The 57,671-nt window shown below is 62.2% G+C and carries 48 protein-coding genes (2 of these 48 only partly in view); 22 read left to right on the top strand and 26 right to left on the bottom strand.

Annotated elements, in window-relative coordinates; genetic code table 11:
- The 7 genes from ACLB0R_RS04805 to ACLB0R_RS04775 all read right to left on the bottom strand — a co-directional run.
- Window positions 1-563, bottom strand: the 5' portion of a protein-coding gene (locus ACLB0R_RS04805; protein ID WP_416642209.1) for an SDR family NAD(P)-dependent oxidoreductase. The gene continues 154 nt to the left of window position 1, outside the view; only the first 563 of its 717 coding nucleotides appear in the window; it begins with the start codon at window positions 561-563; the stop codon falls past the left edge of the window.
- Window positions 560-1,897, bottom strand: a complete 1,338-nt coding sequence (locus tag ACLB0R_RS04800; protein ID WP_416642208.1) for an ABC1 kinase family protein — start codon at window positions 1,895-1,897, stop codon at window positions 560-562. Before ACLB0R_RS04800 ends, ACLB0R_RS04805 begins: the two co-directional genes overlap by 4 nt.
- Before the next feature lie 88 nt (window positions 1,898-1,985).
- Complete coding sequence (locus ACLB0R_RS04795; RefSeq protein WP_416642207.1) at window positions 1,986-2,363, bottom strand: YdbL family protein; 378 nt, start codon at window positions 2,361-2,363, stop codon at window positions 1,986-1,988.
- Between the two features lie 39 nt (window positions 2,364-2,402).
- Complete coding sequence (locus ACLB0R_RS04790; protein WP_416642206.1) at window positions 2,403-2,558, bottom strand: YnbE family lipoprotein; 156 nt, start codon at window positions 2,556-2,558, stop codon at window positions 2,403-2,405.
- 38 nt (window positions 2,559-2,596) lie between these two features.
- Entirely contained in the window at window positions 2,597-5,761 is a 3,165-nt protein-coding gene (locus tag ACLB0R_RS04785) for an intermembrane phospholipid transport protein YdbH family protein (protein ID WP_416642205.1), read from the bottom strand.
- A 156-nt stretch (window positions 5,762-5,917) separates the two neighbouring features.
- Window positions 5,918-7,006: a WD40/YVTN/BNR-like repeat-containing protein gene (locus ACLB0R_RS04780; protein ID WP_416642204.1), complete on the bottom strand. Its 1,089-nt coding sequence runs from the start codon at window positions 7,004-7,006 to the stop codon at window positions 5,918-5,920.
- A 101-nt stretch (window positions 7,007-7,107) separates the two neighbouring features.
- Window positions 7,108-8,712 (bottom strand): DHA2 family efflux MFS transporter permease subunit, encoded by a 1,605-nt coding sequence (locus ACLB0R_RS04775; RefSeq protein WP_416642203.1) that lies wholly within the window; start codon window positions 8,710-8,712, stop codon window positions 7,108-7,110.
- A 56-nt stretch (window positions 8,713-8,768) separates the two neighbouring features.
- Between ACLB0R_RS04775 and ACLB0R_RS04770 the strand changes: the two genes are divergently transcribed.
- The 3 genes from ACLB0R_RS04770 to ACLB0R_RS04760 are packed head-to-tail and all read left to right on the top strand — an operon-like array spanning window position 8,769 to window position 10,893.
- Complete coding sequence (locus ACLB0R_RS04770; protein WP_416642202.1) at window positions 8,769-9,359, top strand: TetR/AcrR family transcriptional regulator; 591 nt, start codon at window positions 8,769-8,771, stop codon at window positions 9,357-9,359.
- Window positions 9,356-9,775 carry a PaaI family thioesterase gene (locus tag ACLB0R_RS04765; protein WP_416642201.1) on the top strand — a complete coding sequence of 140 codons (420 nt, stop codon included), beginning with the start codon at window positions 9,356-9,358 and terminating at the stop codon, window positions 9,773-9,775. The genes ACLB0R_RS04770 and ACLB0R_RS04765 overlap by 4 nt, the downstream gene beginning before the upstream one ends.
- Window positions 9,772-10,893, top strand: coding sequence for an HlyD family secretion protein (locus ACLB0R_RS04760; RefSeq protein ID WP_416642200.1), 1,122 nt, complete (start codon window positions 9,772-9,774; stop codon window positions 10,891-10,893). The genes ACLB0R_RS04765 and ACLB0R_RS04760 overlap by 4 nt, the downstream gene beginning before the upstream one ends.
- A 417-nt stretch (window positions 10,894-11,310) precedes the next feature.
- Here the strand turns inward: ACLB0R_RS04760 and ACLB0R_RS04755 are convergent, their stop codons facing one another.
- From ACLB0R_RS04755 to ACLB0R_RS04745, 3 genes are read right to left on the bottom strand one after another with little or no spacing between them, the layout of a single operon-like run.
- Window positions 11,311-12,621, bottom strand: a complete 1,311-nt coding sequence (locus tag ACLB0R_RS04755; RefSeq protein ID WP_416642199.1) for an ABC transporter ATP-binding protein — start codon at window positions 12,619-12,621, stop codon at window positions 11,311-11,313.
- An 18-nt stretch (window positions 12,622-12,639) separates the two neighbouring features.
- Window positions 12,640-14,337 (bottom strand): ABC transporter permease, encoded by a 1,698-nt coding sequence (locus ACLB0R_RS04750; protein ID WP_416643097.1) that lies wholly within the window; start codon window positions 14,335-14,337, stop codon window positions 12,640-12,642.
- Window positions 14,338-14,396: 59 nt separating this feature from the next.
- On the bottom strand, window positions 14,397-15,749 hold the full coding sequence (locus tag ACLB0R_RS04745) for a carbohydrate porin (protein WP_416642198.1): 1,353 nt from the start codon (window positions 15,747-15,749) through the stop codon (window positions 14,397-14,399).
- 269 nt (window positions 15,750-16,018) lie between these two features.
- On the opposite strand from ACLB0R_RS04745, the gene ACLB0R_RS04740 reads away from it, so the two are divergent.
- Window positions 16,019-16,297: a metal/formaldehyde-sensitive transcriptional repressor gene (locus tag ACLB0R_RS04740; protein WP_416642197.1), complete on the top strand. Its 279-nt coding sequence runs from the start codon at window positions 16,019-16,021 to the stop codon at window positions 16,295-16,297.
- 42 nt (window positions 16,298-16,339) lie between these two features.
- On the opposite strand, the gene ACLB0R_RS04735 is transcribed toward ACLB0R_RS04740, so the two are convergent.
- Entirely contained in the window at window positions 16,340-17,545 is a 1,206-nt protein-coding gene (locus tag ACLB0R_RS04735; protein WP_434953740.1) for a YXWGXW repeat-containing protein, read from the bottom strand.
- A gap of 214 nt (window positions 17,546-17,759) precedes the next feature.
- Between ACLB0R_RS04735 and ACLB0R_RS04730 the strand changes: the two genes are divergently transcribed.
- The 4 genes from ACLB0R_RS04730 to ACLB0R_RS04715 all read left to right on the top strand — a co-directional run bounded on the left by ACLB0R_RS04730 (window position 17,760) and on the right by ACLB0R_RS04715 (window position 22,182).
- The gene (locus ACLB0R_RS04730; protein WP_434953738.1) at window positions 17,760-19,409 is read left to right on the top strand and encodes a SulP family inorganic anion transporter; all 1,650 of its coding nucleotides are present in this window, start codon (window positions 17,760-17,762) and stop codon (window positions 19,407-19,409) included.
- Window positions 19,399-20,016, top strand: a complete 618-nt coding sequence (locus tag ACLB0R_RS04725) for a ParB-like protein (RefSeq protein ID WP_416642194.1) — start codon at window positions 19,399-19,401, stop codon at window positions 20,014-20,016. Before ACLB0R_RS04730 ends, ACLB0R_RS04725 begins: the two co-directional genes overlap by 11 nt.
- A gap of 145 nt (window positions 20,017-20,161) precedes the next feature.
- The gene (locus ACLB0R_RS04720) at window positions 20,162-21,391 is read left to right on the top strand and encodes an acetyl-CoA acetyltransferase (RefSeq protein ID WP_416642193.1); all 1,230 of its coding nucleotides are present in this window, start codon (window positions 20,162-20,164) and stop codon (window positions 21,389-21,391) included.
- The gene (locus ACLB0R_RS04715; RefSeq protein ID WP_416642192.1) at window positions 21,388-22,182 is read left to right on the top strand and encodes a DUF1295 domain-containing protein; all 795 of its coding nucleotides are present in this window, start codon (window positions 21,388-21,390) and stop codon (window positions 22,180-22,182) included. Before ACLB0R_RS04720 ends, ACLB0R_RS04715 begins: the two co-directional genes overlap by 4 nt.
- Here the strand turns inward: ACLB0R_RS04715 and ACLB0R_RS04710 are convergent.
- Window positions 22,179-23,645, bottom strand: coding sequence for a carotenoid oxygenase family protein (locus tag ACLB0R_RS04710; RefSeq protein WP_416642191.1), 1,467 nt, complete (start codon window positions 23,643-23,645; stop codon window positions 22,179-22,181). The genes ACLB0R_RS04715 and ACLB0R_RS04710 overlap by 4 nt on opposite strands.
- 205 nt (window positions 23,646-23,850) lie before the next feature.
- Entirely contained in the window at window positions 23,851-24,885 is a 1,035-nt protein-coding gene (locus ACLB0R_RS04705; RefSeq protein ID WP_416642190.1) for an acetamidase/formamidase family protein, read from the bottom strand.
- Between the two features lie 664 nt (window positions 24,886-25,549).
- Between ACLB0R_RS04705 and ACLB0R_RS04700 the strand changes: the two genes are divergently transcribed.
- Window positions 25,550-25,780, top strand: coding sequence for a hypothetical protein (locus tag ACLB0R_RS04700; protein WP_416642189.1), 231 nt, complete (start codon window positions 25,550-25,552; stop codon window positions 25,778-25,780).
- Window positions 25,781-26,029: 249 nt separating this feature from the next.
- Here the strand turns inward: ACLB0R_RS04700 and ACLB0R_RS04695 are convergent, their stop codons facing one another.
- Window positions 26,030-26,947: a bifunctional helix-turn-helix transcriptional regulator/GNAT family N-acetyltransferase gene (locus ACLB0R_RS04695; RefSeq protein WP_416642188.1), complete on the bottom strand. Its 918-nt coding sequence runs from the start codon at window positions 26,945-26,947 to the stop codon at window positions 26,030-26,032.
- A gap of 571 nt (window positions 26,948-27,518) precedes the next feature.
- Between ACLB0R_RS04695 and ACLB0R_RS04690 the strand changes: the two genes are divergently transcribed.
- Window positions 27,519-29,222: an outer membrane beta-barrel protein gene (locus ACLB0R_RS04690; RefSeq protein ID WP_416642187.1), complete on the top strand. Its 1,704-nt coding sequence runs from the start codon at window positions 27,519-27,521 to the stop codon at window positions 29,220-29,222.
- Window positions 29,223-29,998: 776 nt separating this feature from the next.
- Here ACLB0R_RS04690 and ACLB0R_RS04685 read toward each other — a convergent pair.
- Window positions 29,999-30,637: a response regulator transcription factor gene (locus ACLB0R_RS04685; protein ID WP_416642186.1), complete on the bottom strand. Its 639-nt coding sequence runs from the start codon at window positions 30,635-30,637 to the stop codon at window positions 29,999-30,001.
- Complete coding sequence (locus ACLB0R_RS04680; protein ID WP_416642185.1) at window positions 30,624-31,691, bottom strand: sensor histidine kinase; 1,068 nt, start codon at window positions 31,689-31,691, stop codon at window positions 30,624-30,626. The genes ACLB0R_RS04685 and ACLB0R_RS04680 overlap by 14 nt, the downstream gene beginning before the upstream one ends.
- Window positions 31,692-31,831: 140 nt before the next feature.
- Between ACLB0R_RS04680 and ACLB0R_RS04675 the strand changes: the two genes are divergently transcribed.
- The 3 genes from ACLB0R_RS04675 to ACLB0R_RS04665 are packed head-to-tail and all read left to right on the top strand — an operon-like array spanning window position 31,832 to window position 37,638.
- Window positions 31,832-33,037 carry an efflux RND transporter periplasmic adaptor subunit gene (locus tag ACLB0R_RS04675; protein ID WP_416642184.1) on the top strand — a complete coding sequence of 402 codons (1,206 nt, stop codon included), beginning with the start codon at window positions 31,832-31,834 and terminating at the stop codon, window positions 33,035-33,037.
- Window positions 33,038-33,040: 3 nt separating this feature from the next.
- Window positions 33,041-36,187 (top strand): efflux RND transporter permease subunit, encoded by a 3,147-nt coding sequence (locus ACLB0R_RS04670; RefSeq protein WP_416642183.1) that lies wholly within the window; start codon window positions 33,041-33,043, stop codon window positions 36,185-36,187.
- On the top strand, window positions 36,184-37,638 hold the full coding sequence (locus ACLB0R_RS04665; protein ID WP_416642182.1) for an efflux transporter outer membrane subunit: 1,455 nt from the start codon (window positions 36,184-36,186) through the stop codon (window positions 37,636-37,638). Before ACLB0R_RS04670 ends, ACLB0R_RS04665 begins: the two co-directional genes overlap by 4 nt.
- 88 nt (window positions 37,639-37,726) lie before the next feature.
- Here ACLB0R_RS04665 and ACLB0R_RS04660 read toward each other — a convergent pair whose 3' ends face one another.
- Window positions 37,727-37,978, bottom strand: a complete 252-nt coding sequence (locus ACLB0R_RS04660; RefSeq protein WP_416642181.1) for a hypothetical protein — start codon at window positions 37,976-37,978, stop codon at window positions 37,727-37,729.
- Between the two features lie 524 nt (window positions 37,979-38,502).
- Between ACLB0R_RS04660 and ACLB0R_RS04655 the strand changes: the two genes are divergently transcribed.
- Window positions 38,503-38,670 carry a Flp family type IVb pilin gene (locus ACLB0R_RS04655; RefSeq protein WP_416642180.1) on the top strand — a complete coding sequence of 56 codons (168 nt, stop codon included), beginning with the start codon at window positions 38,503-38,505 and terminating at the stop codon, window positions 38,668-38,670.
- A 67-nt stretch (window positions 38,671-38,737) separates the two neighbouring features.
- On the opposite strand, the gene ACLB0R_RS04650 is transcribed toward ACLB0R_RS04655, so the two are convergent.
- From ACLB0R_RS04650 to ACLB0R_RS04640, 3 genes are all read right to left on the bottom strand, one after another.
- Window positions 38,738-40,585, bottom strand: coding sequence for a potassium transporter Kup (locus ACLB0R_RS04650; protein ID WP_416642179.1), 1,848 nt, complete (start codon window positions 40,583-40,585; stop codon window positions 38,738-38,740).
- A gap of 221 nt (window positions 40,586-40,806) precedes the next feature.
- Window positions 40,807-41,055: a hypothetical protein gene (locus ACLB0R_RS04645; RefSeq protein ID WP_416642178.1), complete on the bottom strand. Its 249-nt coding sequence runs from the start codon at window positions 41,053-41,055 to the stop codon at window positions 40,807-40,809.
- 71 nt (window positions 41,056-41,126) lie between these two features.
- The gene (locus tag ACLB0R_RS04640) at window positions 41,127-41,405 is read right to left on the bottom strand and encodes a metal/formaldehyde-sensitive transcriptional repressor (protein ID WP_416642177.1); all 279 of its coding nucleotides are present in this window, start codon (window positions 41,403-41,405) and stop codon (window positions 41,127-41,129) included.
- Between the two features lie 575 nt (window positions 41,406-41,980).
- On the opposite strand from ACLB0R_RS04640, the gene ACLB0R_RS04635 reads away from it, so the two are divergent.
- Both ACLB0R_RS04635 and ACLB0R_RS04630 read left to right on the top strand, forming a co-directional pair.
- Window positions 41,981-43,627, top strand: coding sequence for an NRAMP family divalent metal transporter (locus tag ACLB0R_RS04635; RefSeq protein ID WP_416642176.1), 1,647 nt, complete (start codon window positions 41,981-41,983; stop codon window positions 43,625-43,627).
- 266 nt (window positions 43,628-43,893) lie between these two features.
- Entirely contained in the window at window positions 43,894-44,592 is a 699-nt protein-coding gene (locus tag ACLB0R_RS04630) for an MgtC/SapB family protein (protein WP_416642175.1), read from the top strand.
- 358 nt (window positions 44,593-44,950) lie between these two features.
- On the opposite strand, the gene ACLB0R_RS04625 is transcribed toward ACLB0R_RS04630, so the two are convergent.
- Window positions 44,951-45,292, bottom strand: a complete 342-nt coding sequence (locus tag ACLB0R_RS04625; RefSeq protein WP_416642174.1) for a hypothetical protein — start codon at window positions 45,290-45,292, stop codon at window positions 44,951-44,953.
- A gap of 29 nt (window positions 45,293-45,321) precedes the next feature.
- Window positions 45,322-45,924 (bottom strand): MAPEG family protein, encoded by a 603-nt coding sequence (locus tag ACLB0R_RS04620; protein WP_416642173.1) that lies wholly within the window; start codon window positions 45,922-45,924, stop codon window positions 45,322-45,324.
- On the opposite strand from ACLB0R_RS04620, the gene ACLB0R_RS04615 reads away from it, so the two are divergent.
- Window positions 45,923-46,495: a TetR/AcrR family transcriptional regulator gene (locus ACLB0R_RS04615; RefSeq protein WP_416642172.1), complete on the top strand. Its 573-nt coding sequence runs from the start codon at window positions 45,923-45,925 to the stop codon at window positions 46,493-46,495. The two genes, ACLB0R_RS04620 and ACLB0R_RS04615, sit on opposite strands and share 2 nt — an antisense overlap.
- A 362-nt stretch (window positions 46,496-46,857) precedes the next feature.
- Here the strand turns inward: ACLB0R_RS04615 and ACLB0R_RS04610 are convergent, their stop codons facing one another.
- The 4 genes from ACLB0R_RS04610 to ACLB0R_RS04595 form a co-directional block, all read right to left on the bottom strand.
- The gene (locus ACLB0R_RS04610) at window positions 46,858-47,670 is read right to left on the bottom strand and encodes a hypothetical protein (protein ID WP_416642171.1); all 813 of its coding nucleotides are present in this window, start codon (window positions 47,668-47,670) and stop codon (window positions 46,858-46,860) included.
- 211 nt (window positions 47,671-47,881) lie between these two features.
- A complete protein-coding gene (locus ACLB0R_RS04605) occupies window positions 47,882-49,300 on the bottom strand; it encodes a DUF1501 domain-containing protein (RefSeq protein ID WP_416642170.1) in 1,419 nt (472 codons plus the stop codon).
- A gap of 12 nt (window positions 49,301-49,312) precedes the next feature.
- The gene (locus tag ACLB0R_RS04600; RefSeq protein ID WP_416642169.1) at window positions 49,313-51,091 is read right to left on the bottom strand and encodes a DUF1800 domain-containing protein; all 1,779 of its coding nucleotides are present in this window, start codon (window positions 51,089-51,091) and stop codon (window positions 49,313-49,315) included.
- A complete protein-coding gene (locus tag ACLB0R_RS04595; protein WP_434953730.1) occupies window positions 51,088-52,356 on the bottom strand; it encodes a hypothetical protein in 1,269 nt (422 codons plus the stop codon). Before ACLB0R_RS04595 ends, ACLB0R_RS04600 begins: the two co-directional genes overlap by 4 nt.
- A 234-nt stretch (window positions 52,357-52,590) precedes the next feature.
- On the opposite strand from ACLB0R_RS04595, the gene ACLB0R_RS04590 reads away from it, so the two are divergent.
- The 5 genes from ACLB0R_RS04590 to ACLB0R_RS04570 form a co-directional block, all read left to right on the top strand.
- Window positions 52,591-53,205: a class I SAM-dependent DNA methyltransferase gene (locus ACLB0R_RS04590; RefSeq protein ID WP_416642167.1), complete on the top strand. Its 615-nt coding sequence runs from the start codon at window positions 52,591-52,593 to the stop codon at window positions 53,203-53,205.
- Window positions 53,206-53,407: 202 nt separating this feature from the next.
- The gene (locus ACLB0R_RS04585) at window positions 53,408-54,433 is read left to right on the top strand and encodes a glycosyltransferase (RefSeq protein ID WP_416642166.1); all 1,026 of its coding nucleotides are present in this window, start codon (window positions 53,408-53,410) and stop codon (window positions 54,431-54,433) included.
- 22 nt (window positions 54,434-54,455) lie between these two features.
- Complete coding sequence (locus ACLB0R_RS04580) at window positions 54,456-55,013, top strand: RNA polymerase sigma factor (RefSeq protein ID WP_416642165.1); 558 nt, start codon at window positions 54,456-54,458, stop codon at window positions 55,011-55,013.
- Window positions 54,967-55,956: a FecR family protein gene (locus ACLB0R_RS04575; RefSeq protein ID WP_416642164.1), complete on the top strand. Its 990-nt coding sequence runs from the start codon at window positions 54,967-54,969 to the stop codon at window positions 55,954-55,956. Before ACLB0R_RS04580 ends, ACLB0R_RS04575 begins: the two co-directional genes overlap by 47 nt.
- 7 nt (window positions 55,957-55,963) lie before the next feature.
- Window positions 55,964-57,671, top strand: partial view of a TonB-dependent receptor gene (locus ACLB0R_RS04570; RefSeq protein ID WP_416642163.1) — the 5' portion only. The gene runs 626 nt beyond the window's last position; 1,708 of the gene's 2,334 nt are visible here — the first part of the coding sequence; it begins with the start codon at window positions 55,964-55,966; its stop codon lies off the right edge, out of view.

Genomic DNA, 57,671 nt, shown 5'->3' with positions numbered 1-57,671 from the left:
GTTGCGACCGTGCCGGGGTGAAGCGCCACGGCAATGGCCTGGGGGCGGGTGCGGCTGAGCTCGATCGCGAGGTTGGCGATCATCATGTTGAGCGCCGCCTTGGATGCTCGATAGCTGTGCCAGCCGCCCAGCCGGTTGTCGCTGATCGAGCCGACCCGGGCCGACAGGGCCGCGAACACCGATCGCCGGTCGCGCGGCAGCGCGGCGATGGCATGTTTCGCGATCAGCGCCGGCCCCACGGTGTTGACCCGGTAGAGCGTCATCATTGCTTCGGCGGTCAACCCGGCAAAATTCTTTTCAGGCATCAAATCGGGCGCGCGATGCAGCACGCCGGTGGCAACGAAGACGAGATCGAGCGTGCCGTCGGCAAAAATGCCGGCCATCGCATTGGCGATCGATGCCTCGTCGAGGAGGTCGAAGGAAAAGGGGCGTATGGCGGCTCCCACAGGCGTGTCGCCCCGGCGCGATCCGGCATAGACCTGCACGTCACCGCGTGCCGCCAGCGCTTGCACGACAGCGCCGCCGATCCCGCCCGACGCCCCGAAAACCGCCGCGCGCCTCATGCGTCGAGCGCCGCTACGACCTTGGCGCGCAAATCGACATGAGCGCCCAGCCGCGCCGCCAGCAACGCCATGCCGCTGATCTTGCGCTGGACGAACAGCGTCTCGACCGGCGGGATGTGCCACGCCGAGCGGTCGGCCGCGATCGTCGCGCCATTCTCGCGCACCGCCGCCAGAAAGTCGCGATTGGCGAAGTCGAACGGGCCGGGCCGGTTCGCCTCGGCAAGAATGATGTCGATCATCTCGTCAATCAGCGCGCGGTGCCGGTCCACCGCGACCTGGTTGATGAACCCGGCATCGACCGCGGCTTGGCGCACCCGATCGCGATCATTGGCGAGGCCGGCGGCGAGCAGCGTGCGATAGGCTGCCGCGGTTTCGGGCGCGACCGGGCGCGCGGCGCCGAAATCGAGCAGCACGACTTGCCCGGTCTCGCGCCGATAACGGTAATTGGCAAAGTTCGGATCAGTCTGCATCAATCCGAAGTGCAACAACTCGGCGATGACGAGATCGAGGATCAGCCCGGTCACACGGTCGCGCTCGGCCTGGGGCGCCTGGTCGAGCTTGTCGATAGCCTGGCCGGGCTCGAAGCTCATTGCGAGCACGCGCCGCGTCGTCAGCGCGCGCTCGATCGTCGGCACGACGAACCGATCATCGCCGGCGAGGTGCGCGCGATAGGCATCCAGCAGATCGGCCTCGCGCAGATAATCCGCTTCTTCCCTGAGCTGCGTCTTGGCAGCGGCGAGCAGCGGGGTGATATCGAGGGCGGGCGGTAGCAGGCGGGTGACGCGCAGCAGCGTCGCGACATTGTCGACATCGGCATCGATGCTCTCGGCGACGCCCGGATATTGCACCTTGATCGCAAGCAGGCGGCCATCGGGCAGGCGGGCGCGATGGACCTGGCCGATCGACGCCGCCGCGATCGGCCGCGCCTCGAACTGAGCGAAGGTGCGGCGCCAATCGCGGCCCCATTCGGCTTTCAGCACCTCGTCGAGCTGACGTGGCGGCATGTGATGTGCATTGTCGCGCAGGCGCGCCAGAATGTCGGCCAGCTCATCGGGCAGAAAATCACCGGCGTCGAGCGAGATCATCTGGCCGAGCTTCATCGCGGCGCCGCGCAGCTTGGAAAGCTGGTCGGTAACGCGCGCGGCATTAGCCGGGGTCAGCAGCAGGTCGCCGAGTTTCGGTCGTTCGCCGGTGAGGATCCGCTGCGCCCCTTCGGCAACCACACCGCCCGCGACCGCGCCGGCGAGACGGCCGAAGGCGCCGAGGCGCGCCAGCCGCGAACGCGGGATCGCCTTGGCATTGGACGGAAAATCATCGGGATCGGAGGGCGGCATCTAAGGCTAATTAGGGACCGCCCCGGTCAGCGACTAGCTGACCAATAGTCGGCACGCCGAAGCCAGCAGTCTTCGCTGTTAAGGCCGATCAGCTGCAGCGCGAATCCCGTTCCGGCGGCTCGGCGGTGCGCGTTTTCCAGACACCGTTCGGCGTCTTGTATTTCTCGCCGGGCTGGGTCTTCAGGATGAGGTTGCAGCCGGCAACGAACGCCAATTGCTCGATCGTCGCCGAGTCAGCGGCAGCCTTGGTGTAGGCAGCCTTGCGCTGGATGTTGATGCTGTTGACCAGCGCCCTAAGCTCGGGCGTGGGCGCGCCGACGATCCCCAGATAGCCATCGGGCTGCTCGCCGATCTGGCCTTTCTCGCGCGCGGCCTGATAGGCTGGGTCGCGCTGCGCCAGCGCGGTGCCGGGCAGGCTGGCCAGCGCCAAAGCCGCGATGGCGATCCGCTTGCGTTGGGTCTTCATACGTCGCTCCTGTCACTCACGGGGCCGGCCTGGGCATCGTCAGAAGATCGTCGGATTGCCCTGGATCACCTGTTTCGCCTGACCGTCCAGCCGTACCACGACTTCCTGGCTGATCTTGATGTTGAGGTCGATGACGATGGGCTTGTCGGGCGCGTTGATGCTGACGCAGCCTGGCAAGACCAGCATTACCGACATCGCAGCCTGCCATGTCCGACGTGTTGTTGCAGCGTGCATCATGGTCCCTTGTGGCTGTCGGCGGGCTGAACGGGCGGTGCAGCCGGCGGCAAGCTTTGCGCGCTGTCGCCAGCCGTCGTCCCCACGTCCCTTATCTGACGGACATAACGGCCGGGATCATAAAAGCCCATCGCCGAATCGAGCAACTGGCGGAACGGCGCGGTCACCCGGACATTGAACTGGAGCGGCAAGTGCGCCAGCCGGCTGACCAGCCAGTTGCGCTTGGCGCCTTTGCCCTGGCTCAGCCCGGAAAAACGGATGTCGGTAATGACCTCGCCATCGAGCGGGCCGTTGAGATCGATCGTCAGGTTGCGATAGTCGAGCGACTTCAATGACTGGAAGGCGAAGTTGCCGTAAAAACCCAGGTCTTTCTGCGACACCTCGCCGACATAGGCAATGTTGCCGCCGCTACTGCGCGCGACCAGCCGGCCATGCTCGACCCGACCGCCGCGCTCGTCAAAGATGATCGGCAATGTGCCGTCGAAAATGCCCGTCGCGTTCAGATTGCTGAAGTCGAACTGGAGCAGGAATTGGGCGGCATCGACCCCGGTCATCCGGAAGGTCAGGTTGCGCTCATGATGCTCGGTGAAATCGAGCAGCGTCGGCTGCAGCCGCAAGTCACCGCCGGCAAAAGGCCATTTTGCCTCGGACACATCGATACGCTCGCCCGGCAATAATCGATAATGGATCACGCCATTCTCGACGATCACGCCGGTGTTGATGCCGACCACGGTCGCGACTTGATCGGGCGCGCTTTCCAGATTGAGCAGATCGGTAAAATGAATCTGGGTGGTCAAGCCCGTCACCGGCCCGAACAGCGCCGCTAGGTCGGCATCGTGGGTGCTGAACACGCCATCGCTCGTCACGGCACCATTGACCCAGGCGATATGGCCCTCGCCGACGATCGTTGCGGCGACATCGGCGATCACGCCGCGCGTCAAGCCGGTTAGATCGTCCGGCTGGAAATTCTTGTCGAACGTAACGCCCGACACGGCGAGCGTTGCCTGTCCCTCTGCGGTGGTCAAATCGTGGGTGATCGTGACCTTGCTCAGCATCGCGGCCGATTTCGGGTGAAAGAGCGTGCCCGAAGTTGTGATGCGGTTGTCAGCCAGCGTCAGCGTCACGCCGTCCGCTGTCACAGGGAAGAAACGGGGCGCGCTGTCGGTATCGGCGACGGTCAGCTTGCCGTGCGCGACAAGCGTGCCGCCGTGCCAGCGCCACGTCCCGGCCGCGTTGGACAAGTCGAGCGGCACGGCGCCGATGCGGCCATGACCGCCAGCAAAGCTGCCCGCCATCGCGCCATTGGCCAAGCGACCATCGAGTGACGTAGCGGCAAGGTGCGTTGCCTCGTCGCCCGCTCCCACGCCCGTGTCGAGGCCGGCAATCTCGAACCGGGGCGCCGCCGCGAGCCCGATTTTGGCCGACCGGAAACGCAGCGCCAGCGGGTTGGTGCCGGCCGAGCCCGTCAGCGATGTCGGGCCGATGGCGATGCCGCCGCCCAATCGGCCACTGGCAAGGGTCGCCATGGCGCCGCCTTGCGGACACAAGGCCAGCGCCGGCTTGACGAAGGAGACCCCGGAAAGCCGCACGCGATCGGCGCTGAGCGGCGCGCAGTGGGCGTTGATCGCAATCCGGCCGCCGCGCTGCTCGATCGACACGGGCAGCCGCACGCCATCGACGCGACCGCCCGGCAGCGGTCCGCTCAAGCGCGCGACCGCCTCGATCCGCGCCGCTCGGTTTGACTGAACCAGCGCATCGATCCGATCGAGGGCGATAGCGGCATTGCCCGCAACATAGGGCATCATCGCTCCCTGTGCGCGCACGCCGCCAGCGCCAGGCGTGATGTCGAGGACAATATTGGGCAAGCCGCCGCCCGCGATGCGCATCGTGCCTTGGCCGGCCCAGCGGCCCGTCGCGGGATCGATGGTCAGTCCCTGTGCGCCACTGAAGCTCGCCGCCGCTCCGGTCGCGCTGCGCGCCGCAAGCGCGTTGATCGTGAGCGCTGGGGCTGACACCTGGCCATCGAGACGCAGCGTCGCCGACAGCGTGGTGTTGGCCATTGCCTGGTCAAGCGCGCTACCGAGCCGCGTGGCCACGGGAGACAGCGGGGTGCCCGCCGCCTCGCCGCCCAGCCGCGCGACGGCGCGTCGCCAGGGGCTGGCGGCCGTCATGGTCGCGGTCCCGGACAGCGCGGCACTGATGCCCTGGCGGCCGACCTGATAAGTGCCGGCGAGCGCCATGTCGCGCGCGACGCCGGCGTTGGGCACTTCAACCGCTGACCCGCGCAATGCAAGGCGCCCGCTCGTCCGCGCGGCCGTCCCGTCATAATCGATCGATCCGCTCATCGCGCCGAAGCGGCTATCCGGGCGGTTGACCGCGCCGACGGCCAGCCGAGCCTTCCCACGCCACTGGCCAAAACTTGCCGCCAGCGTCGTCGATTGATCGATGCGAACGTCGCGCGCCACGGTGCCACCGCAGACCAGCGAGCTTGCGTGCAGGGGCCCCGCCACCTGCGGTCCGGCGCGATCGAGCACGACTGACCCCGCAGCACGAACGTCATCGGCGCGGCAGCCGCCCAGCACGAGGTCAGGCGCCGCAATGCCGAGCGCGCCGCGAAAGCCGCCGTCCAGCCGGCCAGCCCCCGACAGGGTCACGCGCGCGCGGCCCCAGGGCGTCGCCAAGTCGAGCGCGCCATCGGCGAGATCGAGATCGATGGCGGGCATCCGAAACGCCTTGCCGCTGGCAGCGGGCAGCAACCGATCGACGCTGCCTAAGTGCAGCGTGCCGTTGACCAGTTCACCGCGCACACGGACGCGCCCCGCGCGAATGCCGACGATGCGTGCCCCATCAAGCCCGATATGGGTGTCGAGGTCGATCCAGTCCGCCGTCAGATCAGGGTGCGCCGGATCGCCGAGCACGACATCGACCAGCCGTTGCCGCCCCAGGTCGAGCCGGTCGATGCGATAACGGGCGGGGACGCGCCACTCGGCGAGCTTGCGGTCAATAAGCTGCGTCGCGATCGGGCGTCGCTCGGCCCACAGCGTGCCGACCGCCATCGCCGCGGTGGCGCCGAGCCCCAGCCACAAGCGCCGTCGACGATCCAGCCGCTCGCCGGGAACAGGCGGTGCTTCGCCTGCTGAGGTAGGGGAAGGGTGGTCAGTCATGCGTGCGCGCCGCGATTGCCAACGCACCACGCGCTCAAAAATGTCCACCCCGGATTGGCTGGCGAAGCAGGTAATCGGCTTCGCATCGCCGCTGCCATCATCTGCCCGCTGGTCGGCGCGACCCCTGGCCTGAGCTAATCGGCATTGTCACCCTGGTTATCGCGCTGCTGCCGCATCGAGCCGCTGGACCGCTGTGCCGATCGCATAGACGCGAACGCCACCGGCTGCCTGAGGTACGATGCGGAACTTGTTGGCAGCCCGGGCAATCGGCGAGGGCGTGAAGCTCTTGCCGCCGTCATTGGTCTTGAAGCCGCCGATGGTCGTGCCGACCCAGCCGTGCAGCGTATCGACAAAGCCGATGCCGAGCTCAACCGCCTTGCCATTGTCGACCAGCGGCAGTTCCTGCCAGCTCTTGCCGCCATCAACCGTCTTGATGACCATCTTGTGCGGGTTGTTCTCGTCATAGCTCATCACGGTGCCATAGCCGGTGTCGCGGCTGGGCCAGGCCATTTTCCAGATCAGTTCGAGCGGCCGTTTCGACCGATAGACTTCTGACCAGCTCGCGCCGCCGTCCCGCGTCATCAAAATCAGCGCATTGGCGGCCTGAACATCGGTGGAGCTTGCCGCGGCGACGAAGCCGGTGCGCTCGTCGACAAAATGCACGTCGAGGATCATCCCTGCCCATCGGCTCATGTCGATCGATTGCCAGCTTTTGCCGTCGTCGGTCGATCGGATGATCCCGGCAGGGCCGCCAACTCGGCCGGCAGCGGTGATGATCGTGTGTTTGACCAGCGTGCCTTGATAAATGCGCGACGTGCGCAGAATGTCGATGGCGCAGATGCCCGCCACCGCCGGCCCGTTGACGGTGACCGCGCTCCAGCTTTTGCCGCCATCATCGGTGCGATAGAGCGGCACGGTATCGGTGACGCCCGGATAATAGCCGACGCCGACATTGCCGATATAGCCGACCCGATCGTCGATAAAGCCGAGCGCGCGGATGAAGGTGCCCGGCTTGGACGCGCGCTTTTCCCAATGCTCGCCACCATCCTGCGTGGCGTAGAGGTCGCCCTTGCCCGTGCCGTACCAGCCATGCGTTGCATCGGCGAAAACGATATCGTCGCGCTTGCCGGGATAGGCGTCTGTCGGCAGCGTCTGCCACGCATCCATCGGGTCCGGCGCGGGCTGCGCGCTTGCGGGGGCCAGCGCAACCAAGGTGGCAAGCAGGACAAGGGCCAAAGGTTTCATGTGATCTCCCCCAGAGCGCGGCTGAAGCTTATTGGACGATTTCCGGCGGCGTCAACGGAGGTGATCGGGTTGGGACGATGGCAGTCGTCTTCCGGGCCCAATCAATGCGCTTCAGCCGTGGCCGGCGGACCACCGATCGGCGGCGGCTTGCAGAACGGCACCATCACCAGCGCGGCGAGAAAGAGATAAGCCATCAGGCGGAACACATCATCAAAAGCGAGCGTCAGCGCCTCGCGCCCGACGAGTTTTGCTAGGATTGCGTCTGCGGCCAGGGAGGCTCGGTGCGGGTCGCCAACGATCTGCCCGATCCCGTGCGTCAATTTGGCGACCATTTCTTCGGCGCCGCGAGCTGACTGACCGAGCGCTTCCGACAAGCGTAGCGCGTGGAGGCGCGTCGCATCCTGCAGCCACGTATTGACCACCGCAATGCCGATCGCGCCGCCCAGATTGCGCATCAGGTTGAACAGGCCCGAGGCATAGCGCAGTTCGGCGCCTTGAAAATTGCCGAGCGCAAGGCCCACCGACGGCACGATGCACAGCATGATCGCGAAGCTGCGCACGACTTGCGGCCAGAACAGCGCAGCAAAGCCCCAGTCGGGGGTCATCGCGCTGAACAGCCAGAGCCCGGCCGCAAACAGCGACAGGCCAAAGGTGATGATGATCCGCGGATCGACGCGTTGCGACAGCCCGGCGGCGATCGGCACACCGAGCAACTGCGCGATTCCGGCGATGAACACCGTCGTGCCGATCTGCGACGCATTGTAGCCGCGCACCCGCCCAAGGAAGATCGGGACCAGATAGGTGCCCGCATACAGCCCGAACCCGATCACCAGATTGAACAGGCAGGCAAAGGCGAAGGTTGGTTTGCGGAACGGCGTCAGCTTGACGATCGGCCCGTCAGACCGGAATGACCGTTCGAGAAACAGCCCGAACGCAACTAGGGAGAGCCATGCCCCCATCGCGATCGACGGATCGCCGAGCCAATCATTCTTCGGTCCTTCCTCCAGCACATATTCGAGGCCTGCGAGAAACGCCGCCATCGATCCCAGATGCACCCAGTCAATCCGCTTGAGCATGGCCAGGTTCGGCGTGTCGACGCGGACCAGCGTCAGGATCAGCAGCGTCACCGCCGCGCCCGGCGCGACGTTGATGAAGAACACCCAGCGCCAGCCCAGCGCATCGGTGATCCACCCGCCCACCGTCGGCCCCAGCGTCGGCGCCAGCACTGAAACCATGCCGAGGATCGCCGGGATCATCGCGCGCTGCTTGCCCTGGAATAGCACATAGCCGGTCGCGAACACCGTCGGCACCATCGCGCCGCCGACAAAGCCCTGCACCGCGCGGAACAGGATCATCGATTCGATGCTCCACGCAAAACCGCACAGGATGCTCGCCAGCGTGAACAGCCCGGCCGACAGCGCGAACAGCCAGCGCGTCGACAGCGCCTGGGCGAGGAAGGCGGAAAACGGGATCATCACCAGTTCCGCCATCAGATAGGCTGTCTGCACCCAGCTGATCTCGTCCGGCCCGGCGCTGAGCCCCGCTTGCACCTCGTTGAGCGATGCCGCGACGATCTGGATATCGATCAGCGCCATGAACTGGCCGAACGCCATCACAGCAAAAATCAGATATTTCCGGCCGTTGCTCAGCGACTGCGGATCGACCGCCACGCGCGGTGCCGGAGTAGAAAAGGGGATCGACGCCAAGTTGCTTGCCTCCAGCCGCGTTTATATTATATGTATCATATAAATGGAGGCGGCAAGTGCGCTATTCAGGCGATCACAAGGCGAAGACGCGGGAGCGGGTGCTGCGCGTGGCGGCGCGGGAATTGCGCGCGAATGGCCAGGCCAATGTCTCGGTGGCGCGCGTGATGGCGCGTGCCGGGCTGACGCATGGCGGGTTTTACGCGCATTTTGCCTCGAAGGACGATCTGGTCGTGCATGCGATTGGCACCATGTTCGAGGATGCCCGCGCCCGTGTGTCGGCGCTCGCTGAAGACGATCCGCGCCAGGCATTGCGCGCCTATATCGATTTTTATCTGAGCCCGGCGCATCGCGACAATCGCGAACGTGGTTGCCCTTTGCCAACCTTGTCAGGCGATGTGGCGCGGGGCGAGCCCGGTGCGCGTGAGCGGTTCGGCGTCGGCGTTAAGGCGTTGACCGACCGGCTCGCCGATCGGCTAGGCGCGATGGGCAGCGCGGCGCCGGAGAGCGATGCCTCGGCGTTGCTCGCGCAGATGGTGGGCGCCGTGGCACTCGCGCGGGCCGTCGCTGACCCGGCACAGTCGGACGCCATCCTGGCCGACGCTCGCGCCAATCTGATTGCGCGCTTCGGGCTTGAGGACGCGCAATGACCGGGCTTGAACTGGCGCAAGCCATGCTCGCGCAAGGCGGCCAGCCGCCGATCGGCAAGACCCTCGACTTTGCCTGCATCGAAGTGAGCGATGGCCGCGCCGTGTTTGAAGGCGCGCCGGGCCCGGAAACCTATAACCCGATGGGCACCGTCCATGGCGGCTATGCAGCGACATTGCTCGATTCCGCCTGCGGCATCGCCACCGTGACCAAGCTCCGCCAGGGCCAGTCGATGACGACGCTCGAGCTCAAGGTCGCTTATCACCGTGCGATGACGGCCGATACCGGCACGGTTCGCGCCGAGGGTGTCGTCATCGCGATGGGGCGCCGCGTCGCCTTTGTCGAAGCGAAATTGACCGACAGCGCCGGCAAGTTGCTCGCCTCGGCAAGTTCGACCCTGCTGGTGATCACCCCATGAACGCACCCGCCACCTTTGGCGCAGAAGCCGATACCGACGCGGCGCCGCACCGTAAGTTTCCACTGCCGCGCCGGGCGATCAGCGTCGGGGCGATCGCGGTGCTGATCGCGGTGCTCGGCACGCTCTGGCTGCTCGCGCCACGATCGAGCGAGAGCACGGACAACGCCTATCTTCGCGCCGATTCTAGTTCGGTCGCGCCTAAGGTCGGCGGTCTGGTGGCGGCGGTGCTGGTGAAAGACAATCAGCTCGTCCACACCGGCGATCCGCTGATCCGCATCGATGCGCAGGATTACGACGCCAAGGTCGCTGCCGCGCGCGCTTCGGTCGCCGATGCCGAAGCCGGCCTGGCCAGCGCGCAGGCAGCGCTTGCCGCTTTTTCGGCCGACGAACAGCTGGCCTCGGCGCGCGTGCGCGCGGCCGGCACGTCGATCGCGTCCGCCGACGCCGAAGTCGCCCGCGCGCGCGCCGATCGCGCGCGTTATGATGCGCTGGTGGCGAGCGGCTTTGCGACCCGGCGCGATGCCGAGCGCATCAAGGCGACCGACATCGGCGCCGTGTCGGCCGCCGATCGCGCGCGCGCCGACCTGCAAGTGAGCCGCGAGCAGAATCTCGTCACCCGCGCCCGCCGGCCGGTGCTCGAAGCGCAAGTGCAGAGCGCGCGGGCGGGCGTGCTCAAGGCGCGCGCCGCGCTCGATCTTGCCCGCCAGGATCGCGGCCATACCCTGGTCCTCGCCCCGATCGATGGCGTGATCGGCAATCGCCAGGTGCAGGTCGGTGACTATGTGCAGCCCGGTTCGCGGGTGTTTACCCTAGTGCCGACCGACGCGCTCTATGTGGTCGCCAATTTCAAGGAAACCCAGACTCGCGATATGCGCGCGGGCCAACCCGCGCGCGTCTATGTCGACGCGCTGGGCGGGAAGGTGTTGAGCGGCACGGTCGAAAGTTTTGCGCCCGGCTCGGGCAGCGAATTCACGCTGCTACCGTTCGAGCCGGGATCGGGCAATTTCACCAAGATCGTGCAGCGCGTGGGCGTGCGCATCCGCCTCGACCCGGGGCAGCCGGCGCTGGCGCGGCTGCGGCCGGGATTGTCGGTCACCGCCAACGTTCAGCTGCGTTAGTTGGCTGCGCGATGTCCCTCGGTTCTGAACCATGGCCTAGGTGGACAGCTTCTCATCTGCGGCTCGAGCCGGGCGTCCCGAGATGCTGCCTGGGAGAACAAATGACGCGAACAGGAGGATGCCTATCGGGCACCCAGCCTACTGATATAAAATCGAGAACCTCAGTTCTTGCTCGCCAGGAGGCGTGGCGGCGGAACCCGCAGCCGCTGTAACCCCGTTCACCAATGCGGGTGTTAAGTGATCTAGAGCGTCGGGCAGGGACGGCAGGCGATCGCGGTATTGAGCAGCGGCCAGCTCGTCAGCCCGATCATGGCTGCCCCTTTCTATGCCTGGACGACGACCGGCCGAATTTGAGGCCGTAGGTGATCGTCGCGATCACCCAGGCAATGACGGCCAATGTGATCAGCGCGAGCTTGATCATGTCGGATCGTCCAGGCTGAACAGGTCATCATCTTCGTCATAAGTGAAGATCTCGGCATAGCGGCCCCATTGCGTCACGGTGCGCAATGTTTCCTCGGCATAATCGGGCGACATGTGATCCTCGAGCTCGTCGCGGAACCGGCGGGCCGGGGCAGTATGGCTGGCGCGTTCATCGAGGATGCGGCGGATGTGCTGTGCGAGCGGGACATGGGTAAGCAGCGCGCTCGCGACCATCGATTTGCGCTGATCGACCTCAGCCTCGGCATAACGGCGGCCGGTGACGGTCAGGATGATCTCGGCTCCCCGCAGTTCGGCGAAGCGCAGCAGCTGCAGCGTTTCCGCGATCGGGAACAACTCGTCCGCCTCGAGCTGGAGCGAGTCGGCTAAGTCCGCCATGCCCGCCTTGCCCGAAAACGGCGCGGCATCGACTTCCTCGATCAACCCCGCGAGCGCATTGGTCGAAACGCGCGGCAGCACCATCGCAATGCCGGTGCCGGGGAACAGACCGTCGCGTGCCGGCGTCGCGGGCGCACGCGCAGTCATCCGAGCATAAATGTCATCGACCAGCGCGCGGAACGGTGGATCGAGCCGGTCGCGCGGCTGGGGCAGGTTGACCTTGATCTCGGCGACCACGCGGCCCGGGTTGGACGAGAAGACCAGAATGCGGTCGCACATCAGCACCGCTTCCTCGATATTATGCGTCACGATAAGGATCGAACGGATCGGCATCCGGCCTTCGGACCACAGATCGAGCAGGTCGGAGCGCAGCGTTTCGGCAGTCAGCACATCGAGCGCGGAGAAGGGCTCGTCCATCAGCAGCACCGAGGGGTTGACGACTAACGCGCGGGCGAGACCGACGCGCTGGCGCATGCCGCCCGACAGCTCCTTGGGATAAGCGCTTTCGAAACCATCGAGGCCGATCAGGTCGATCGCGGCCAGCGCGCGCGTGCGGCGCTCCTCGGGCGGTACTTTCTGTGCCTCCAGCCCCAGCTCCACATTCTGCAGCACGGTCAGCCACGGGAACAGCGCGAAGGTCTGAAACACCATCGCGACGCTGGGGTTGGGCGCGGCTTCAGACGCGACGAGGCGCACGTTGCCTTCGGTCGGCCGGATCAACCCCGCGATCGACCGCAACAGCGTCGATTTTCCCGATCCCGAACGGCCGAGCAGCCCGACGATCTCGCCATCGACCAGCGTCAGATTGACATCGTCAAGGACGAGATGGCTGGCGTCCGCGCCGCTACCGTAAAAGTGGCGGAGCTTGCTGACCTCGACGAGCGGGCTGGGTGGGGCGACGATGGTGGCCATGGCGGAGGTTCCTTGAGGTCAGGCGAGGCGCAGGCGGCGTTCGGCGTAAGCGTACATCGGTCGCCAGACGAGCCGGTTGAAGCCGAGAACGAAGGCGGACATAACGGCGATGCCGAGCGCGACGCGCGGATAATCGCCGGCAGCGGTCGCGTTGGCGATATAGGTGCCGAGCCCATGCGCCTCGAGATGCGCTTTGCCCCACGACACTGTCTCGGCGACGATGCTGGCGTTCCATGAGCCGCCGCTCGCGGTCAGCGCGCCGGTGACATAATAGGGGAAGATCGCGGGCAGCGCGACTTGCCGCCACCATTGCCGTCCCGTCACCCCGAACATCCCGGCCGCCTCGCGCAAATCGGTCGGGATGGCGCTCGCGCCGGCGATGACGTTGAACAGGATGTACCATTGCGTGCCCAGGATCATCAGTGGCGACAGCCAGATATCGGGGTTGAGCCGCCAGGCGAGGATGATGATGACCGCGAAGGGAAACAACACATTCGCCGGAAAGGCGGCGAGGAATTGCGCGACCGGCTGCACGCGCTCCGCCCAGCGCGGGTTGAGCCCGATCCAGACGCCGAGCGGCACCCAGATCAGACTTGCCAGCGCGATGAGGACGACGACGCGGATCATCGTCAGCAGCGCCAGGACCAAGACCTCGGCGATGTCGCGCCCGCCCAGCGTCGTCAGCACATAGCGCGCGCAAAACCAGATCGCGGCGGCGAATGACAGCCAGACCGCCAGCTGCCAGAGCCGCTCGATCCACGGGTTGAGGCGGCGGGACGGCCCCCGAACGCGAATGCCGCGCGCCGGCTCGAGCATCAGCAGCAGCTTGCCCGTCCAGCCGAGTGGCGCAAACAGCAGCGGCAGCAGGCGGGTGCGGCGCAGCAGGTCATAGGCCCAGGATTGCGGCCGCTCGCCGCTTGCGGTCTGCTCGAAGCGGAAACGGTCGGCCCAGGCGACGACAGGGCGAAACACCAGCTGATCGTAGATCAGGATGACGACCGCCATCATCGCCACCGCCAGACCGACCGCGCGAAAATCCTGTCGCTCGATCGCCAGCGCCAGCCATGCGCCGATGCCGGGCAAAGTCACCGTGGTGTTGCCGACCGTGATCGCTTCCGACGCGACAATGAAGAACCAGCCGCCCGACATCGACATCATCGCGTTCCACACCAGCGCCGGGGTCGCGAAGGGCAAATCGAGCCTGAGAAACCGCCGAATCGGCGACAGGCCGAAGCCCGCGCTCACTTCCTCCAGATCGCTCGGCACCGAGCGCAGCGACTGGTAGAAGCTGAACGCCATGTTCCACGCCTGGCTGGTGAAGATCGCGAACACCGCCGCGCATTCCACGCCCAGCACGCTGCCGGGGAACAGTCCCATGAAGAAGGTAACGGTAAAGGTCAGGAACCCCAGGATCGGCACCGACTGAAGAATGTCGAGCGCCGGCACAATGATCTGCCCCGCCCGGCGACTGCGCGCGGCGAGCGTCGCCACCACCAGGGTAAACACGGTCGAGGCGAACAGCGCCGCGAACATGCGGATGACGGTGCGCAGCGCGTAATAGGGGAGGTAACGCCAGTCAAGCACGACGGGCTCGACGTGCAATCGAGCCAGCGGCTCGACAGCGCCGCGCGTGCCTTGCAGCACCAGCAGCGCGAGTGCGGCCAGTATGACGAAGGCAATCGCGTCGGCGCGGTTGGGCCGCGTCAGCCGCAACATGCGCGAGAAAGCGCGCAGATCGGGCGCGGTGACTGCGCCAAATGTCAGTTCGCGGTCGCTCACAGCACACCATGGAAGCGCAGCGCCAGCACATTGGCGGGGCCACGATCGCGATTATAGCCGGGGTTCACGATCAGCTGATAATCGGCGGTGATTTCAAACCCATTGCGGACCTTGAGCTTGTAATAGGCCTCGCCAATCGCCTCCGCGCCGTAATGCGGCAATTGCCCGTCGCCGACCAGCACGCCAATGCCGCCCGCCGCGAGATAGCGGCGATGCACCGCCGAGATGCCGTTGACGATCGCCGCGAAGCCCACCGTATCGTCCTTGCGACCCCAGCCCTTGCCGTTGATCGACGCGCCCGCCTCGGCCGAGCGGTCGATATCGGTGAAGTCATAGGGCTCGATCGAGCCATCGGCGATGCCCGCGCGCGCAAACACGCCCACGGTATCGCTGACCGCTTGCTCGATATTGACGCTGCCGCCCCAGCGCGTGCGCGGCGCCCGCACCGATGGCAAATCCGGCGCTTGGCCGGGCGCCGCCGCCGCGATCGCATCGGCAAAGCGAGCGAAGCGGCCATGATTGCGGAACACCGTCACCCGTACCGCACCCGCGCGCTCGCCGATCTTGTGGCGATGTTCGATCTCGCCATCGATCTGATACTGCCCAAACCCGGTCTCCAGCGACTCGCCATTGGGCACTTTCGACAAGTTGAACAAGCCGCCGCGAACCGTCCACACCCCCTTATAGGCTTCGACCGCAACGCCGGTGCTGTAACCCCATGCATCCGCCGCATAATCGAAGGTGCCAGCATCGACCCCCGCCCAGTTGAGGAAATCGCCGCGCGGGTCATGCGCATAGGCATTGGTGTCGAACACATCGCCGACGCTGAACTTGCCGATGGTGACGACCAGCCGATCGACCGGGCGGCTGCCGGCGAGCTGGCCAAGCCCATCCGCCACGCCCTCCCGCGCGCTGCCCAGGGCAATCGTCTGGCGGAAATAGAGCCGCTGCAGCCGGAAATAGGGCACCGACTTGCCGACCTTGTACGCCTCTGCACTCGGGAAACCGGCAACGCCCAGCGTGTTCGACAAGCCAAAGCCCTGGTCGATCTCGGGCGTCGTCCACGCCTCCGCGCCTTGCCATAGCCGTACGCCGGCGAAGATGGTCGCGTCAAAGGTCTCGCGCGTCTGGTTGGGCGCCAGGCTGTTATCGCCCGCGTAGGGCGAGCGGAATGCAGGCGTCCCCTGCACCACGAACGTCGCCTGGGCATGGAGCGAGAAGCGCGCTTCAGGCTGTCGCGGCTGTGCCTCAGCCTGGTCAGCTGAAGTCGTCTGCGCATGGGCCCATCCGGCGGGCGCCACCATCATCACCAACAACAGCACCGCCAGGCGGTCGAACTTTGGGGCCATTTCAGACCTCCCTTGGGCAAGCAACCGGCCCGTCGGGAGGTCTCAAGGCCACTCAGCTGGCCGTGATCCTCTTGGTCAGGTCGGTCCGGGAAAGAGCGACAGGGCGCGCTGAACCGCGCCTGTCGCCCTCGATGGACGAGGGCGTGGATTGGCTACTCATTGATGTTCCATACGTCGACACAGACACCGGAGCTCAAGAATCGCTTGGCCCGGCTTGAGCGCGCCTCTATACCCCCCGGGGCTATCGGGCAAGCCCAAAAGGAAGGGCCATGAGTCACGTCAGCCAAGAAAAGAAAAAGCTGTTGAACAGGCTGGCGAGATTGCGCGGCCAGTTGGCGGCGATCGAGCGCGCGGTTGCCGAAGATGCCGAATGCGCGCGCGTTCTGCAGCAGGCAACCGCGTGCCGTGGTGCGCTCGATGGCTTCATCGCCGAAGTCATCGAGGATCATATCCGCGAGCATATGGTCGATCCCGACGCACCCGCCGACAGCCCGCAACGCCAGGCCGCCGACGAGCTTGTCGGGATTGTCCACGCTTATCTGACGTAACGGGCCGTTATCAGACCGGTCGCCGGTTGCTCGATCCGCCGATTACCGAGCGGGATGGTCGTGCTCGCGCGGCTGTGAATGCTCGGCTGGTGGCCGATGCGATTCGACATGCTGCTCCGGCCGGGGTTGCGGGTGAGGCGGCGCTGGCGGCCGTGGCGGGGCCCGATCTGCCGGCAGGTGATGAACGACAGGGGCGGCTGCAACGACGGGCCGTGGCACGCCGCCAACGGCCTCGCCGTGCTGTGGCGGCGTTCGGTCGGCCCGGGCGTTCTGCGGCACGGGCGGACGATAGGAAGGTCTTGGCGACAGCGTAGCGTCGAATGGCTCAGGCCGCCCCTCCTCATGGACATGAACCGACGGTGCCCGGCCCAGCGGTTGATCAGCAAAAGGTCGACGATCGGCAAAGGTCGGTGTTGATCGTCCTCCATACGCGCCGACATAGCCCGGAGCGGCGTTCCCACGCGCTGTCGGTGGACCGCCGACTGGCGGCCTCCCAGCGGGCGACGCCACGGCTGGCCGGGCGCCAAGAGGGCCGCCAGCGGCTCGCGCTCGCACCACGCCGGGGCCATTCAATCGAGCAGGCGCCAAGGTAGCGGCAACCGGCGGCGCGCCATGATTGGCAGCGGCAAAAAGCTGCGGCGCGCCGCGGGCGGTCTCGATATGTCGTTGCTGCTCGGCAGTAGGGGCAAGGTGCGGCTCGCGCGCCGCTGCCAACTGCGTGGCGGTCGGCTGCGCATGGACGCCACCGGGGCCACCGTTGAAGCTGATATTGTTGATCGTGGTCCGGTTCACGATCACGGTCTTGTTATAGACGTTGGTGACGTTGACGTTGGTGATGTTGGTCACCGCGCGGTTGTAAACATAATGCGGCCCGCGCCAGAAACCGCCTTCGTAGCCGAAGCCGGTGTAGCCAAAGCCATAAACGATGCCGCCATACCAGCCGATATGCTGTCCCCAATAGCCCGAATGGAACACGTAAGCGCCGTCGCTCCAGCCCCACCAGGGCGGCGTCCAGACATAGCCCGGTCGTGGGGCGAGCGCCCACGTCCCGGGTACCCAGAAATAATCGTCAGCGAGATCATCCCATGCCCAATAGCCGGGCAACCAGATATAATCGGGACCAGGCAGCGGCGGCTGCTCGTAAACCGGTAGCGGTGGAGGCGAAAACCGGACCGAGACATTGACGAACACCTGCGCCTGAGCGGGGGCCGCCGATAACGGCATCGCCGCCGCCGCGAGCAGAATCATGATACCAAGACGACCGCGAGCCATAGTGCCTCCAATGCATCAATGTGACTGCCAATGAGTCGAGCTAACACCAGCGGCGATGAATGGAGGATGACAGCGCCGTATCGGTGCCGTTCAGCAAACGAAAACGGCCCCGGAGCGAAGTAAATAGCAGGCGATTCAGGCGATTGGCTCGGTTATGGCCTAGGCGATCGTTACGCGGTACGCTGGACGGATGGCCGCAGCGCAAGCATCTCGTTCAAGGCTCATTCTTCTCCCGGCCGATATCGTCGCAGGGCTTTCGGTGGCAGCGCTGATGCTCCCGGAATCGGTCGCCTATGCGGGGATCGCCGGCTTGTCGCCCTCGCGCGCCCTGATCGCGGCGGTTGTCGGCAGTCTGGTCTATGCCTTCATCGGCCGCAGCCGGTTTGCGATCGTCTCACCGACCTCGTCATCGGCCGCCATCCTCGCTGCCGCAATTGCAACCCTGGGCTTGTCCGGGGGCGAGCGGGATGTCGCTGCGACACTCATGGTGGTGATTACGGGCGGGATGTTCCTGGCGGCGGCGCTGCTGCGGCTCGGCGCGCTGGCCTCGTTCGTGTCTCGACCCGTGCTGCGCGGCTTTGCTTTCGGGCTGGCGATCACGATCGTCGTTCGTCAGCTTCCCGCCTTGCTGGGCATCGAGGCGCATGGCGCGACGATCGGCGCGCTGGTCTGGAGCATGCTGCTGGAGATCGGCAGCATCAACGCGGCTGGTGCCACCACCGGCATCGCCGCCCTGGCCAGCCTGCTTCTGGTGCGGCGCTGGCCGCGCGTTCCCGGCGCGCTGATCGTGCTGGTGCTGGGCATTGCCGCGTCGGTCGTGTTCGATTTGCCCCAGCGCGGTGTTTCCGAGGTTGGCCCGATTGCGGTGTCGTTGGCAGTGCCTCAATTTCCGATGCCGGGCGTGAACGAGGCGATGCGCCTGGCGCAATTGGTCGCGCCGCTGACCTTGATCCTGTTTGCCGAAAGCTGGGGCACGATACGAACGCTCGCGATCAGGCATGGCGACAGCGTCGGTGCCGAGCGCGAGCTGGTCAGCCTCGGCATCGCCAATCTGGCGAGCGGGTTGGCGCGCGGCATGCCGGTCGGCGCGGGCTTCTCGGTCGGTTCGGCGAACGATGCGGCGGGGGCCACCAGCCGCTGGTCGGCGGCAATTGCCGCGATCACGCTTGCCGTGCTCGTCGCGACCGCCACGCCGTTGATCGCCCGATTGCCCGAGCCGGTGCTCGCCGCGGTGGTCATCGCCGCGCTGACCCATGCGCTCGACCCGGCGCCCTTGCTGCGGCTGTGGCGCCTGAAGCGCGATGCCATCGTCGCGACGGCGGCGGTTGCCGGGGTCCTGATCCTCGGCGTGGTCAACGGGATGCTGCTGGCGATCCTGTTGTCGGTCGCAGCCTTTATTCGACGGGCATCGTTACCGCATGTCGCTCGCCTCGGCCGTCTTGGCGACAGCCATGATTATGTGTCGCTGGCGCGCCACCCTGAAGCGGTCGCGCCGCCTCTAATGGCGGTCTGGCGACCCGATGAGCCGCTGTTCTTCGCCAATGCCGAGCAGGTGTTCGACGTCATCGCGCGCGGGACCGACGCCAGAGCGCGTGCACTGGTACTCAGCCTCGAACAGAGCTTCGACCTCGACAGCACTGCGCTCGATGCGCTCACCGAGTTCGCGCGCGCCATGGCGGCGCGCCAGACAGAGCTTCGCCTCGCGCGGGTGCGCGATCATGTCCGCGATCTGATCACCGCCAATGGCCAGGCCGAGCTTGCCCAACGATCTTTCTACAGCGTGGCCGATGCCGTTGCCGCGCCCCTTACAAGCAAGGAGATCCCAGCGCATGACGCATGATTATCAGCCCCTCGTCACCCCGACGCCGATCCGCGATCTGCGCCCCACCCAGATGACGGTCGGGATGCACGAGGTCGCTCTCAAGCGCCAAGCCTGGCGCGACAAATGCGAGAAAGAAGGGCCGGAATTTGTCGGTCGCCACATGATCCCGGTCGTCATCGGCCCCAAGCAGCGGCCCTGGCTGGTCGATCACCATCATCTGGCGCTGGCCTTGTCGCTTGAAGGCCAGGAGCATGTCCTCGCTAGCGTCATCGCTGATCTTTCCCATCTTGGCCGCGACGAGTTTTTGACGGTGATGGACAACCGGAGCTGGCTGCATCCGTTCGATGCCCATGGCGTACGCCAGGATTATGACAAGCTGCCCCGCCGGATCGGCAAGCTCACCGATGATCCTTATCGCTCGCTTGCCGGCGCGGTGCTGCGCGAGGGCGGCTATGCCAAAAGTGCGGCGCCCTTCGCGGAATTCCTCTGGGCCGACTTTTTCCGCCGCCGGATCGACGCCAAGCTGGTCGGCAAGCACTTCGATCAGGCGACCGAGCGCGCGCTAACGCTCGCCAAAGACCAGCGGGCCGATCACTTGCCGGGATGGGCTGGGGGCAAGGGATAAGAGGATTGGACTAGCTGGAGGGCGCGCCCAACGCTCGACCTTGGAGTGCATCGCTGACAGCGGCCACAGCATCGTCTCACCGCGCCGGATTTGCCATGCAGCAGGTTGCTTGCAATACAGAGCGCGACGCGGCGGAGCATCGAACATGGTTTTCGTCCTTGGCGGGTGGCAAAGCGATTTCTCCACAGTCTGGAGCCGGCGGGGCATGGATCTGGCGGACGCGTTCACCGAAACCCTTCACCAGGGGCTTGCGGCGGCGTCGCTCGATGCGGCTGATATTCAGACTGGCCATGTCGGCAATTTCACCGCGGAGCTTTTTGCCGGGCAGGGCCTGCTCGGCGGGTTTTTCGCGCTCGCCGATCCGGCCTTTGATGGCTTGCCTACCGCTCGCCACGAGGCCGCCTGCGCATCGGGCAGCGTCGCCGTTCTCGCCGCCACAGCGGAGATCGAAGCGGGACGCTATGATCTGGCCTGCGTCATCGGCATTGAACAGATGCGTAACGTTCCCGGCCAGACTGCCGCAGAATATCTTGGTGCGGCGGCTTGGGCGGGCCATGAATATGGCGATGTCCGCTTTGTCTGGCCGGCGGCCTTTTCCGACCTCGCCGACGAATATGATCGTCGATACGGCCTGAAATATGAGCATCTGATGCGCATTGCCGAGATCAATTTTGGCAATGCCAAGCGCAATCCCAATGCGCAAACGCGGGGGTACAGCTTTGCGCCCGAAAGCTTCACCGCTGATGATGAGGCGAACCCTGTCGTGGAGGGGCGGACGCGCAAGATGGATTGCGGGCAGGTGACCGACGGCAGTGCGATCGTCTTCCTGGCATCGGAACGTTTCGCCGCCGATTACGCGGCGAAGCGCGGCAAGTCGCTCGATACACTGCCACATATCGCAGGTTGGGGCCATCGCTCCGCGCCGATCGGCTATGCGCGGAAAATTGCCGATAGCGCCGACCAAGACTATGTTTTCCCACAGGTCCGGCGCGCGATCGAAGACGCGCGCCGCCGCGCCGGCGTGACTGACATCGCGCAAATCGACGCGGTTGAGACGCATGATTGCTTTACCGCGACCGAATATATGGCGATCGACCATCTCGGCCTGACCGAGCCGGGAGAATCGTGGAAAGCGATCGAGGACGGATCGATCGAACCCGGCGGGTGCTTGCCGATCAATCCGTCGGGCGGCTTGATCGGTTGCGGGCATCCGGTCGGCGCGACCGGCGTGCGGATGCTGCTCGATGCGGCCAAGCAGGTGTCGAACGACGCGGGCGATTATCAGGTCGAAGGCGCGCGCCGCGTCCAGACTCTCAACATCGGCGGATCGACGACGACAACGGTCAGCTTCATTGTCGAAAGTGCCGCGGCGTGACCGTGGTTCAGCTGCTTGCGACCAACGCGGCAGCACTGATTGCCCTGTTCGCGCTATTCTGGCTGGTGACGCTCAAGACGCGCGACGTTACGCCGATCGACAGCGTGTGGGCGCTCGGCATGGTCGCGCTCGGCTGGACGAGTTTCGTGCAAAGCTCGGGCGATCCGACACGCAAGGCATTACTGATGACGATCTGCACGATCTGGGGCGTGCGGCTCGGCGGCTATCTGCTTTGGCGCTGGCGTCGCAATGGACCCGACCGGCGCTATGTGACCATGTTCTCGAAGGCGAAGGATGCAAAAGGCTGGGGCTTCAACCAGGCATCGTTTCGGCTGGTCTACGCAATCCAGGCGCCGCTTTTGTTCATTGTCTGCCTCCCGGTCCAACTCGGCCAAATCAATCCCGCCCCACCGGTCGGTGCGTTGGGCGAGGTCGGCGCTGCCATTGCGGTCGTCGGCATCCTGTTGGAGACGATTGCCGACCTCCAGCTTGCTGCCTTCCGGCGCGACGCGGCGAATGCCGGCAAGGTCCTAAGCAGCGGGCTATGGCGCTACTCGCGCCATCCCAATTATTTCGGCGAGGCGTGCGTGTGGTGGGGCCTGTACCTGATCGCTGCGGAAAGCATGACCGGCCGGTGGGCGCTGTTCGGCCCGGTGCTGCTCACCTATACGCTGCTCAAATGGTCCGGCGTGCCGACGATTGAAGGCCGGATGAAGCGCAAGAAGCCCGATTACGAAGCGTATGTCCGCCGCACCTCGGGCTTTGTGCCGTGGTTCCCCAAGAGCGCTTAGCGGTACCGGCGCAGCACCGTGCGGTTCGCCCAGTGCGAATGGGTGCCGCTCGAAATCTTGTGCGGCAGCGCGACACGACAGACCGGACCGGCCTCGATATCGCGCGCGTCGATCAGGATGCATTCGCTGGTGCCGCGATTCTCGTCGGTGATGAAGCTCACCAGATAGCCGTCATCCTCCGCGGTTGATCCGATGCGCGGCGCAAACGGTGCTTCACTCGCATAGCGCCCGTCTTCCAGCATCAGCGTCCATGACTGCCCCGTCTCGAGGTCGTGCTTGACGAAGCCGTTGAACAGGAACCAGCCAGGCTTGGTGGTCGTCGAATAGACATAACGATGCTTCCGACCGGCAACCCGCGCATCGATCATGCCGAATTCCAGCGTTCGGTCGTCCAGGCGTTCTTCCGTCGTTGTCCCATCCGCCAGATTGAAGCGCCAGCGGTGGAGACGCGGCAGAAAGCTGTGCTCGTCAACATAAGCCATCATGTGGCCGTAGCCGTCTTCGTTGGGCAGCGGCGCGGGCTGGGGATTGTCCTGAAAATAGGCATCCATCACGACCTCGTCGCCTTCCTCATAAGCGTTGAGGAAGTGGAGGATGTAGGTCGGCGCCGCATCGAACCAGCGAATGTCCTCGGTCCGGCCGTGGCGCGGAATCAGCGCGAAACGCGAAGGGATGCCCTCGTGCAGCCGCGCGGCGTGAATGCCGCGCTCCATCAGCTCGACGTCCCAGAACATCGGCAGGTCGTTCACGATCGACCAATGCTCGCTAAAGGTCATGTCGTGCGGCAAGCGCGGGCCGGGCAATGGCACCGGGATATAGGTGGTTACCCGCCCGTCCGCATCGACAACGCCGTAATGCATATAGGGCGCGTGCTTCGAATAGTTGAAGAACAGCAGCTCGCCGGTCCGCTCATCAACCTTTGGATGCGCCGAAATACCGTCGAGCGGCACCCAGGGAGCGACTCCCAATTGCTCGAGCGTTTCAGGATCGAGCACATAGCCTTCGCCGCACTGGTAGAAGGTCGAGATCGCCTTGCCGGCATGGACGATGATATCGGTGCTGGAGGAGTCCTTCAGGCTGCCATGCGCGCCAAAGCCTGGCCGCTTCGACGTGCCCGGCCGGTCCATCAGTCCGCCCCAGAGCGAACCACCGGCATCCTGCTCCGCCTGGAAGCAGCGCGTCCGCACGAAGCGATTGCGATAGGATGCGCGCCCGCCCGAGAAATCGATCTGGTGGATCATCCCATCGCCATCAAAGGGATGATATTTGCCAAGCGGCTGATGCAGCTGGTTTTCGGTATTACGAAGATAGACGCCGTCAATATCGGTCGGAATCGTGCCTTCGATCACATCCAGATCAATCGCGGTCACCTCTTCGTGTTGCGGCGTCCACGCGTGGTTTAGATAGGGATGATTGCTCGGCTGCAACGACGAAACAACCGGCGCGAGGCGTTCGATCTGCACGGAGAAACCCTCCTATCCCCCTGGTCCGGCCAGTTTAGCTTTTCAGTGGCATTTGACCATGCGTAATTTCAACGAGCGGTCGATCAGGATGCTCGGATATCCGGCCTCAGGATCGCGTATCGCGGGTCGAGACCGGTGTCCTTGCTCGCTTCCAGCGCATTCCCCAACCTCGCAGGCGTGTCGCGTCATGCGTTTCGCCAGACCCTCAGCGCGCCTTTAAAACCCGCTTTGGCAGCACGACGTGAACGCCCTTGTTGCGATCGACCAGCTCCGTCACCTCAACGTCGCCCGCGGTGCTCACGAGCATATAAGCATCGTCGCGGCTCAGCCCCTTCGCCGCGACCAGAAAGTCGATCATGTTGCGGACTGCCTTGCGGGTCGCGTTGGTCAGGTCTTCGTCATAGCCCATGGCGATAAAGGCGTCGGGCGTCTCTGCGCGAGGATAGCTCGCCTCGACCGCCGCGCCCTCGCCTTTCTTGTGTAGAACAAGTTGCAGGGTTCCCGTCAGCGAGGTCTCCAAAGCGGTAATGTCGACTTCGCCATTGCCTTGTGCGGCGTGACCATCGCCAACCTCGAGCAATGCGCCCGGCGCATGGACCGGCAGGAACAGAGTCGTCCCCGCGACCAGCAAGCGATTGTCCATATTGCCGCCATGGATCGAGGGCGCGGTCGAATCGTAGCGGCCAAAGCTGGCGGGCGGCGCGACTCCCATCGAGCCGAAAAACGGATGCAGCGGAATCTCGATCCCCGATGCCAGCGTGCCGATCATCCGCTGCCGATCGAGCGGCACGATCTTGATCCGTCGATAAGGGAAATCGTCGGTCAGGAAGCCCGTGGTCGGGCCGAACGCGTTATAGGCATAGGGGATGGCAAGCTCGACCTTGAGGATGCGAACCTCAAGCGTGTCGCCGGGCTGCGCGCCTTCCACCGCGATCGGTCCGGTCAGAATGTGCCCGCCGGGGCCCCGCGCGGAAGCGGGCACGCCGTCAAACACCGCGCGCAGGGCGGGCTCGACCTGGTCGGGCGGCAGGCCGGCGCTCTCCAGGCCCTTCGGGCTGTTGGTCAGCAGCGTATGCACGACCACCTCATCGCCGGAACGCACGGTGATGACCGGTGTAGCCGAGGCGTCATAATGCCCCCAGGACACCGTTGCCGGCGTCGCGGGGAGATCGACCTGCTGCGCCACAGCCGCGCTCGTCATGGCCAGCGACGCCACACCCGCCAGCAACCTTACCGCCATTTTCGTCCTCCTCATGCGTCGTCGCAAAGCTTAGGCCAGCCGCTGTGGATTGAGCAATGCACACCACCCCGCAGCGTGTGCTTTCGCCCTACCATTTCCAATGTGGCCGCAGCGCCCCGGACGGCAGCCCATCGAGCGCAACGACGTGGCGCTGGATGTCGCTCGTCATAAGGCCTCTCGGCGATAGTCGGCCGATCGTCGACAGCTGAACCTCGGCTCAACTTCGCCACGAGCAGCCCGGAGAGCGGTCGGCGTTAGACCGGCCGCACCGATACAAGGGCGGCATCCACCGTTTCCACACCAAGAAGTTCGTTGCTCGGAGACGTCAAGGCTACCCTCGGTCTTCTCCGCGGTGGCGGCCGATGCTACTCCATAGGGTATTTTCGGGCAAACGCGGCCTGCACGCCGCTGCGCGATGCTTTGGCCTTGAGACCAACCCTCAGTCGCTCTTTTCGACAAGCGCATTCAAGAGAGAGTTGCGTGTTTGGTGCCAGAAGAACACTCCTATCGGGCACCCAAGAGGTTGATTTTACAAATAATTTCATAGTGGGAAACCGCCAACACCAATAATAGCACCAACACATCGTCCGGAAAAGGCTGGACCTGCGGTACGAGACTTGCGGAAGCTGGCAGCCAGGTAGTAGCCATAGCGCTGCCCAACGGCATGATCGTCATCATCGCCGAACAGCTCGTTTTTCTCGAAACGCTGCTCGAGCCCGTCAACCGGGCCGCCTACAGGCCGCGTGGGCGCGAGTTGGCGCAGGTTTGGGCTGACTTGCTGTCGGCAGGGCTCCCGCCTTCGACCGTTCTTGTCGACCGCCGATCCAAGCTCACCGGTGACCATTCTCGCCGTCGCTTTCCAGCGCCGATTCCGGCCACGTTCGCCTTTCCCTAGTCTATGATGCGCGCTTTCGGGGTACTGAGCAGGATCAGACCGGATGTCCGAAATTGGGCCGAAACCCGCATGGCTGCTCTGGCTGACACGAACCGGAGAAGCAGACATTCGGCTCCGTAGGTTCTATTTGTCGAGCTGACTCACGGCAATGTTGTGAAGGTCTGACTCCGGTGGCCGTGGCGGGACAGGGGCGGAGGCTTACCTTGGCGCAAGCCGTCCCAAGATTCCCCCGTAGGCTGACAGCATCCTTCAATGCGTTTCAAGCGAAAGCTCCCACGTCTCGCCGGTCAGCATCGGCCCGAACGAGGAGTGGTCTAAGGTGGAGATAAGGTGAAATCCTTCTCGGGCGTAAATGTGGCGTGCCGCTTCCAGGATCGAATGCGTCCACAGCGTCATTCGCTGGTATCCAGCCGAGCGAGCAAACGTGATGCACTCGCGCACGAGCGCCGTGCCGATGCCCTTCCCGTGCGCACTCGGTTCGACATATAGCAGCCGCAGCCGGCACAATCCGTCACCCTCGTCGGTTACAAGCACCGACCCTGCCATTTCTCCATCGACTTCGGCTATCCAGCACTGCGCACGGCCGGCTCGGAAATTGCGGAGGAACGCTGCGACCACCTCTGCCTCATTCGCCTCGAGACCAGCACCCCAACCATAAAGCTCGTGGTAGAGGATAGCCTGCCGAGAAACGATGAGCCCCATATCACCGGGTCGGAACGTCCGTATCAAATAGGGGGACAGTCGCTTGCCGGCCAGCAGCGCTTCGCTTGCCGTCAGCGCGGCGGTAAGTCGAGCGCGAGCAGGATTGTCGAGACGTTCTACTACGTCCGCCACCTCTTTGCGTTGCCTTCGATCGAGATCGTCAAAGGCGGCCCGCCCGGTATCCGTGATGCGAATTGGGCGTCGGCGACGGTCGCCGCCGTCCCGGCCGCGCTCAACCCAGCCTCGCTGCTCGAAGCGACCGATGACCCGACTGACGTAACCTGCGTCCATGCCGAGCGACCCTTGAAGGTCGGTCGCCAGCGGGTCGCTCCCATTGGCGATTTCGAACAAGAGGCGTGCCTCGGCAAGAGACATGCCGCTTCCAAGGAAGTTCGCGTTTAGGGCACCGCTGAATAGCGTGAAGAACCGGTTGAAGCGCCGGACCGCATCGATCGTCTCATCCATAAGACCAAGTGCCGCAGAAAGTTGACAGAGTCAACTTCTTGTCAGCCCGAGGACATCAACTCGCCGATTTTGCTATTCCTGGGCAACTCTTAGCCTGTAAATCGAATGGCCAATCGCCCCTTCCGACAAGCCCGTTCAAGTGGGCTTGAGTGCGCTTGGTCGCTCTAGTGCCTCAGCAACTGAATTTGGCCGATTGTCGATCGGCCGCTTTGGACCGCCATTCTTGCGGAAGCCGTCTTTTGCGGTGACTTACGAGGGCAAAGCAGCTTTAGCATGCATAGTGGAAGACCAGCACACGGCTCATCCCCCGCCTACTGCGCTCGTGCCTAACGGCTATGGGGGCTGGTGATCGTAGGCCCATTGGGCCGCTGAGTGTCTAGAATGAGGCACAAGCAGACTGGCGCAGCACCAAGGTTGGGCCTCATCGATCCGGCAAGACTTTATGGAATTTATATGGAGAACGCACCAATTCAGTATAGAATCATTATGCTCCCTCGCCCTAGTGGCACATCGTCGTCGCAGTAGACCTTACTAAGCTCCTGACGATTAAAAGACACTAGGGGTATATTTGATGAATAAGCTAGGCTATATTACCGCAATAAGCGCAGGCGTCTGCGCGGCGATACCATCCTACGCTTATGGACAAACTCAGAAAGAAGCAGCGATCGCTGATAACACCAAACCAAGTGTAGAAACCAACGCGCCGGTTCGCATTAATGAAGGCATGCAACAGCCTGTCGCTACCCAAACGACGACAGCATCCGATGCCAATTATAACACAGATCATCTCGGCAGCGGCTTCTTCGAGCGCTTCATTAACTATTATAAATTGGAATGGGGTAAGGCGGCGCCGCCTGCCGACCCCAATGCTCCCCCCTCGCGCCGTGCGGAGTTCCCACCACAGCCCGAAAACTCGCCACCAATGCCCTTCACCGAATGGCCCTATGGGGGAGCCACAAGCATCGGGGTCAATCGCCCCGCATCGGTCGATAGCCCGCTGATGGTCGCTCTCGCTCCCTCGCGGATCGGCAAGGCATTTTCAAAGGCGCATGTCCAACTCTACGGTTGGGTCGACGTCGGCGCGAATTACAGCACCAATTCCGTGAAGGGCGGCAATGCGCCCGGCGCGTATAATTACGATCCGCGCTCGGTCCAGCTTGACCAGGCGGTGATCTACCTCGAACGTACCCCAGACACGGTCCAGACGGATCATATCGACTGGGGATTTCGCATCGCCGGTATCTACGGCGTCGATTATCGGTACACGACGTCATACGGCCTGTTCAGCAATCAGCTGCTCGGCCATGATCGGCGATACGGCTACGACCTGCCGATGGTCTATGGCGAGGTATATTTCCCCAAGGTTGCACAGGGATTGTTGATCCGGGTGGGGCGCTATATTTCGCTCCCCGATATCGAAGCGCAGCTCGCGCCCAACAATTACATGTATAGTCACTCGCTGACATACACGTTCGATAACTACACCAACACAGGCATTCAAGGCACGCTCGCTGTAACCAAGAACTTGTTCTTGCAGCTCGGCTTTGCCTTCGGCAGCGATACCGCCTTGTGGAATTACCACAAGACGTTGCCTAACCCCTTCCCCAACGTCCTCTATCCGGGAACGCGCTACAGGAAGGATCCGGGCAACCTGCCATCAGTCACGGGCTGTTTACGCTACGAATCGAACAGCGCTCGCGATGATATCTACCTCTGCGCTGATGCTATCAACAGTGGCGTCTGGGGATATAACAACCTGCAATGGTATGGCCTAACTTATTACCATCGCTTTACGGACAAGCTCCATATCTCCATCGAGAGCTACAACCTGCACCAGAGCGGCGTACCCAACGTCAACAACCCCATTGTCGCCAACATCATTGCGCAAGGGGGAACGCCATTCAGCCCGCAGAATATCCCGTTCAACGCGCCCAATGGTGCCCAATGCGCTGACCCGGCGGTGCTGAAGTGCAAGGCTTCGGCTCAATCGTTCCTGGCTTACCTGAACTATCAGCCGGCGCCCCGCGATAACGTCTCACTGCGCGGCGAGTATTTCGATGACCAGCAAGGACAGCGGACGGGCGTAAAAACCCGCTATGTCGAGGTAGCACTCGGACTTCAGCACTGGCTATCACCCCAAATCGAGCTACGGCCCGAAGTCGCCTATTATGAGGCCCTCGACGCACCGGCGTTCAACGGCAACGCCAATCTGGGGATTGCGCCAAACAAGCGCCGTTCATTCGTACTATCGGGCGATGCCATCATCCACTTTTAGGCAAGCAGGCATTTGCCCGATTTCGGACTCTGGTAGTTCGGTCCGCAGGAGGAACGGGCTACCAGAGACCCAGACGCCTCGACAACGGTGAAGCTATTGGTGTTATCCGACTTCGCTGTTGCGTCGAGCGTCTCGAACTCCGCACACCGGGTTAACCGGTGGCGGATGCCGGGTAAGCCCCGGAAGTCGGTCGGCGGGGGAGGGAGCAGTCGTGAGCGGCCGATACACTCCAAGTGTATCATAACGCTAGGCTATCAGCGCTTGGCAATGCCGATCATGGCTGCTCCCATAGCGGCAGATGTAGCGTTGGAACACGCGGTTTAGCTTCGAAACGGAAGATGAGATGGAGCATATTATTTGCAAGACATCGGTCTTTGCCTTCGCGGTAATGTCTTTTGCCGCCCATCCCATGGCGAGAAACGACCCTGGCCATTGGGAATGGACGAGCCACCCCGGCGCCGGTCCCCGCGCTCCCGTCGTCGTGAGGACACGGGAACGGATTGCCGCCCCACCAGCCACGGCTCCTAGCAGTTCAGGGCATTTGGAATGGAGGAGTCGGATATTGGGCGGGCTTCGAGCCACCTTGGCCACTCGATATCGCGTTTGGATTCCAGATTCGCAGCAGGGACATAACGGTCCCGATAGCACCCACAAACAGCCGAATTAGGCCACCGCATCAGCCACTTACTTTTAGTGACTATCTCGTTCGCTCAGAGAAAAATACATAGCCTATAGTCTTGGGGCGGGCAGCTGAATCACGACGAGCTGCCGTTGGCTCATTTTTCAAGCGCTTGATCGACTAAACGCACGAGACCGACGGTCGAATTGACTGCCAACTTATCCATCAATCGGCCGCGGCGGACCTTGACCGTAATCTCGCTGATGCCGAGCTCCGCTGCAATCTGCTTGTTGCGAAGGCCGCAGACGATAAGGTCCAGGACGGATCGTTCGCCGTCGCTCAGCAATTTCAGCCGCTCACGAGCTTCGAGCGTCGGCGCGATCTTTGCGCGCCGCGCCGCGTCTATACGGTTCGCGGCGTTGACGGCATCGATCAGCCGCTGATCGTCAAACGGCTTCGATAAAAAGTCGACGGCCCCTGCTTTCATTGCCCGCACCGCCATGGGGATATCGCCGTGCCCGGTTACAAAAACGACGGGAAGCTCAATTGGTTGATCATCAAGCGCGTCGACGAGCTCGAAGCCGCCCATCTCGGGCATCCTGACATCGAGCACGACGCAACCCGGCGCTGATTGGTCGTCGTCGTGTAGAAATTCCCTTGCCAATGCGTATGACCGCGTTGCCATTCCCATCGACGCAAGAAGATCGGCTATCGCCTCGCGTACCGCCGGTTGATCGTCGATGATCCGTACCAATGGCTGAGCATCGGCACCCTTTCTCATTTCATTCGGTGCCATTCGACCCTCCAGCCGCAGTCGGTAGGTACAACTCAAATAAAGCGCCATTGCCGTGATGACGGCCTGAGCATCGAAGAGCTCCGCCATGACTTTCCGCGATTGCCAGGCTCATCGCCAGCCCCAACCCTATGCCGCCTTGCTTGCTCGTCCAAAACGGCTCCCAAAGATGCTCTCGGGCATCATTGGAGAGACCAGGTCCATTGTCTTCCACGGCGAGTACGACCCGGCGATGGTCGTGCCGGGCAAAGACCCACAGGTTACGGTCACCTCTAGGGCCATCAGCAAGACTCTCGATCGCGTTCAGGAGCAGGTTGAGCAGTACCTGCTGCACCTGAACCCGATCGATGGACAACATAGGCAGCTGGTCACCGATGGTGACATGGCACTTGATGTCATGCCGTTCGATCTCGGCACTCGCGATTGCGATACTGTGCCTGACGATGTCGCCGATTGACGCTGGCTCCGGCTGGGGAGGTCTCCGGCTGGCAAGACGTCGAACCCCGGCGATCACTTCGGCGGCATGTGCGGCATCACGCGCAATCCGCTCGAACGTCTCGCGAGCTTTGGGCACGTCGGGCGGATCAGCGTCAAGCCAACGCCGACCTGCGCCCGCACTAGAGACCAGAGCGGCGAGTGGTTGATTGACCTCGTGTGCGATCGATGCCGTGAGCTCACCAAGATTTCCGATGCGAGACAATCGCTGCAGATGGGCGCGGGCTTCATGCGAGGCTGCTTCGAGCTTAAGCAACCGCAGTCCAAGATAAGTGGTGGTGACGATCGCCGTGATCCCGATCGCCAAGTTTACAATGCCGGCCCTGGGCGAGCCATATCGCGTCAGCGGACTTCCAAGCAGCGTCAATAGCACGCACCACGCCGCAAGCCATCTGACCCCGCGGGCCGGAAACATTCGGAACGCAAGGAGGATCGGTATGATATAGAGGACAGCAACCGCGATCGCCCAATCGGTAAACACATCTATCACGAAGATCGCAGCGATCAGGCTCGCGATACTGGTTCTGTTGATCCATCTCGGGGCAAGCTTCTGCTGGGTCATCGGCGTTCCTTACACCGCGCAATGGCGACCTGCGACCCGCTGTACACGCCCCGCAGGTGGTCAGGTTGATATACGAAAGTATATCCTAGCAATACCCCTAGTCGCTGGCAGGTAAAGTCGAGCCCCGGTACGAACGCCCTATGAATGGGGCACTGCTTTTCCACAGATCGATTATCTTGCGGCGACTGGCGATGGTGAGCCTGGTTGCGCTTGCCGGCTGCTCGGCGGGCGCCCCCGACGCCGACCGCAAGCCGGCTACGCTGCCTGCCGGCGAATTCCGCCCAACAGATGCGCAATGGTCGAACCTGTCGATCGTGTCGGCAAAATCGGAAACCTATGGCCCCGAGCTCGTTACCGACGGACAAATCGCTGCCGACGACGACCGCACTACTCAGATGTTTTCGCCCTTTTCGGGAAGGATCGCCCGAATTTTCGTCAAGCCCGGCGACGTGGTTCGTCGTGGACAACCGATTTACTCGATTGCCGCATCAGAGCTGGTTCAGGGAAGAAGTGACCTTGCAACGGCTGCAGCCGGGGTCGCTAGTGCCCGCAAAGCGTTGGCGACCGCTGAAGCGAATGCTGCGCGGCAGCAGGCGTTGTTCGCGGTGCAAGGAGCGGCCGAGCGGGACGTTCAGCAGTCGCAAGCCGACCTGGCCAGCGCGCGGGCCAACCTTGCGACCAGTGAGGCACAATTAGCCGCTGCCCGCGGTCGCTTGTCGATCCTGGGCATCGGGCTCGGGAGCGCCACGCGTGGGGCAAAAAACGAGGCCATCGTTCGTAGCCCGATCGCCGGCACGGTCATTTCGCGCCAGGCGGGTATTGGGCAATATGTCGAAAGCGCAGCGGCTGGCGCGGGGACACCGTTGTTTACGATTAGCGATCTGGCGCACGTCTGGTTGGTCGCCAATATTCGTGAAGCGGACGCCGCGAAGCTGCGACGTGGGGCGGCGCTGGCAGTACAAGTACCGGCCTTCCCCAATCGCACCTTTGCCGGGCGCGTCTATTACGTCGCGCCTATCGTCGATCCAAACACCCGACGCATTGCTGTCAGAGCGCAGATTGACAATGGCGACGGTGCACTGCGTCCCAATATGTTCGCCACCGCGCATCTTTCCGAAGGTCCAACGACGTCGGCGGTCACAGTCCCCGCGCAGGCGGTCCTTTACGAAGGTAACGACGCGCATGTCTGGGTCGCGCACCCTGAGCGGCATAGCCTCTCGTTACGTCAGATAAAGACGGGAACCAGCACGGGCGCGTTGGTCACGGTGACCCAGGGGTTGATGCCGGGCGAGCGCGTGGTCAGCGCGGGTTCGGTCTTTATCGACCGCGCAAACGGCGCGAGCTGAGCGATGGGATCGATCGTCGGCTTTGCGCTGCGGCGGCGCTGGCTCGTTTTGTTGTTCTTTTTTCTGGTCTTCATGGTTGGGCTCGGCGCGTTTGCGCGCCTCAATATCGAAGCGTATCCCGATCCCGTCCCACCGCTGGTCGACATCATCACGCAATATCCGGGACAATCGGCCGAAGAGATTGAGCGTAACATCACGATCCCGATCGAGATCCAGCTTGCCGGCATTCCCCATGTGAAAACGGTGCGCACCATCTCATTGTTCGGTTTGAGCGACGTCAAAGTGCAATTCACCTATGATTTCACCTATGACGAAGCCGAGCAGCGCGTCATCAATCGACTAAGCCAGTTGTCGCCTTTGCCGGGCGGATCGCAGCCCCAGCTCTCGCCCGAAAGCCCGATTGGCGAAATATATCGCTATCGCGTCGTCGGACCGCCCGGCTACTCCGTGACTGACCTCAAGACGATCGAGGATTGGATGCTCGAGCGTCGCTTCAAGGCGGTACCGGGCGTGATCGATGTCTCGGGCTGGGGCGGCAAGACCAAAACCTATGACGTGGTGGTCGACAAGCGGGCACTGATCGCGAACGGCCTGACGCTTGGCCAGGTGCTAACGGCGCTCGGAAACGCCAACGTCAATGTCGGCGGCCAAACGGTGGATCTCGGCCCCAAGGCCGCGATTGTCCGTGGCGTCGGCCTCATCCAGTCGCCCGAGCAAATCCGGGACACGTTCCTTAAGACCGTGAACGGTGCGCCGGTATTTGTACGCGATATTGCGAAGGTCACCGTTGGTCACTTGCCCAGACTTGGTATCGCCGGACAGGATGGCGATGACGATATCGTCCAGGGCATTGTGCTGATGCACCGGGGCGAAAAAAGCTCGCCGACAATCAGCGCTGTCGAGGCCGAAGTGCAGAAGATCAACGCCTCCGGCATTTTGCCGCCAGGCGTCCATATCGAACGCATTTACGACCGCAGCGAGCTGATCGAGCTGACGACCCATACGGTGCTGCATAACCTATTGTTCGGCATCGCGTTGATCTTCCTGATCCAGTGGCTGTTCCTCGGCAATTTGCGAAGTGCGATGATCGTCGCGGCGACAATCCCCTTCGCGCTGTTTACCGCGGTGATGATTCTGGTCGCGCGCGGTGAGTCGGCGAACCTGTTGTCGGTCGGCGCGATCGACTTTGGGCTTGTCGTTGATGCGACCGTCATCATGGTGGAGAATATCTTCCGCCACATGGCAGAAGCGCCGCGCGCCCAACTAATTGGTGACAAAGCAGTTGCGCGCAAGCTCTCGATCATCGCGGGCGCCAGCGCCGAAGTGAATCGGGCAATTTTCTTCTCAGCCGCCATTATCATCCTGTCATTTCTGCCATTATTCACGCTGAGTGGGATCGAGGGTCATATCTTCGGGCCGATGGCACGGACCTATGCCTATGCGATCGGCGGTGGTCTCATCGCAACGTTCACCGTGTCGCCCGCGCTCTCAGCACTGTTACTCAAGCTCGACATCGAGGAGCGCGAAACGGCGATCGTTCGGTTCATCCGCGGTCTGTACTCGCCAGCGCTACGCTTGGCGCTGCGCCTGCGCGGCGTCACCTTAGCGCTTGCCGGCGCGCTTTTCCTGCTGGCGCTTGTTGTCGCCCATGGGCTCGGTCTCGAATTCCTGCCGCACCTCGAGGAAGGCAATTTGTGGATCCGCGCAACGATGCCGCAGGCTGTCTCGCTCAGCGCAGGCGACGCTTATGTCAACAAGATGCGCAGGATGCTCGCAAGCTATCCTGAAGTCGCCACCGTTATATCGCAGCACGGCCGGCCCGACGACGGCACTGACGCTACCGGGTTTTTCAACACCGAGTTCTTCGTGCCGCTCAAGCCGCAAAGCCAGTGGCCGAGCGGGGTCACCAAGGAGCAGCTGACTGAAGATATGAACCGGCAGTTGTCGTCAGCCTTTGCGGGCGTCGACTTTAATTTCTCGCAATATATCGAGGACAATGTCGAGGAAGCAGCCTCGGGCGTCAAAGGCGAGAATTCGGTCAAGCTATACGGCAATGATTTGACCTCGCTGCAACGCACGGCGGAGGCCGTTAAAAGCGCCATGGCAAGCGTGCCGGGCATCACGGACTTATCGATCTTCAACTCGCTCGGGCAGCCGACGGTCCGCATTGATGTCGATCGGGCGAAGGCAGCGCGATATGGCTTGGCTCCTGGGGATATCAATGCGGTCGTCCAGGCGGCCATTGGCGGCCAATCGACAGGCAATCTTTACGAAATAGGCAGTGATCGCAACTTCCCGATCGTCGTCCGCCTCGCCGCGGGCGAGCGCGCCACGCTTGATGATATCCGCGCCATTCCGGTCGGGGTCGCTAACGCCGCCGGCGGAACGACGCAGGTACCGCTCGCCGACGTTGCCAGCGTGCGGCTCGTATCGGGAGCCTCGTTCATCTATCGCGAGCAGCAGACGCGTTACATTCCCATCAAGTTCAGCGTCCGCGGACGCGATCTCGGAAGTGCCGTCGCCGATGCCCAGGCTGCGGTCGCGAAAAAGGTGAAGCTCGCTGATGGCCAGCATCTCGAATGGGTTGGCGAGTTTGGCGATCTTCAGGAGGCGCTCGACCGGCTCCAGATCATCGTGCCGATCACGCTCATCTTGATCGGGCTGCTGCTCTTTCTCCACTTCTCGTCGATCACAGAAACATTGCTTGTTTCGAGTGTGCTCCCAATGACCGTCATCGGCGGAATCTTTGCGTTGGCGATCACTGGTACCCCCTTCAGTGTCTCGGCCGCCATCGGGTTCATCGCGTTGTTCGGGATCGCGGCGATGGAGGGGGTTATCGTGCTCTCCTATTTCCACGAACTAGTCGAGCGGGGCATTCCCCGCACCGATGCCCTGATTCAAGCGGCTGAAACGCGCCTGCGCCCCGTGCTGATGACGTGCCTTGCGGCGTGTCTGGGGCTGCTGCCCGCCGCGATGTCGACGGCGATCGGCGCGCAGGTGCAACGCCCATTGGCGCTTGTCGTCGTCGGCGGCATCCTGCTCGCGCCCGCGCTTATTTTGTTAATGTTGCCAGTGCTGATGGAGCGCTTTTCGCCCGCCGGCCGCCGGTCGGGCAAGTCACGCGAGCCAGTTGCGGAGGAACCGGCATGAGGCGCAGTTGGCGAGCGCTGGCGCTGGCGTTGCCGCTGGCGGGTTGCGCGGTCGGGCCGAATTTCCACCGACCAGCACCACCTCAAGTTTCGTCTTACACGCCTGATCCGCTGCCAGCCCAAATAGCGTCGGCAGCGGGCAGCCAGTCGCTCGAGCAGGGGGCGCCGGTTTCTGCCCGGTGGTGGACCGTCTTTGGTTCGGCCGAGCTCGACGCCCTTGAGGACGAGGCATTGCGACACAACCCCGATGTCGCGAGCGCCACAGCGGCACTGCGGGCAGCACAGCAGAATTATCTGTCGCAGCGCGCTGCGCTTTTCCCGACAATCGAAGGCAACGCACAAGCGTCCCGGCAGAATGTTGCAGGCGTTCTGCAATCGGCGCTCAACGACAATTCGAGGACCTATAATCTTTACAGCTTGGGCGTGACTGGTGGTTATACGCTCGATCTTTTTGGCGGCGTTCGTCGCGGCATTGAGGGAGCGCGGGCGCAAGCCGAGCAGCAACGCTTCCAGACCGAGGCGGCTTATCTGACCGTGACGACCAATGTCGCCAGTACCGCAATCACGCTGGCCAGCACCGAACGCCAAGTCGCGATCACGGATCAAGTCATTGCTGCTGATCGTCGGTTTCTCGATATTGTGGTTCAGCAGCAGCGATTAGGGGCGGCAAGCGGTGCCGACGTCGCGGCGGCGCAGCTGGCGCTGTCGCAGGCGGAAGCCGTCAGGCCGGCGCTCATCAAACAGCAAGCGCAAGCCCGTGATTTTCTTGCCGTGCTTGTCGGTCGCTATCCCGCCGATCATTTTGTCGCGCCGGATCTTGCCGCGCTTCATTTACCAGCGACGCTGCCCGTATCGCTGCCGTCAACGCTCGCCGATCAGCGCCCGGACATCCGGGCCGCCGAGGCGAACCTCCATTATGCGTCCGCGCAAGTCGGCGTTGCTATTGCGGCACGCTTGCCCAATTTTACGATCAATGCGGGGACGGGCGGCACGTCTACGACGTTGAGCACGTTGTTCACCAACGGCAATACCTTCTGGTCGGTTGCGGGCAATCTCCTCCAGCCCATCTTCGATGGCGGTGCATTGCTGCATCGACAGCACGCGGCGCAAGCGACGCTCGATCAGGCCAAGGCGCAATATCGGTCAACCGTGCTGAGCGCGATGCAGAATGTCGCCGATGTCTTGCAAGCCATCCAAGCCGACGCCGCCGAAGAAGTTAGCGCGGCTGCAGCCGACGCAGCTGCAGCCCGAGCCTTGCGAATCGCGCGCGATCAGACACGCCTTGGCCAAGTAAGCGGCGCAGCGACATTGCCTCTCGAAGCCGCGTCGCTCCAGGCTAAGCAGAATTTAGCACAAGCGCAGGCGCAACGCCTGACCGACAGCGTGTTGTTGTTCCAGGCATTGGGCGGCGGATGGTGGAACAAATCGGACGGCCAAGCCCCGCAGCGCTAACGGCGATTTTCCGTTCGGCTTTGAAAAATTCGAGATAAGGTAGAAGAAGGAACGTGCCGATCTCTAAGAGATCGGCACGGTGATGCAATTACGCGTTCTGATCCCCATCCTGCGGGGAATTGTCACTTGTATCGTCCGACGACGCTTCGGTGGCGGGCTGCTCATTCTGGCCGCCGCCGAGAAGCTCGCCGACCTTGCCTTTCAGAAAATCAGTCCCTTCATAGCCGGCAACCAGCGCGGCACCTTTTTCAAGGAGATTGGCGTTGGGGTCCAGTTTCTCGAGACCCTGCTCAGCAACAACCGCGCCCGCTGCATCTTCGATAAAATCCTTGATACCCATGGTCTGCACTCCCTCGTCAGCCGATATCTTCACGGCCGCGAGTTTATATCGCGCCTTGCGCTTTCCCGCTAAGCAAATGTCGCGACCTTTTTGCTCGCGCCGTCGCCTAACTGGTCTCTTTGGTGCATCGAGGCTGTGATGGCGTGACTATTGAGCTAACCCATTGGTCAAGTTTCGCTAAATGGCTGGTTGCGGCTGGCGCGCTCCACCTCTCAGCCGTATTGGTTCTCACTTCTCAAACGTCGATGAGCGATGACATTGCCACTCGAATCAGTTAAGCTCGCACCACCGATGCTGGGCCAACCGCAAGCCAGCATTGCTTCTTGCCGGGCGGGGTTCGATCACCCCCAGACCGAACTCGCCCGGCAGGCTTTGCGAGCCCCTGGTCGGGCGCGTTGCGGATGGTTGAATGGACCGTAATTTCATTCCTACACCAGACGATATCATTGCCCATTAGCAATGACTTAAAGCGTCTGAGCTAATTCCAACCAGCGCGGGATGGATTTGTTCGACCGAAAGGAAGAATGATGTCGATCAGGTCTTTTTTAAGCAACACGCGAGGCGCAACGGCAATCGAATATGGGCTGATTGCGGCGCTCATCGCGATTGCAGCAATCACCGCTATGTCTGCCTTGGGCAACCAGCTGACGACAGTCTTCTCCAATGTGACCGCCAATATAAAAGCATCATAGGCGACGGTATCACGAAAGCGCGTAATCACGTTGCGCTACGACAAAGCTTACAACCCCAGCACACTCTCTAGATCTTGAGCTCGGTGCCGATTTCGACAAGCTGGGCCGTCGGAATGCCGAACGAGGCACCGGTTGGCGTTGAATTGCGCTGCATCCAGACGAACAACGCTTCGCGCCAAGGCCACATGCCGGGCACTTCTGCACAGGGTACCAAGGTTTCGTGGCCGATATAATAGCTTATGTCGGCGACGCCGTCGGGCGAGATGCTGGTCTTGGCCTGTCTAAGGTGTCTCGGGATATCGAGCTCCTCCATAAAGCCGTAATGAAGGATAACCCGTTCAAAGCCCGCCGCGAGCTTAATGACGTTAGCGCGGGCGCTGTCATCAACTGCGGGTATTTCATCGGTGACCACCGATACGAGCAGCACTTGCTCCTGAAGCGCTTTGTTGTGGCGCAAATGGGTGGTGAGCGAGATCGGAATGCCGGACGTCGATGCGCTCAAAAAGGCAGCGGCGCCCGGGACGCGATAAAGGGCCTGATTGGCTAGCGCCGCGATGAAGGTTTGTTCATCCTGTCGTTGCCCGGCGCGCGCTTGCTCAACCAATTGCACGCCGCGTCGCCACGTCAGCATCAGAAAAGCGACTAATCCCGCGATCAACAAGGGAAACCAGCCGCCCGCGAACAGCTTGGTCGCATTGGCCGCGAAGAAGACAAGATCGATGGCCAACAACGTGCCGTTCACGGCGATGATCATCGGCAGATTATAGCCCCAGCGGAGCGCAACCAGCCCTGCCAATAATGTCGAGATCGCCATCAGCCCGGACACAGCAATGCCATAGGCACCAGCCAGTGCGTCCGACGATCCGAACGCAAAGACAGCAACCAAGGTGGCGATGGCGAGCAATATATTAGCACTCGGCACGAATACCTGCCCCTTCGCATCGCGCGCGGTATGCAGGATGCGCAGCCGGGGCAGGAAGCCGAGCTGAATGGACTGCTGAGTCAGCGAGAAAGCACCCGAGATAATCGCTTGCGACGCGATGACCGTTGCGGCGGTCGCAAAGCCAATCAGCGGGTAGTGCGCCCAGCCAGGCGCCAGCCCGTAAAAGGGCCCCGCCGGCAAGTGGGCGCTATTTGCGACCAGGGCGGCCTGACCAAGATAATTAAGAATAAGGGCCGGGAGCACGACGCCAAACCAGGCGAGGCGGATGGCGCGTCGCCCGAAATGGCCGAGATCGGCATACATCGCCTCGCCGCCGGTCACCGCGAGAAAAACGGCTCCCAAAATCGCGAAACTCACCAAGGGCGGGGCCTTGATCAACAGGGCTAAGGCCGGGGTCGGCAACAGCGCCTCGAGGACGGTAGGATGCTGAGTAATGCCAGCAATGCCAAGCGCGGCAATGGCGACGAACCAGCCGAGCATGACGGGGCCGAACAGCTGCCCCATAAAGCCCGTGCCGCGCGATTGGATGAGAAACAAGCCGACGAGAATTACTGCGGTGATCGGCACGACAAAGGGGGCGAGCGCTGGGGCGTCTCCCTTCAGCCCCTCGACCGCGCTCAGCACAGAAATAGCCGGCGTGATGGCGCCGTCGCCGTAAAGTAAGGCGGCGCCGACCAGACCCAGGACCAGCAACGCCGCGCGCCAGCTGCCATGCGGCGCATCACGCGCGCCAAGCAGGGCGAGCATCGCGACCACGCCGCCTTCGCCATGATTATCGGCGCGTAAAATGAGCAGCGCATATTTGATCGAGACGATGACAATCAGCGACCAGATCACCAGCGATGCGATGCCGATTGCCGCCGCGGCCGGTGACAGCGCCGCACCGCTTGCGGCATCGACGGCGACTTTGAACGCATAAAGCGGACTGGTGCCGATATCCCCATAGACCACGCCAAGCGCGGCAAGCGACATAGCGGATAGCTTATTGGAAGTTGTTGCATCGGCCATCTTCTACTCCGCTCGACTCACACATCATGCTGGATTGATTGTTAGTGCGAAGGTCAAGCGCAAGCACTGCAAAGGCCGGAATTTTCCGCGCATTTTTTGGGAGCAAGATAAAGCAAGGTAGGTGGTTGGGCAGGCGCGTCCAACGACCGCGGCCTGGCTTGCGGCCGTGCTGTCATGGGCTAGGCTCAACTGGTCGACCACGTCGACGTGTAAAAGCAGGAGTAACACCAATGGCCAGTCATCAAGGCGCCGACCATCATCGCACTGCAGCTGAACATCATGACCACGCCGCGCGTCACCACCGCGAGGCCGCGACCCACCACGAGGCAGGCGATCACGAAAAAGCAGGTCACCATGCCACTACTGCCGCCGGCCATGCCAGCCACGCTCGCGAGCATGGCGAGCAGGCAAGTCGCCACCACGCTCTGGCCCATGGTGGAGCGAGCTGACGATCAACCATGCGACATGCTGGCAGGTGCCGGCATGTCGCCCTACTTGGGGATCGTCACGTCAAATAGGAGTGGATGATCTCGACCAGTTCCTCAGCGGCCTGGGCCCGCGGGTCGGTCCTTGGCAGCGATGGATCGACCATGTGCTCGCGGATATGGTCCTCGATAACTTCGGCAATGAACCCGTCCAGCGCGCCGCGACAGCCTGTCGCCTGCTGGAGAACCCGGGCACATTCAATGTCTCCCTCAACGGCGCGTTCGATTGCCTCGATCTGCCCTTTGATGCGCCGCAGGCGATTCAGCAGCTTGTTTTTTTCCCGCGCGATGTGCGCCATAGCCGTTCATCCCTCTTGACAATAGTATAGGGGGGTATATCTCCCCGCTGCGCTCGGTACGAAACTTTCGTGCTGTTCGTCGCTGCTTTGCGGCGTAACTACAATCAATGGAACCCATGAACCCGCGATCTAGCACTGTGACCAGCGAGGGCGACAGTCGACGCAACGCGTCAACGGTTGTGATCGCCGGTCTCATCGTCGCCCGGGACGTACCACACAGCTGACAATCGCCGTCCGCGGCGATTGCGCGGACGTTAGGTCTCTCGGGCTCGTGAGCAACCGCTTCGAGCAAGGAGAGGCGTCATGACACAACACCTGCCGACCATGCAGCCGCTGCAGAGCTTGGCCTCCGTTGCGTCGCATCTGCAGCGGCGCCAAGACCTGGTCGGCGAACAATCGCCCTTCCCGCTCTTCCTCCGACGCTCGACTCGAGACGAGGACGGTCGACTGCATCGGCAATGGTCCGTGGCGGCGGTGCCATCGCCGCCCGTCTAACGCAACGCGTTTGCTGCCTATAACGCCGCGTTTCCGGTGAAGCGCGGCCTCCCGCACGCCTGAACTCCCGGAACACTGTCATGACTCTGCATCTTGCCATCGCCGAGGACCCACTGGGCCGCAACACCGCCCATCTCGACACCATGCATGAAGGCGACATTCACGGCGCGTTCGGCACCATCCGGATGGCCGATCCCGACGGAAAGCAGAACCTGTGGGGGCGGTTGATGATCTTTCTCGCGATCGTCGGACCCGGCCTTATCGTCATGGTCGGCGACAATGACGCGGGGGCATTCGGTACCTACACCCAAGCGGGGCAAATGTATGGCACCTCGTTGTTATGGACGCTGCTGTTGCTGGTGCCCGTCCTCTACGTTAACCAGGAGATGGTGCTACGCCTGGGTGTCGTGACTGGCGTCGGTCATGCGCGCCTGATCCTGGAGCGGTTCGGGAAGTTCTGGGGGGCGTTCAGCGTCGTCGACTTGTTCCTCTTAAACGCGCTCACGATCGTCACCGAGTTCATCGGGGTCAGCCTGGGCCTCGATTATCTCGGCGTGCCCAAGCTGTGGGGCGTCATCGCCGCGGCCATGTTGACGGTAGCGGCGGCAAGCACTGGCGACTTCCGCCGCTTCGAGCGGTTCATGATGATGCTCGTCGGCGGCAGCCTGTTGCTCGCGCCGATCGTCCTCGCTCTTCACCCAGGGCCTGGCGAAATCGCGCGCGGCTTCCTCGTGCCCGGCGTGCCCGCAGCATCCAAGCTCAGCGATGTCATGCTGTTGATCATCGCGATCGTCGGCACGACGGTCGCGCCGTGGCAGCTCTTCTTCCAGCAGAGCTATGTGATCGACAAGCGGATTACGCCGAAGTTCATCGGCTATGAGAAGGCCGATCTTTGGATCGGCATCCTTGTCGTCGTCATCGGCGCCGCGGCGATGATGGCGTTCACCGCCGTCGCGTTCCGGGGCACGCCCGACTTCGGTCATTTCACGGACGCCGGCGCCGTTGCTCGGGCGATCGGCGCAAAGGCCGGGCATGCGATGGGCGTGTTGTTTGCGCTGGCGCTGATCGACGCCTCGATCATCGGGGCAAGCGCGGTCTCGCTCGCCACGGCTTACGCGCTCGGCGACGTGCTGTCGCTCAAGCACTCGCTACACCGCAAGGTAACCGATGCGCCGATGTTCTATCTGGTCTATGGTGGCCTGATCGCCGCCGCAGCCGCGATCGTGCTGACGCCGGGCGCGCCGCTGGGGTTGCTGACCAATGCAGTCCAGACACTGGCGGGCGTCCTACTGCCGAGTGCGACCGTGTTCCTGCTGCTGCTCTGCAACGACAAGGCAGTGCTCGGGCCTTGGGTCAACAGCCGTGGGCTCAACATCTTCACCGGCGTGGTGATCGCCGGGCTGGTGATGCTGTCGATCATCCTGACCGCTGCGGTGCTTTACCCGGAGATGAGCGCGGATGTGATTCTCGGCATTCTCGGCGGCGGCGCCATCGTTACGCTGCTCGGCTGTGTCGTCGTGCTGCTGCGTAAGCCGGAGCGTGTCGATCGCTCCGGCCGCAAGACCTGGCGCATGCCGCCGCTCGACCGGCTCGAACCGGCCACAATGTCCCGCGGACGCCGGCTCTGGATGGGGGTGCTGCGCGGCTATCTGCTGGTGGCTGGCGGCCTTGTGCTTGTGCGTATCATCCAACTCGCCCTCAATCATCCCGCTGTCGGTGGCCACTGACCCCGCGCCCGTCATTAGGAGCCGACCATGATATTCGATGACCGTACGCCGTTCCGCGCCAAGCTCTACCTTCGTCTGGCGGACCTGATCGTCTATGTCGCCCGGGGCGCCGTTCGTCGCCGCCTCATAAGCGCCAGTAATCTCGTGCCAGCCCTTCATGCTGCGAATGCGCTGGCGCGCGCGGCGATGCGGGCCTGGCGCGCTAGCCATGCCTCAACAGTACGCGCGGGACAGCATCGTCGACTGACGAAACGGAGTTTACACGGATGACGAACTGGCCATTGCTCAACACCGCGATCGCGCTGGCGACGGCGTTCGTCCTGGGCGCCCTTATCGGCCTCGAGCGGCAGTTTCGGCAACGCACGGCGGGATTGAGAACCAATGTCCTAGTCGCGGTCGGCGCGGCGGCCTTCGTCGATCTCGGCGCCCGGGTCGCTGGGCATGACGGCTCGGCGCGAGTCATCTCTTATGTGGTTTCCGGGATCGGGTTCCTGGGTGCCGGTGTCATCATGAAGGAGGGCACGCAAGTGCGCGGCCTGAACACCGCCGCGACCCTATGGGCGTCCGCGGCCGTCGGCGCCTTCGCTGGGGCGGGCGAGCCAGGCGAAGCGGCGCTCGTCGCCGCTTTCGTGCTAGCTGGCAACACGCTGCTTCGTCCCCTGGTCGACTTTGTGAACCGGCGCCCAATCAGGCCTGGGGAGACCGAGGCACTATATCGTGTCCATGTGATCTGCAAGCCCCAGAGCGTATCGGACGCGCGCGACCTTTTGTTCGAGGAGCTTGAACGCCATCACTATCCGATCCGGGAGATCGAGACCCTCAGCGAGACCGAGGACCTAGTCGAGCTGGCGGCCGCGCTTGTGCCAACCTCAGCCGACCCCACCGAGCTCGACGTGATCGTCGCCCACCTAGAGCGAAACACTGCGGTCGCAAGCGCTACCTGGACCGTCAGCACCACCAACTAAAAGTTACCGAACAGCGCACCTTGGGAGCCCGACTGGACAACGATCAGCAACGATATGAAGTCGACTTCCATCACAGGCTGTTAGCGCGATAGGCTATGACGCGCTCGCTGACGCTGAACAGGATGAACAAGTCTCCGGCGTGCATCGCTACCTGGTTCAAGGTGAGTTGGCGCATGCTGAGTTAAAACCGCCGCGGCTCGGCGTGCGTCGGGGAAGTGTTAAGCCATTGCCTCGCTCGCGGTGGATCGCGTCCAACCGTCGTGGACGCGATATCGATCACCCCAGGCTACAACCCACTCAACCAGAAAGACTGTAAAGCTTCGCCTTACGATCGACACTCAATCACTCCAACAGACCTTCACGAAATTTCCCGTCTCGAGCGCGATCCTAGGCGTCGCGACCACGTCCTGGAGCTTGGTGCGGGCGTCTGGGAACGAGGCGGCCAAATTTTATAGGCGATCAGCCCGGCGCGGCCCGGCGGAACGAAAGGGTTGCGCCGCATATAGTCGGGCGACAGGATTTGTTCCGCCAGCGCCTCGCGCTTGGTGGCATCGGTCTCGATCAGCAGGCGCTTGACGAAGCTCTTCGCCAACCAGCTCTGATCGTCGGCAGTGCTGGGCCGAGGAGTCGGGACGGTCTCAGCAGAAGCAGTGCTCGAGAGCACTAGCAGGGCAACAGTGGTTACGGTTGAACGGATCATTGGACGTCTCCGGCTTGAAGGCTTGTACCTCAGATCAACGGCGCGACCAGCGGCCAGGCAGCGATTAGCGTACCCGTGAAGCCGGCGTAGAAGGCGAGGGTGCGTAGCCCCGGGATCGCGAGGATATACGCGATGGCATGTACGAGCCGGCTACCAAGAAAAAGCAGTGCGCCGGTGCGAGTGAGACCCGTGCTGGTCCCGGCGATAGCCAGCAACAGCACCACCACTGCAAAGGGGATGAGGTTGGTCTGCAAGTTGAGCTCGGCGCGCCGCGCGCGGCCGAGCCAACCGGTGAGCTCAGGAAAGTTCTCGCGATCGCCGAGTGCCGCAGGCATGCCAAGCTTGAACGACGCCGCGGTTGCGTAAAGGTGTGGCAACACAAGTAGCAGTGCACAAGTTCCGAGCAGCGACAGCACTTCGACGGCGGGTATGAACGGATGGGCGGCTGTTGCGCCCGACTGGGCGTAGGCGAAATCTGGGGCGAGAATTAGAGCGGCGACGGGCGCTGCACGATACAAAACCGCTGGTGTTACGAGGCGATACATGGCAAAGCTCCTTTGTGGAACGATCGTTACTGTAACGGTCGTTCCATAATTACGCAAGCTAATTTGATTGAGGATTCCGCGTGTCATGGCCCGGCACCGTAGTTTCGATACCGACGCCTTTCTGGATCAGTCGCTTGAGCTGTTCTGGAAACGCGGCTTCGCGGCCACGTCGATGGCCGACATCTCGCAGGCGACCGGCCTCGGCTCGGGCAGCATCTACGCCTTTGTCGAGGACAAGGACGATCTCTTCCGACGAGTCTTCGAGCGCTACGGTTCGATGTTTCGCGCCTCGTTCCAGACTAGCGTCGAGGGTGCGGACGCGCTCGAGCAATGGATGGCATGGCTCGCCAACTATCTCGCTGACGACCCTGATCGCAAAGGCTGTCTGATCGCCAATACGATCATGGAGCGCTTCGCGCATACCCCCGAGACGCTCGACCTGGCCGAGGCGCGCGTGGCGGAGGTACGCGAATGGTTCGAGCGGCAGATCTCGCTTGGCCAGGCTGCTGGGGTGTTTCGCGAGAATGTCGACCCTGCGGCGGCCGCGTCGACGCTTGTCGCATCGGTACTTGGCCTGATGGCGCTGGCGCGAGCGCGCACACCGCGCGAGACACTGCAGCAGGTGAGCTGGGATGCGGTGCGGTCATTGAAGGAATAAACGATCGACAATCTGCAACTATGCTCTTGCCTTCAAAGGCGACCGAAGGGTGCACGACGGAATCAAAATAGGAGATCGTCCACCGTTCAAGCGGATCGCAGCTGTTGTTCTTCCCATCTCCGCCAAACAATGATCATGTCGGATAGACCATCTTTGCAGGCGCTGAAGTCAGTTAGTCCGATTTCGAAGACGACCCGATTGACATGCCTCGCTGAAGCGTGATCGCTAGCATTTGGAGGTCGCTTCAAGGGCGTCTGGCGAAAATCAAGTAGAGCGGGTTTAGCGAAAAGTGCGCCAAAGGTCCCAGCATAGGGCGTGGCCATGATCGACCGGAGGGGCATTCCCGCTGCGAATTTATGCACTTATCGTATGATCGCTCGGTGCCGCGCGAACAAGCCGTTGATCGGCACGCCGATGATCGCTTTCACCACCAGCTTATCGGGATTGGCGCCAAAGCCGCGCCCCACGCCCAGGTTCAAATCCCATTTGCCGAGACCGATATCGGCGGTCGCATACACCGCCTGCTCGCTGCTGCCGAAATGGCCAAGATTCTTGAGTTCGCCGACGCCGTTATAGCCCTCGAACCCCAATGCAACGCGCTTCGAGATCGAATAGCTCACCTTGCTCGCCAGCTCGAGCGTGGCTGGCGCGGGCTGGGGCCCTGAGACGACAAAATCAACATTGGTGTTGAGCGCGAGCAACCATTTCCCCGTCCGCGCGCCGAGCATGCCTTTCACCTCGGCATTCCAAGGATTGATGTCGAGGCGGCGATCGACATGGCCGATCTCGAAATTGACGCCGTACCAGAGGTTAGCATTGCCGTGCGGGTGCGCGATATATTTGAGCCGCGCCTTTACCCCGCCGAAATTAAAATGCCCGTCGCGATCGATCGTCGACAGCGGCAAATACAGCCCGGCTTCGAGATGGCGCGTGAGCCCATAGGAAAATTCGGGCGTGATGCGCAGGCGTTTGAGGCTGTCCTCCGCGCCCGGATAATCGGCGCGCGTGCTCTCGCCGGTCGCGACATAGTTGATGTGTGTATCGAGCCCGATCTCGCCGGGCTCATCCATATCGTCGATATAGACCTGGATTTCCTCGGGCGCAGCGTGCGCTGCGGCGGGGAGAAGGACGAACGCCGCAAAGGCAACCAATCTCGAGAGGTGGCCTGATTTCATCGGACGTTCTCGCTACTTAACTCGTGTCCAATGCCCTAAATCAACCGCTCGAACGATACGGTATTTGCGTCGTGGCCGCATCGCCATCATCGGGAAGCTGGCTATCAACGCAGATACTCGTCAAGCGAACCCGCGACGATATGATGATCACGGTTCGCTCTCGCTCGCGAGCACAACGCCAAATCACGGTGCTTCAGCCAGTGGGACCGCCCTAGTTCATAAATCCCAAATTGGCCGTTGAAAAATTTCCTATCCTCGGGAGGGCCGTCGACATCTCCGATGCAGTCACACCGAACCACGAAGCGAGCGTGGCTGCATATTGATCCACGGCCGTCGATGGCAGCAAGCGACCCTGTCCTACCTGATCGTCGCTGGTGAGCGATACCTCCGGCGCAACCCCATAATATTGACCGCCTTTCACCGCCCCGCCAAGAATGAAGTGATGTGAGCCCCAGCCGTGATCGGAGCCGTCACCGTTTGAGGCAAGCGTCCGGCCAAAATCAGACGCTGTGAAACTCGTGACCTGCGAACTCACTCCGAGCTCGACGGTCGCCCGATAGAATTGGTCCAGAGCTTCGTTCAAATCCGCCATCAAAGCGGGATGGTTCGACACAAGGCCGTCATGCGTGTCATAGCCAAAGGCCGATACAAAAAATACCTGCCGCTTGGCGCCTAGGGCAGCGCGCCCTCCGATCAATTGGGCAACGATGGCAAGCTGTGCCGCTAGATCGTTGTCTGGATTGAACGGCGTCTTTAACGAAACAGATCCGATCGCCGATGCCACGCTTTGATAAAGATCGAGTGAGCGCTTAGTAACGATGTTAAACTCATTCTCGAATATATTTGCGCGCGACTGAGTAAGCAACTTTTTAACGGTCGAGGCTTGAGCAGTGCCATAATAGTCTTTCTGTGTCGCATAGATAGGTCGAGCGCCGTCGGTACCAATCTGGTATTGTAACACTGTCTCTCCCGACACGAAGACAGCGTTCCCCCCGGCAGAAACGCAAGTCAAAAGAGCGTTGCCATTGTTGGCCGCGGCAAGGTCGCCAAGCCGGCCGCCCCAGCCGATGGTCGATCCCTCGGCGGCAAGCGACTGCCAAGTCGATTGCTGATCATTGTGAGAAAACAAGCCGCTCGGCGAGGGATAACGGGCAGCGTCGCCGCTATCATATTGCGCCCGCGTCAGCGGTACGATGAGCGGTCCCACATTCAGCAGAGCGGCACAGTTTCCAGCATCCCAATAGGATTTGAGTGCTTTCAGTTGTGGCGCCAGGGCAAATTGAAGATCGTTGGTCAGGGTTTGCGGGCTCCTCGGCCGCAAGGATGTAGCATCGAGCGAAGCGCGACTTAGCGCGATGCCGCCCGCCGTTCGTCCTGACCCGCCGCCACGAATGGCGCTGTATCGGTCGTAATTGGCCAAGTCATATGGAATAAGCGTATTAGCGTAGTCATTTCCTCCATAAAGAAATATGCAGACAAGCGCCTTGTAGTCACTGACCGTGAAGGCAGCCGCCTCACCGATCGCGGCGAACTCTAGTGCAAATGGCAGCGCTGCGCCGGTAACACCTAATGCTGAAAGGCGCCTTAGGAATGAGCGTCGATCCAGGTGATGTCCGATTGAGAAAACCATGATGCCTCTCTTTTAAGACGCGAATAAATACTCAGACGATACCATTGTCATGAATATCGTGCCGTAAATCCGATTAAGCTTGTCGTCGTCGGTGCTTGTGCTGGTAATAGGGATGCTGTCGATCGACGCCTTGATGGCGGCGATCGTGTCTACTCCCAGTTGGCCCGCACAAAGCCTCAAATTTAGCCAGTCGATCAGGGCTTGTGAGTCGACCGCAAGAGGGAGTAGATCGGCGTAATTCGCCTTTATGTCTCCGTCCCCAAAGAAGCTGGCAATCCAGTCCGACAAATAGTTTACATAGCCGACAATGCTGGTTTCATTATGGATTTGGAATTCCGGCGCCACCAGGTTTTGCGTAGCGATTTGGGTATGGGGCGGCACATAGCCGGGACGGAAAAAGTTAAAAACGGATGGCGAACGCAGGGGACTTTGTCCTAGGCCATAGCTGATGTCCGATTGATCGGGGACTTTCCACTGCCCGCTAGTCGAGCTTGCTTTGAAGGTTCGCGCCCACTGAACGGCTCGAACGATCGGTTCCCTAACTTTGCCGAACGTTGGAGGCGCAGGTGTTGCTCGCGCCTCGGTGTCGGTCAGGATCGCCCGCCAGACCGCCTTGAGATCGCCGCGCGTGCCGGAGCCATTGTCGTTGAACTTTGTGGCAACGCGACGCACGTAATCGGGGCTCGGATTGGATGTGACCAACCGTTGGATCATTTGCTTCGAAAAGAAGGGTGCGACATTGGGGTGATTAGCAAGGGTATCCAGCGCCATTTTCAATGCGGCGACACCGTCGGTTCCAGCGGGGATTGTCGTCCCAAGAAAACTCGCTGATTGAGAAGAGTGATTTTGGGCGGAAAAGGCCATTGGCCGCTTGGCGGGGCTTGTATCGGGAACCGGTTCGTACCAGCCAGTAATGTTTGTATATGTCAGGTTGCTGTCATCGATATCCCAACCGGTCAGCACACGCGCCAGCTGGCTCACGTCGGCCTGGCTATAAGTCGGCATCTTGTTACCGGTGCTATCGAGCTTATACGTTCCATCGCCATTGAGCTGCCAAAGGCCGATCGAAAACAATTGCATGACCTCGCGAGCATAATTTTCATCGGGTTCGCGCCCCGTTGCCGGATCCTCGGGCATGCTGCCTGCCATATTGAGATAGCGACCCATCGCGGCATTTAGCGTTACTCGTTCCAAAAGATTGCGATACGTCCCGAAAACGTTATCCGCTAACACGTCCCAATAAGCAGCCATATAGTAAGGCGGCCAGTATCCATCTATCGACTCTACCGAAACGACCATCATTTCCGACAGCGACAAGGCTAGACGCATTCTGAATTGATCGGGGCTGGAAATGAGCTGGTTCCAGACCATGTAATCGCTGGGAAAGCTGTCGAGGAAGTTTTGCTTAGAATTCGGTACGTTGTAGCCGTTCTTATCTAGCCATGACCATGCGGTATATCCGCGACTTTGAGCGAACTGCTGATCGAGCCAAGCATCGTAACTGCTGGTCGTGACAGTGCTCAAATCCATCTCGCTTGCCGAGAATTGGGCCTGCAACAAAAACCGGGCCGCTTGCGCTGTTGTCGGCGGCGCCGGCGGTGCAACGACGACCTGCGGGGGTGCGGGACTGCTGGTTTCTCCACCTCCGCAGGCATCCAGCGACAGGCTGGATGCTGCAATCAGGGCTGCTTTGACCGATAATTGCAGGTTTTCGCGCCGATCGGGGGAGCCATCTGGTTCGACGGCCCAGGGCAATGACGGCGAATAACCACCAATGTCACGATCGCTCATCGTACTTCCCGCTGTTCATGGGATAATCTGTTCGATCGCCCCGACAACAACGAGGCTGTGCGCTTGGGCTCGCCGTCGGCGAGCCTGCCAACAAGGGTGGAGCGGCTATCGTTGAGATCCTTGCGCGCGCGAATCCGAGCGCTCATCCTCTGAGCGATAACGCTGGGCACCGCGGGACGATGAGCACCATCGATGCTGTCGACCGGTCCATTGCCCGCAGGCGACCCTGCGGTCGCCAGATACCGTTCCTGGCTGCTGCGGATGAGGTCCAGATTGCGGTCCATCGGTCTTGCGGAAGCTGCCTCAAGCCCATGATAGGCCGGTGTGCTTGAGGCACTTGGAACTTTGGCAATTGGGCGCTGGTTCAGGCGCAACGGCACGAGAAGGCATAGCGCCTCGGCCAAAATTGTGAGCAGAGCCAGCCCGGCACTTACCGAGGCGATCGCCTCGTTTGGTCCTAAAACTATTGCGACACCGCTGGCGAAGGCGAGATCCTTGTTCGGCAGGATCGGTAATCGCGAGACAACCATCTTAAGCGTCAGCAACAGCAGCCATGACTGCACGGGCACTTGCGGAAGCGCGAAATGCCAAGCCGCCAACAATAGCATGACGTAAATGGCCGTGCGCAGTGTCAGAATGATGCCAAGCTCGATCAGGCCAGTGCTCGGCGATAACGTCGTTCGAACTATGGCGAGGACAGCGGGAATAGCAGCGACGGCCACGACGGCGATAAGCACATGGCCATCGATATACGCAGACCCTGTCAGTACGGAGAGCGGCGCCCACATCACCACGAGCAACATGATAGTCATCAAGTTGTTGACCAAGGCCGACATGATGGTCAGATCACACATCAGCGCCAAGGCGGTCTGGCCATCACCAAGCCGCTGTCGGAGCCAGCCGCCGAACAAAGCGTCGCCAGCACAGCTAAACAGTAGCGTGTTGAGTGTCTGTTTGCGCAGCAGCGGGCCGATGCTCTCGGTACCGATGCCGAACCGCCGCCACATGATCCACGCATCGGCCAACGGCTCGACCAATATCGTGCCGCCGAAGGCAACCCAGAAGACAGCACTGCGGGCGAACAGATCAGCCAGCGGTACGGTACCCGTTCGACTGAGCTGATCTATCGCAAGCGCGAGGGCAAAAAGGGTCGCGACAACGCCGACTGCGCGCAACGATCCTGCTTGGTGCCGCCGTACGATTTCCACGATGTTGCGCCAGAGTGGGCGCCAGCTATGCTCCCAGCGAGCGGCGTCGAGGATCATATTGGGGGCGATCACAGCAAGACCTCTTCGTTCGATCCCGGACGGATGTTCGTTGAAGCGAAGACGCCACCGATTGGCAGAACCCGCACAGAAAAATGATGCTCAGGTAGCCAATGCCGCGTTGCGCCACCGCGCGAGGGACCCATCGCATCGGTGATGCCGGCCCAATGTACGGATTTGCGCCTTCGGTATCGTCACGGCAGCGAACTCATCGTCAAGCGAGGGAAACTAGAAATGCCCGTGCCGATTTCGCGCCTGTTGGAACGCTGGTCGCTACGCCGTCATCAGTTCAGCGGCGAACCCGCCGTCTTGGATGCACTTTACGACAGAGCTGATCCCTGGAAGCTGAAGCGCCGCGAACAGCCCCGCTTTATCGCGACGAACGCCCTAATAAGGGAAAATTGTCCACCGGTCAGGACACTGCTCGAAATCGGCTGCGGCGAGGGCGCGCAGACTTGCCATTTCCGAATGCTGGCTCGACACATCACAGGGATAGATATCTCGCCTTCTGCATTGGCGCGGGCGCGCGTGTCCGTGCCCGACGCTATTTTCCTCGAGGGCACGCTCGGCACGCTGCGATCACCGATACCCTACGCCCGCTATGACATCGCCACTCTTTGCGAAGTGCTCGTCTATGGAAACAGGCAACAACAATTGATCGCCGATGTTCAGGAAATTGCCGACAACATTATCGTGACGAATTTTGAGCCTCAATCCCGCGCGCTCGCTCACCTCTTCGTCGGCACGGGTTGGCGGGAACTGAAACCTATCGAGGTTGGCGCAAAGCGTTGGCGCGCTTATTTTTGGAGCCGACTGGCGTCGCGCCAACCTCGCACGGCCTTGGCATGAAAACTTTTGTCGCCGCACTAAGCGAGCCCACGTCGGTTTCCTGGGCTCGCAAAAATTCTTCCGACACAAGTGCGGAATTTTCCTTGCGGCATCGTCCTTCGGTCAATGCCCGGCTCTGGCGATGCCGCAGTCAAGCCGACCCCGGCTTGGCAGGGATCGCTACTCTCGACACTTTCTGATCGCATTTTGAGGTATTTTGTCGATGTTTATCGATCTCGACTGGCTGCGGTCGCGCAGCGATCGTTCGTTAGAAGTGGCTCCGGAATGGACAATCCTAATCCCGTTTTTCAATGAGCGCCGCCTTCTTCCCGCGACGATTGCCAGTATCGCTCGACAAAGCGAAAAGCTGCGACTTGTCCTCATCGACAACGGCTCGACCGATGGCAGCGCCCATGTCGCGCGGATCGCCTGCGCTAGCTTCGACATCGATCCGATCATCGTGACCGAACCATCGCCCGGGAAGGTCGCGGCGCTAAGCGCCGGTCTGCGACTGGTTCACACCCGCTTTGTCGCGACGTGCGATGCCGACACGATTTACCCGCCGCACTATCTGGCGGCGGCGGGGCGGATCCTCAGGCGTGCGGGCCATGTCGCTGGCGGTGCATATGTGGTGCACCGAGGCAGCAGCAAAACGCATCAGCGCCTTAAGGCCAACAAGATTGCAGCCGCCGCGCGCCTGCTACCACGGCAAAGTCATTGCGGCGGCGCCGGTCAAACGTTCCGCACCGCAGCACTGCGCGCGGCCGGTGGGTTTGATCCAGAGCGCTGGAATTATGTGCTCGAAGATCATGAGATTATTCATCGTCTCCTGGCCCATGGAACGATCGGATATTCGCCGGATCTATGGTGCATGCCGTCGACCCGGCCGCGCGAGCGAGAGTCGATCCGCTGGACGCTTGTTGAGCGGATTATTTACTCGATCGCCGCGCCAATTGCGGGGAATTGGTTCTTCTACCGCTTTCTCGCCGCTCGCCTGCGCGGCCGCAATTTGATGAGTGACCGAATGCGCGAGCGGGCCTTTCACCAACTCGAAGGACCGCCAAGCGCAGCACCAAGTCAACCCATATTTGCCAAGCCGGCACCTGCGCGGGTCGTGCTGCGTCGTCCCGGCGCGAGCAGCCGGCCCAGTGATCTGATCGTGGTAGCGCGCGGCGGCGAAACGGGTCGGTTGCGCCCGGCATCGGCCAGCGACATCGCCAGGGCGCGCGGCCTGCGCTCCCGGATCTGACTCAGCGACGGGATGCCGAGATATGGCGGACGACGGCCTCATGGCCATTTTTTTGTTGAGGCGACCAATGCTGCTGCAGTTCCTGACAGCGCGGCTGGGCAACCGGGAGGAAGCTGAAGATGCGCTTCAGGACATGTGGCTGCGCATCGACCAGCTGACAAGCTACCCGGTATCTGACCCCGTAGCATTTCTTTACCGAGTGGCCGCCAATATGGCGACCGATCGGCGTATTGCTGCCGGGCGCCGCCTCAGGCGGGACAGGGCTTGGCAGGATCAACGGCCACTCGCGGATGACTTTCCTGACGCGGAACGTTCATTGATCGCGCGAAATCAATTGCGCCAAGTCGAGGCAGCCATCGCCGACATGCCCGAACGCATGGCGACGGCTCTTCGCCTGTTCCGACTGGAGGGCGTGTCACAGCGCGCGATCGCTGACCGGCTGGGGATCAGCGTCAGCGGAGTCGAGAAGCTGCTGCAACGCGCCTACCGCAAAATCGAGGAAGGGCTGGGACAAGTTGATGCGGATTTGGCGAATGCGCGTCGTCTTCGCGAAGAAGGGAGTGCGGGTCATGCGCACTGAACAAGATACGATCATTGATCAGGCAATTAATTGGCACCTTCGGTTGAGCGTCGCTCGCGAGGAGGATTGGGCGCACTTTGCCGATTGGCTTGCGGCCGATGCGCGACATGCTGCCGCGTATGACAAGATCGCGCTTGCAGATCATTTGGTTGCCCAGGCACAATTCCCGCCATCAATCGCCTTGCCTGGCCCTGCGAATGATAACCCTTCGCCGCGCCGCTGGCTCTGGGCAGCCGGCGTATCGTGCGCCGCGGTCGCGCTCGCGGCGGTCGTCACGCCGCGCTGGCTTTCGCCCACGCCGAATACCTACGAGATCGCGACCCGCGCTGGAGAGACGCGCGCCGTTGTGCTGGCCGACGGCACCCAAATCGATATCAGTGGCGGATCGCGCGTTCAGCTTAATCGCGCCGACCCACGATCGGTGGTGCTGCGCGACGGCGAAGCGACCTTCGCTGTCCGTCATGATGAAGCGCATCCCTTTGTCGTAAAAGCGAGCAGTGCGACGCTTCGCGATCTGGGGACCGTCTTTAATGTGCGGGAGCAACATGATCGGCTTGCTGTCGAGGTCGCCAATGGCTCGGTTGGCGTTGAGGCCGGCGGAAAGGCGGTCACCCTCAATGCTGGCGATGCGTTGGCTGTCGATTCGCTTAGCGGCGATATCGTTCGTTCGACGATCGCCGCTGACCTCGTGGGCGGCTGGCGAACTCATTTGCTAAGCTTTGACGGCCAGCCGCTTGGCGACGTTGCGGCGCGGATCAACCGCCTTTATGCGATCGACTTGGTGATTCCAGGAAGCTTGTCGACACGTCGCTTAACCGGAGTCGTCCGGTTGACCGGAGTCGCGGATCAGGACGTTCCGCATCTGGCATCCTTGGTGGGAGCGAAATGGCGACGTGATGGCAGGCGCTGGATATTGGTGGAGGCCGCGCCGCGCCATCGTTAAGTTTTCTATGTTGTTGCTGATGGCCGTTGGGGCCGCTCCTGCATGTGCTCGCGATGCCGCAGTTGCCATCCCGCCGACCACGCTTGATCTGGCGATACAGACCTTGGCGCGACAGAGCGATAGCGAGATTATCAGCACGGAGCTTGGCTTGGCGCAGACCCGGACGATAGCGGTCAGCGGTATCATGTCGGTCCATCAAGCGCTCGAGAAACTCCTTGATGGCACCGGCTTTCGCGCGGTTGCGCTGCCTGCGGGTGGTTATCGCATCATCCGAGCGGTCAAGCCGTCCAAGCCTGCCCGAAGAGATCCGCGCCGGCCGCCGCCTGAGCCCCAAGACCTCCAAACTGAGGTGATCGTAACCGCCAGCAAGCAGCGTGTCTCGCTCCTGCGGTATCCTGGAAGCGTGCTGATGCTCGATGCGACGACGGCAATCCCTGCCGAAGGTGCGAACAATTTGACCGCTAATGCTCAAAAGCTTCCTATTCTACAGAGTACGCAACTGGGAGCCGGCCGCGACAAGATCTTCATTCGTGGCGTGGCGGACAGCAGTTTCAACGGGAGCACGCAGTCGACGACCAGCACATACCTCGACGATGTACAGCTCAACTACACTGGCCCAGACGCCGGGCTACGTCTTTACGACATCAAGAGCGTCGAGATACTCGAAGGTCCCCAGGGGACGCTTTATGGCTCGGGTGCGATCGGCGGGGTCATCCGGTTGACCTCCAATCCAGTCGACCCAACGACAGCGTCGGGGTCCGTGGGCGCGGGCGTATCGGTGACGGCGAAGGGCGCGCCAGGATTCGATCTGGCGGGAGTGGTCAATATACCGATCTTGCGCGATCGGCTTGGTGCTCGCGCGGTTGCTTATCGCATACGAGATGGTGGTTACATAAACGACCTTCGCCGACATCTTGCCGACGTCAATCAGAGCGACACCGTTGGCGCCCGTCTCGGGCTTCGGCTTGAGGGCAGTGATGGTTGGCGCGGCGAGTTGAGCGGCGTGTTTCAGCGGATCTCAACGCAAGATGCACAATATGCTGCGCGACGCGCCGGTCCTATCGAGCGGCGTTCCTTCGTCGCCCAACCTTTCGATAACCAGCTGTTGTTTGGCCGGTTTGCTTTATCCAAGGATTGGGAGAGCGGGCTCAAGCTGTTCGCTGCCTCCGGCGTTGTCGGCTACGAGTCGCGGGATCAGTTTGACGCGACGTCCACCCTGCCTCGCGCCCGCAGACAGATACCTTTAATCTCCATAACGGCGCGCGAAAAGCTCCTGGTCAGTCAAGAAATTCGTCTATCTCGGGCGCTGAATAGCGGTGCGTCGTGGGTGGTTGGATTCAGTTACATCAATGATCGCGACATATTGTCTCGATCAAGCGGCGCACCCAATAGCGAGCGCACCATGATCGGCGTTACCAACGTCACGCAGGCGTTATCTGCTTTTGGCGAGGGAACGGCCTACGTATCGCCAAACCTCGCATTGACCATCGGGGCACGCACCACTTTCGCACGCGTGGACGGGGAGCCATCGAGCAGACCAAGCCGCCGGAATTTCGTCAAAGGCCGTTCGACCACGCGCTTCGATCCGACTGTCGCTTTATCCTGGGTCGTAGCGCCGCGCCTTGCCGTTTATGCTCGTGTCCAGACCGCCAATCGAACGGGGGGATTGGCCGTTGCTCGCGGCGTCGGCCGCGTGGCGGATTACCGCTCCGACT

The sequence above is a fragment of the Sphingomonas sp. GlSt437 genome (assembly GCF_048015635.2).
GTDB lineage: Bacteria > Pseudomonadota > Alphaproteobacteria > Sphingomonadales > Sphingomonadaceae > Sphingomonas.
Note: the sequence above shows the minus strand (reverse complement) of the source record. Positions and strands in the feature narration are given on the sequence as shown.

Coding starts and splice junctions, on each gene's coding strand:
- ACLB0R_RS04800 (WP_416642208.1), bottom strand. CDS start 1,897: ATGCCGCCCTCCGATCCCGATGATTTTCCGTCCAATGCCAAGGCGATC.
- ACLB0R_RS04795 (WP_416642207.1), bottom strand. CDS start 2,363: ATGAAGACCCAACGCAAGCGGATCGCCATCGCGGCTTTGGCGCTGGCC.
- ACLB0R_RS04790 (WP_416642206.1), bottom strand. CDS start 2,558: ATGTCGGTAATGCTGGTCTTGCCAGGCTGCGTCAGCATCAACGCGCCC.
- ACLB0R_RS04785 (WP_416642205.1), bottom strand. CDS start 5,761: ATGACTGACCACCCTTCCCCTACCTCAGCAGGCGAAGCACCGCCTGTT.
- ACLB0R_RS04780 (WP_416642204.1), bottom strand. CDS start 7,006: ATGAAACCTTTGGCCCTTGTCCTGCTTGCCACCTTGGTTGCGCTGGCC.
- ACLB0R_RS04765 (WP_416642201.1), top strand. CDS start 9,356: ATGACCGGGCTTGAACTGGCGCAAGCCATGCTCGCGCAAGGCGGCCAG.
- ACLB0R_RS04760 (WP_416642200.1), top strand. CDS start 9,772: ATGAACGCACCCGCCACCTTTGGCGCAGAAGCCGATACCGACGCGGCG.
- ACLB0R_RS04755 (WP_416642199.1), bottom strand. CDS start 12,621: ATGGCCACCATCGTCGCCCCACCCAGCCCGCTCGTCGAGGTCAGCAAG.
- ACLB0R_RS04750 (WP_416643097.1), bottom strand. CDS start 14,337: ATGTTGCGGCTGACGCGGCCCAACCGCGCCGACGCGATTGCCTTCGTC.
- ACLB0R_RS04745 (WP_416642198.1), bottom strand. CDS start 15,749: ATGGCCCCAAAGTTCGACCGCCTGGCGGTGCTGTTGTTGGTGATGATG.
- ACLB0R_RS04740 (WP_416642197.1), top strand. CDS start 16,019: ATGAGTCACGTCAGCCAAGAAAAGAAAAAGCTGTTGAACAGGCTGGCG.
- ACLB0R_RS04735 (WP_434953740.1), bottom strand. CDS start 17,545: ATGATTCTGCTCGCGGCGGCGGCGATGCCGTTATCGGCGGCCCCCGCT.
- ACLB0R_RS04730 (WP_434953738.1), top strand. CDS start 17,760: ATGGCCGCAGCGCAAGCATCTCGTTCAAGGCTCATTCTTCTCCCGGCC.
- ACLB0R_RS04725 (WP_416642194.1), top strand. CDS start 19,399: ATGACGCATGATTATCAGCCCCTCGTCACCCCGACGCCGATCCGCGAT.
- ACLB0R_RS04720 (WP_416642193.1), top strand. CDS start 20,162: ATGGTTTTCGTCCTTGGCGGGTGGCAAAGCGATTTCTCCACAGTCTGG.
- ACLB0R_RS04705 (WP_416642190.1), bottom strand. CDS start 24,885: ATGGCGGTAAGGTTGCTGGCGGGTGTGGCGTCGCTGGCCATGACGAGC.
- ACLB0R_RS04700 (WP_416642189.1), top strand. CDS start 25,550: ATGATCGTCATCATCGCCGAACAGCTCGTTTTTCTCGAAACGCTGCTC.
- ACLB0R_RS04695 (WP_416642188.1), bottom strand. CDS start 26,947: ATGGATGAGACGATCGATGCGGTCCGGCGCTTCAACCGGTTCTTCACG.
- ACLB0R_RS04690 (WP_416642187.1), top strand. CDS start 27,519: ATGAATAAGCTAGGCTATATTACCGCAATAAGCGCAGGCGTCTGCGCG.
- ACLB0R_RS04685 (WP_416642186.1), bottom strand. CDS start 30,637: ATGGCACCGAATGAAATGAGAAAGGGTGCCGATGCTCAGCCATTGGTA.
- ACLB0R_RS04680 (WP_416642185.1), bottom strand. CDS start 31,691: ATGACCCAGCAGAAGCTTGCCCCGAGATGGATCAACAGAACCAGTATC.
- ACLB0R_RS04675 (WP_416642184.1), top strand. CDS start 31,832: ATGAATGGGGCACTGCTTTTCCACAGATCGATTATCTTGCGGCGACTG.
- ACLB0R_RS04670 (WP_416642183.1), top strand. CDS start 33,041: ATGGGATCGATCGTCGGCTTTGCGCTGCGGCGGCGCTGGCTCGTTTTG.
- ACLB0R_RS04665 (WP_416642182.1), top strand. CDS start 36,184: ATGAGGCGCAGTTGGCGAGCGCTGGCGCTGGCGTTGCCGCTGGCGGGT.
- ACLB0R_RS04660 (WP_416642181.1), bottom strand. CDS start 37,978: ATGGGTATCAAGGATTTTATCGAAGATGCAGCGGGCGCGGTTGTTGCT.
- ACLB0R_RS04655 (WP_416642180.1), top strand. CDS start 38,503: ATGATGTCGATCAGGTCTTTTTTAAGCAACACGCGAGGCGCAACGGCA.
- ACLB0R_RS04650 (WP_416642179.1), bottom strand. CDS start 40,585: ATGTCGCTTGCCGCGCTTGGCGTGGTCTATGGGGATATCGGCACCAGT.
- ACLB0R_RS04645 (WP_416642178.1), bottom strand. CDS start 41,055: ATGGGCCAGAGCGTGGTGGCGACTTGCCTGCTCGCCATGCTCGCGAGC.
- ACLB0R_RS04640 (WP_416642177.1), bottom strand. CDS start 41,405: ATGGCGCACATCGCGCGGGAAAAAAACAAGCTGCTGAATCGCCTGCGG.
- ACLB0R_RS04635 (WP_416642176.1), top strand. CDS start 41,981: ATGACTCTGCATCTTGCCATCGCCGAGGACCCACTGGGCCGCAACACC.
- ACLB0R_RS04630 (WP_416642175.1), top strand. CDS start 43,894: ATGACGAACTGGCCATTGCTCAACACCGCGATCGCGCTGGCGACGGCG.
- ACLB0R_RS04625 (WP_416642174.1), bottom strand. CDS start 45,292: ATGATCCGTTCAACCGTAACCACTGTTGCCCTGCTAGTGCTCTCGAGC.
- ACLB0R_RS04615 (WP_416642172.1), top strand. CDS start 45,923: ATGGCCCGGCACCGTAGTTTCGATACCGACGCCTTTCTGGATCAGTCG.
- ACLB0R_RS04620 (WP_416642173.1), bottom strand. CDS start 45,924: ATGACACGCGGAATCCTCAATCAAATTAGCTTGCGTAATTATGGAACG.
- ACLB0R_RS04610 (WP_416642171.1), bottom strand. CDS start 47,670: ATGAAATCAGGCCACCTCTCGAGATTGGTTGCCTTTGCGGCGTTCGTC.
- ACLB0R_RS04605 (WP_416642170.1), bottom strand. CDS start 49,300: ATGGTTTTCTCAATCGGACATCACCTGGATCGACGCTCATTCCTAAGG.
- ACLB0R_RS04600 (WP_416642169.1), bottom strand. CDS start 51,091: ATGAGCGATCGTGACATTGGTGGTTATTCGCCGTCATTGCCCTGGGCC.
- ACLB0R_RS04595 (WP_434953730.1), bottom strand. CDS start 52,356: ATGATCCTCGACGCCGCTCGCTGGGAGCATAGCTGGCGCCCACTCTGG.
- ACLB0R_RS04590 (WP_416642167.1), top strand. CDS start 52,591: ATGCCCGTGCCGATTTCGCGCCTGTTGGAACGCTGGTCGCTACGCCGT.
- ACLB0R_RS04585 (WP_416642166.1), top strand. CDS start 53,408: ATGTTTATCGATCTCGACTGGCTGCGGTCGCGCAGCGATCGTTCGTTA.
- ACLB0R_RS04580 (WP_416642165.1), top strand. CDS start 54,456: ATGGCGGACGACGGCCTCATGGCCATTTTTTTGTTGAGGCGACCAATG.
- ACLB0R_RS04575 (WP_416642164.1), top strand. CDS start 54,967: ATGCGCGTCGTCTTCGCGAAGAAGGGAGTGCGGGTCATGCGCACTGAA.